54 protein-coding genes and 1 riboswitch (1 of these 55 only partly in view) are annotated in these 56,775 nt (G+C 62.1%); of the genes, 34 read left to right on the top strand and 20 right to left on the bottom strand.

Annotation, left to right across the window (positions count from 1 at the left end; translation table 11 throughout):
* From V6765_RS11630 to V6765_RS11590, 9 genes are all read left to right on the top strand, one after another.
* Positions 1-50, top strand: the final stretch of a protein-coding gene (locus tag V6765_RS11630; protein WP_448429851.1) for a sigma-70 family RNA polymerase sigma factor. It extends 445 nt beyond the left edge of the window; only the last 50 of its 495 coding nucleotides appear in the window; its start codon lies off the left edge, out of view; the stop codon is at positions 48-50.
* Entirely contained in the window at positions 47-721 is a 675-nt protein-coding gene (locus V6765_RS11625) for a ChrR family anti-sigma-E factor (RefSeq protein WP_448428906.1), read from the top strand. Before V6765_RS11630 ends, V6765_RS11625 begins: the two co-directional genes overlap by 4 nt.
* A gap of 9 nt (positions 722-730) precedes the next feature.
* Positions 731-1,144 (top strand): DUF2177 family protein, encoded by a 414-nt coding sequence (locus tag V6765_RS11620; protein WP_448428904.1) that lies wholly within the window; start codon positions 731-733, stop codon positions 1,142-1,144.
* A gap of 45 nt (positions 1,145-1,189) precedes the next feature.
* Entirely contained in the window at positions 1,190-1,780 is a 591-nt protein-coding gene (locus V6765_RS11615) for an IMPACT family protein (RefSeq protein WP_448428902.1), read from the top strand.
* An 86-nt stretch (positions 1,781-1,866) separates the two neighbouring features.
* Positions 1,867-2,205: a hypothetical protein gene (locus tag V6765_RS11610; RefSeq protein WP_448428900.1), complete on the top strand. Its 339-nt coding sequence runs from the start codon at positions 1,867-1,869 to the stop codon at positions 2,203-2,205.
* A 153-nt stretch (positions 2,206-2,358) separates the two neighbouring features.
* Positions 2,359-3,453 (top strand): AbrB family transcriptional regulator, encoded by a 1,095-nt coding sequence (locus V6765_RS11605; RefSeq protein WP_448428898.1) that lies wholly within the window; start codon positions 2,359-2,361, stop codon positions 3,451-3,453.
* Positions 3,454-3,529: 76 nt separating this feature from the next.
* Complete coding sequence (locus tag V6765_RS11600; RefSeq protein ID WP_448428896.1) at positions 3,530-4,507, top strand: linear amide C-N hydrolase; 978 nt, start codon at positions 3,530-3,532, stop codon at positions 4,505-4,507.
* Positions 4,508-4,763: 256 nt separating this feature from the next.
* Complete coding sequence (locus V6765_RS11595; protein WP_448428894.1) at positions 4,764-5,756, top strand: ParA family protein; 993 nt, start codon at positions 4,764-4,766, stop codon at positions 5,754-5,756.
* On the top strand, positions 5,749-6,615 hold the full coding sequence (locus V6765_RS11590) for an SIR2 family NAD-dependent protein deacylase (RefSeq protein WP_448428892.1): 867 nt from the start codon (positions 5,749-5,751) through the stop codon (positions 6,613-6,615). Before V6765_RS11595 ends, V6765_RS11590 begins: the two co-directional genes overlap by 8 nt.
* 93 nt (positions 6,616-6,708) lie before the next feature.
* On the opposite strand, the gene gcvP is transcribed toward V6765_RS11590, so the two are convergent.
* From gcvP to gcvT, 3 genes are read right to left on the bottom strand one after another with little or no spacing between them, the layout of a single operon-like run.
* Positions 6,709-9,573, bottom strand: a complete 2,865-nt coding sequence (gcvP, locus tag V6765_RS11585) for an aminomethyl-transferring glycine dehydrogenase (protein WP_448428890.1) — start codon at positions 9,571-9,573, stop codon at positions 6,709-6,711.
* Positions 9,573-9,938, bottom strand: coding sequence for a glycine cleavage system protein GcvH (gene gcvH / locus V6765_RS11580; protein ID WP_448428888.1), 366 nt, complete (start codon positions 9,936-9,938; stop codon positions 9,573-9,575). The genes gcvP and gcvH overlap by 1 nt, the downstream gene beginning before the upstream one ends.
* Before the next feature lie 18 nt (positions 9,939-9,956).
* Positions 9,957-11,099 carry a glycine cleavage system aminomethyltransferase GcvT gene (gene gcvT / locus V6765_RS11575; RefSeq protein WP_448428887.1) on the bottom strand — a complete coding sequence of 381 codons (1,143 nt, stop codon included), beginning with the start codon at positions 11,097-11,099 and terminating at the stop codon, positions 9,957-9,959.
* Between the two features lie 163 nt (positions 11,100-11,262).
* Positions 11,263-11,350: riboswitch (glycine riboswitch) on the bottom strand.
* Between the two features lie 139 nt (positions 11,351-11,489).
* On the opposite strand from gcvT, the gene V6765_RS11570 reads away from it, so the two are divergent.
* The gene (locus tag V6765_RS11570; protein ID WP_230721924.1) at positions 11,490-11,936 is read left to right on the top strand and encodes a type II toxin-antitoxin system RatA family toxin; all 447 of its coding nucleotides are present in this window, start codon (positions 11,490-11,492) and stop codon (positions 11,934-11,936) included.
* On the opposite strand, the gene V6765_RS11565 is transcribed toward V6765_RS11570, so the two are convergent.
* The 3 genes from V6765_RS11565 to V6765_RS11555 are packed head-to-tail and all read right to left on the bottom strand — an operon-like array spanning position 11,927 to position 13,798.
* A complete protein-coding gene (locus V6765_RS11565; protein WP_018063262.1) occupies positions 11,927-12,421 on the bottom strand; it encodes a CinA family protein in 495 nt (164 codons plus the stop codon). The genes V6765_RS11570 and V6765_RS11565 overlap by 10 nt on opposite strands.
* Complete coding sequence (locus tag V6765_RS11560) at positions 12,418-13,629, bottom strand: bifunctional 2-C-methyl-D-erythritol 4-phosphate cytidylyltransferase/2-C-methyl-D-erythritol 2,4-cyclodiphosphate synthase (RefSeq protein WP_448428884.1); 1,212 nt, start codon at positions 13,627-13,629, stop codon at positions 12,418-12,420. Before V6765_RS11560 ends, V6765_RS11565 begins: the two co-directional genes overlap by 4 nt.
* Positions 13,616-13,798, bottom strand: a complete 183-nt coding sequence (locus V6765_RS11555) for a hypothetical protein (protein ID WP_448429879.1) — start codon at positions 13,796-13,798, stop codon at positions 13,616-13,618. Before V6765_RS11555 ends, V6765_RS11560 begins: the two co-directional genes overlap by 14 nt.
* On the opposite strand from V6765_RS11555, the gene dusB reads away from it, so the two are divergent.
* The 8 genes from dusB to hflX all read left to right on the top strand — a co-directional run bounded on the left by dusB (position 13,775) and on the right by hflX (position 24,413).
* Positions 13,775-14,791, top strand: a complete 1,017-nt coding sequence (dusB, locus tag V6765_RS11550; protein WP_448428882.1) for a tRNA dihydrouridine synthase DusB — start codon at positions 13,775-13,777, stop codon at positions 14,789-14,791. The genes V6765_RS11555 and dusB overlap by 24 nt on opposite strands.
* Entirely contained in the window at positions 14,788-15,939 is a 1,152-nt protein-coding gene (locus tag V6765_RS11545; protein ID WP_448428880.1) for a two-component system sensor histidine kinase NtrB, read from the top strand. The genes dusB and V6765_RS11545 overlap by 4 nt, the downstream gene beginning before the upstream one ends.
* Before the next feature lies 1 nt (position 15,940).
* Positions 15,941-17,392 carry a nitrogen regulation protein NR(I) gene (gene ntrC, locus V6765_RS11540; RefSeq protein ID WP_448428878.1) on the top strand — a complete coding sequence of 484 codons (1,452 nt, stop codon included), beginning with the start codon at positions 15,941-15,943 and terminating at the stop codon, positions 17,390-17,392.
* A 177-nt stretch (positions 17,393-17,569) separates the two neighbouring features.
* Positions 17,570-19,846 (top strand): ATP-binding protein, encoded by a 2,277-nt coding sequence (locus V6765_RS11535; protein WP_448428876.1) that lies wholly within the window; start codon positions 17,570-17,572, stop codon positions 19,844-19,846.
* Positions 19,836-21,200: a nitrogen assimilation response regulator NtrX gene (gene ntrX / locus V6765_RS11530; protein ID WP_448428874.1), complete on the top strand. Its 1,365-nt coding sequence runs from the start codon at positions 19,836-19,838 to the stop codon at positions 21,198-21,200. The genes V6765_RS11535 and ntrX overlap by 11 nt, the downstream gene beginning before the upstream one ends.
* A gap of 56 nt (positions 21,201-21,256) precedes the next feature.
* Positions 21,257-22,633 (top strand): Trk system potassium transporter TrkA, encoded by a 1,377-nt coding sequence (trkA, locus tag V6765_RS11525; protein WP_448428872.1) that lies wholly within the window; start codon positions 21,257-21,259, stop codon positions 22,631-22,633.
* A gap of 180 nt (positions 22,634-22,813) precedes the next feature.
* Positions 22,814-23,056 carry an RNA chaperone Hfq gene (gene hfq / locus V6765_RS11520; RefSeq protein ID WP_018063272.1) on the top strand — a complete coding sequence of 81 codons (243 nt, stop codon included), beginning with the start codon at positions 22,814-22,816 and terminating at the stop codon, positions 23,054-23,056.
* 13 nt (positions 23,057-23,069) lie between these two features.
* Positions 23,070-24,413 carry a GTPase HflX gene (hflX, locus tag V6765_RS11515; RefSeq protein WP_448429849.1) on the top strand — a complete coding sequence of 448 codons (1,344 nt, stop codon included), beginning with the start codon at positions 23,070-23,072 and terminating at the stop codon, positions 24,411-24,413.
* A 273-nt stretch (positions 24,414-24,686) separates the two neighbouring features.
* Here the strand turns inward: hflX and mazG are convergent, their stop codons facing one another.
* Together mazG and V6765_RS11505 are read right to left on the bottom strand one after the other, a co-directional pair.
* Positions 24,687-25,520, bottom strand: coding sequence for a nucleoside triphosphate pyrophosphohydrolase (gene mazG, locus V6765_RS11510; protein WP_448428870.1), 834 nt, complete (start codon positions 25,518-25,520; stop codon positions 24,687-24,689).
* A gap of 34 nt (positions 25,521-25,554) precedes the next feature.
* Complete coding sequence (locus V6765_RS11505; RefSeq protein WP_448428868.1) at positions 25,555-26,142, bottom strand: nucleoside deaminase; 588 nt, start codon at positions 26,140-26,142, stop codon at positions 25,555-25,557.
* A 213-nt stretch (positions 26,143-26,355) separates the two neighbouring features.
* On the opposite strand from V6765_RS11505, the gene cysG reads away from it, so the two are divergent.
* The 5 genes from cysG (at position 26,356) to V6765_RS11480 (ending at position 31,223) form a co-directional block, all read left to right on the top strand.
* Positions 26,356-27,807: a siroheme synthase CysG gene (gene cysG / locus V6765_RS11500; protein ID WP_448428866.1), complete on the top strand. Its 1,452-nt coding sequence runs from the start codon at positions 26,356-26,358 to the stop codon at positions 27,805-27,807.
* Entirely contained in the window at positions 27,797-28,114 is a 318-nt protein-coding gene (locus V6765_RS11495; protein WP_448428864.1) for a DUF2849 domain-containing protein, read from the top strand. Before cysG ends, V6765_RS11495 begins: the two co-directional genes overlap by 11 nt.
* A 6-nt stretch (positions 28,115-28,120) precedes the next feature.
* Positions 28,121-29,776 (top strand): nitrite/sulfite reductase, encoded by a 1,656-nt coding sequence (locus tag V6765_RS11490; protein ID WP_448428862.1) that lies wholly within the window; start codon positions 28,121-28,123, stop codon positions 29,774-29,776.
* Positions 29,777-29,787: 11 nt separating this feature from the next.
* Positions 29,788-30,291, top strand: a complete 504-nt coding sequence (locus V6765_RS11485; protein ID WP_448428860.1) for a DUF934 domain-containing protein — start codon at positions 29,788-29,790, stop codon at positions 30,289-30,291.
* A gap of 119 nt (positions 30,292-30,410) precedes the next feature.
* Positions 30,411-31,223, top strand: coding sequence for a ferredoxin--NADP reductase (locus V6765_RS11480; protein WP_448428858.1), 813 nt, complete (start codon positions 30,411-30,413; stop codon positions 31,221-31,223).
* Positions 31,224-31,527: 304 nt separating this feature from the next.
* Here the strand turns inward: V6765_RS11480 and V6765_RS11475 are convergent, their stop codons facing one another.
* From V6765_RS11475 to V6765_RS11465, 3 genes are read right to left on the bottom strand one after another with little or no spacing between them, the layout of a single operon-like run.
* Positions 31,528-32,733: an ABC transporter permease gene (locus V6765_RS11475; protein ID WP_448428856.1), complete on the bottom strand. Its 1,206-nt coding sequence runs from the start codon at positions 32,731-32,733 to the stop codon at positions 31,528-31,530.
* Entirely contained in the window at positions 32,723-33,454 is a 732-nt protein-coding gene (locus tag V6765_RS11470; protein WP_448428854.1) for an ABC transporter ATP-binding protein, read from the bottom strand. The genes V6765_RS11475 and V6765_RS11470 overlap by 11 nt, the downstream gene beginning before the upstream one ends.
* A 1-nt stretch (position 33,455) precedes the next feature.
* On the bottom strand, positions 33,456-34,697 hold the full coding sequence (locus tag V6765_RS11465) for an efflux RND transporter periplasmic adaptor subunit (RefSeq protein ID WP_448428852.1): 1,242 nt from the start codon (positions 34,695-34,697) through the stop codon (positions 33,456-33,458).
* Positions 34,698-34,922: 225 nt separating this feature from the next.
* Here V6765_RS11465 and V6765_RS11460 point away from each other — a divergent pair, with 225 nt between their 5' ends.
* Together V6765_RS11460 and V6765_RS11455 are read left to right on the top strand one after the other, a co-directional pair.
* Positions 34,923-35,447: an invasion associated locus B family protein gene (locus tag V6765_RS11460; RefSeq protein WP_448428850.1), complete on the top strand. Its 525-nt coding sequence runs from the start codon at positions 34,923-34,925 to the stop codon at positions 35,445-35,447.
* A 172-nt stretch (positions 35,448-35,619) separates the two neighbouring features.
* Entirely contained in the window at positions 35,620-36,159 is a 540-nt protein-coding gene (locus V6765_RS11455) for an AAA family ATPase (RefSeq protein WP_448428848.1), read from the top strand.
* On the opposite strand, the gene tgt is transcribed toward V6765_RS11455, so the two are convergent.
* From tgt to gyrA, 6 genes are all read right to left on the bottom strand, one after another.
* Positions 36,152-37,285 carry a tRNA guanosine(34) transglycosylase Tgt gene (gene tgt / locus V6765_RS11450; protein ID WP_448428846.1) on the bottom strand — a complete coding sequence of 378 codons (1,134 nt, stop codon included), beginning with the start codon at positions 37,283-37,285 and terminating at the stop codon, positions 36,152-36,154. The genes V6765_RS11455 and tgt overlap by 8 nt on opposite strands.
* Positions 37,282-38,352: a tRNA preQ1(34) S-adenosylmethionine ribosyltransferase-isomerase QueA gene (gene queA / locus V6765_RS11445; protein WP_448428844.1), complete on the bottom strand. Its 1,071-nt coding sequence runs from the start codon at positions 38,350-38,352 to the stop codon at positions 37,282-37,284. Before queA ends, tgt begins: the two co-directional genes overlap by 4 nt.
* Positions 38,353-38,469: 117 nt before the next feature.
* A complete protein-coding gene (locus V6765_RS11440; protein WP_448428842.1) occupies positions 38,470-38,979 on the bottom strand; it encodes a peptidylprolyl isomerase in 510 nt (169 codons plus the stop codon).
* A 57-nt stretch (positions 38,980-39,036) separates the two neighbouring features.
* Positions 39,037-39,600, bottom strand: coding sequence for a peptidylprolyl isomerase (locus tag V6765_RS11435; RefSeq protein WP_448428840.1), 564 nt, complete (start codon positions 39,598-39,600; stop codon positions 39,037-39,039).
* Between the two features lie 33 nt (positions 39,601-39,633).
* Complete coding sequence (gene coaD / locus V6765_RS11430; protein WP_448428838.1) at positions 39,634-40,128, bottom strand: pantetheine-phosphate adenylyltransferase; 495 nt, start codon at positions 40,126-40,128, stop codon at positions 39,634-39,636.
* A gap of 147 nt (positions 40,129-40,275) precedes the next feature.
* Entirely contained in the window at positions 40,276-43,092 is a 2,817-nt protein-coding gene (gyrA, locus tag V6765_RS11425) for a DNA gyrase subunit A (RefSeq protein ID WP_448428836.1), read from the bottom strand.
* A 228-nt stretch (positions 43,093-43,320) separates the two neighbouring features.
* Here gyrA and V6765_RS11420 point away from each other — a divergent pair, with 228 nt between their 5' ends.
* Complete coding sequence (locus V6765_RS11420; RefSeq protein WP_448428834.1) at positions 43,321-43,971, top strand: MarC family protein; 651 nt, start codon at positions 43,321-43,323, stop codon at positions 43,969-43,971.
* A gap of 67 nt (positions 43,972-44,038) precedes the next feature.
* On the opposite strand, the gene V6765_RS11415 is transcribed toward V6765_RS11420, so the two are convergent.
* Positions 44,039-44,539: a single-stranded DNA-binding protein gene (locus V6765_RS11415; protein ID WP_448428832.1), complete on the bottom strand. Its 501-nt coding sequence runs from the start codon at positions 44,537-44,539 to the stop codon at positions 44,039-44,041.
* Between the two features lie 252 nt (positions 44,540-44,791).
* Here V6765_RS11415 and uvrA point away from each other — a divergent pair, with 252 nt between their 5' ends.
* Complete coding sequence (gene uvrA, locus V6765_RS11410) at positions 44,792-47,713, top strand: excinuclease ABC subunit UvrA (protein ID WP_448428830.1); 2,922 nt, start codon at positions 44,792-44,794, stop codon at positions 47,711-47,713.
* 10 nt (positions 47,714-47,723) lie between these two features.
* Positions 47,724-48,524 carry a DUF72 domain-containing protein gene (locus tag V6765_RS11405; RefSeq protein ID WP_448428828.1) on the top strand — a complete coding sequence of 267 codons (801 nt, stop codon included), beginning with the start codon at positions 47,724-47,726 and terminating at the stop codon, positions 48,522-48,524.
* Positions 48,525-48,605: 81 nt separating this feature from the next.
* Here the strand turns inward: V6765_RS11405 and V6765_RS11400 are convergent, their stop codons facing one another.
* Positions 48,606-50,069: an NAD(P)H-hydrate dehydratase gene (locus tag V6765_RS11400; RefSeq protein ID WP_448429847.1), complete on the bottom strand. Its 1,464-nt coding sequence runs from the start codon at positions 50,067-50,069 to the stop codon at positions 48,606-48,608.
* 361 nt (positions 50,070-50,430) lie between these two features.
* Here V6765_RS11400 and V6765_RS11395 point away from each other — a divergent pair, with 361 nt between their 5' ends.
* The 3 genes from V6765_RS11395 to hspQ all read left to right on the top strand — a co-directional run bounded on the left by V6765_RS11395 (position 50,431) and on the right by hspQ (position 52,709).
* Positions 50,431-50,769: a P-II family nitrogen regulator gene (locus V6765_RS11395; RefSeq protein ID WP_018063299.1), complete on the top strand. Its 339-nt coding sequence runs from the start codon at positions 50,431-50,433 to the stop codon at positions 50,767-50,769.
* Between the two features lie 69 nt (positions 50,770-50,838).
* Entirely contained in the window at positions 50,839-52,248 is a 1,410-nt protein-coding gene (glnA, locus tag V6765_RS11390; protein WP_448428826.1) for a type I glutamate--ammonia ligase, read from the top strand.
* Positions 52,249-52,379: 131 nt separating this feature from the next.
* Complete coding sequence (gene hspQ / locus V6765_RS11385) at positions 52,380-52,709, top strand: heat shock protein HspQ (protein ID WP_448428824.1); 330 nt, start codon at positions 52,380-52,382, stop codon at positions 52,707-52,709.
* A gap of 76 nt (positions 52,710-52,785) precedes the next feature.
* Here the strand turns inward: hspQ and V6765_RS11380 are convergent, their stop codons facing one another.
* Entirely contained in the window at positions 52,786-53,433 is a 648-nt protein-coding gene (locus V6765_RS11380) for an invasion associated locus B family protein (protein ID WP_448428822.1), read from the bottom strand.
* 247 nt (positions 53,434-53,680) lie between these two features.
* Between V6765_RS11380 and V6765_RS11375 the strand changes: the two genes are divergently transcribed.
* The 3 genes from V6765_RS11375 to V6765_RS11365 all read left to right on the top strand — a co-directional run.
* Positions 53,681-55,498, top strand: coding sequence for an extracellular solute-binding protein (locus V6765_RS11375; RefSeq protein ID WP_448428820.1), 1,818 nt, complete (start codon positions 53,681-53,683; stop codon positions 55,496-55,498).
* Between the two features lie 125 nt (positions 55,499-55,623).
* Positions 55,624-56,268 carry a DsbA family oxidoreductase gene (locus V6765_RS11370; RefSeq protein ID WP_448428818.1) on the top strand — a complete coding sequence of 215 codons (645 nt, stop codon included), beginning with the start codon at positions 55,624-55,626 and terminating at the stop codon, positions 56,266-56,268.
* A partial coding sequence (locus V6765_RS11365) for a class I SAM-dependent methyltransferase (RefSeq protein WP_448428816.1) occupies positions 56,255-56,775 on the top strand: 521 nt, incomplete at its 3' end. The genes V6765_RS11370 and V6765_RS11365, both read left to right, overlap by 14 nt.

Genomic DNA, 56,775 nt, shown 5'->3' with positions numbered 1-56,775 from the left:
TAAGAGCAGCATTTTCCAGGCTACGAGCCGCGCTTGGGGAAAATCAATGAAGACAGGCACCATTCATCACCATATCAGCGACGCGCTTCTGCTTGAGTACGCAAGTGGCAGCCTTGAAGAAAGCTGGTCGCTTGCAGTTGCAACCCATCTGGCGCTTTGCCCGCATTGTCGCGCCAAGCTTCGAATGATGGAGGCCGCCGGCGGCGCGCTGTTGGAACAGGCAGCGCCGGAAAAGGCCGCGACGTCCGAAGACGCCTCGTGGGCGGCGCTTCAGGCGCGGTTGCAGGCGACGGAGATCCAGTCCAGGGCCGAGCGGGTGAAACCCGCGCCGAAGACAGCCGTGATACCCGAGCCGCTGCGCTCCTATGTCGGCGCGACGTTTGACGACGTGCCGTGGCGGCGGCTGGGGCTCTATGCCCATCAGGCGCTACTGGAGACCGAGGACAAGGGCATCCAGGTTCGCCTGCTGCGGGTTGATGCCGGAAAGCCGCTGCCCGAGCACAGCCATGGCGGCCGCGAACTGACGCTGGTGCTGCACGGCAGCTTCACCTCGGAAGGGCAGGTCTTCGGACCCGGCGATTTCGAGGAGGAGGACGAGGATACGCTCCACCAGCCGGTGGTCGGGCCCGAGTCCGAATGCATTTGCCTTGCCGTCACCGATGCGCCGCTGAAATTCCAGAGCCGTTTCATGCGCGTGTTGCAACCGCTGCTGGATATCTGAGGTGACCCCATGAAACGCGCACTGACTGCTTTCGTGGCCACGGCCATCTGCTTTTCCCTGCTGGATTTCATATGGCTCGGTACGATCGCCTTCCCGTTCTACCAATCCGAGATCGGGCCGCTGCTGCTGCCGTCGCCCAATTGGACGGCGGGCCTGAGCTTCTATTTCATGTACCTGATCGGCATCTTCTATTTCGCCGTTCTGCCGGGCGTGAGGGCCGGATCGGCGCTGAAGGGGCTCATGAACGGCGCGGTTTTCGGGCTGATGGCCTATGGCACCTATGATCTCACCAACATGGCAACCCTTGTCGGCTGGTCGTGGACCGTGGTTTTCGTCGATATGGCCTGGGGCGCGTTCGCCACCGGCCTGACCGGGCTTGTCGCCTCTTTCGCCACCCTGAAGCTCACCAGCCGCCCGGCTTGACTTCGCCCTTGCCGTGCCGTTTGAAAGGCGCGGAAGGGTCACGTCATGTTCAAGCTCAAAGGTCCCGCGACATCGGAGCGGGAGATCAAGAAAAGCCGCTTTGCCACGATCGCCGCCCCGGTGGAAGACGAGGCGGCGGCGAAGGCCTTCATCGCAGAAAACAGCTTTGCCGATGCCACCCACAATTGCTGGGCCTGGCGCATCGGCGCGGATTATCGCTTTTCCGACGATGGCGAGCCCGGCGGGACGGCCGGAAAGCCGATCCTTCAGGCGATCGAGGGCCAGGAGATCGATTGCGTCGCCGTGGTCGTATCGCGCTGGTTCGGCGGCGTGAAGCTCGGCACGGGCGGGTTGGCGCGGGCCTATGGCGGCAGCGCCGCGGAATGTCTGCGGCTGGCCGAAAAGCTGCCGATCGTGGCGATGGCGACGGGCACGCTGCCGGTCGCATTCTCCGATCTGGCGCTGCTCGAGGCAAGGCTTCAGGATGTCGAGGGCCTCGTGATCGCCAACCGCGATTTCACCGAAACCGGCGCCAATTTTCATCTGCGCGTGCCCGAGGCGGAGGCCATGGCGCTCGCGGACCTTGTGCGCGAACTCACGAATGGCCGCAGCGCCGTGAAATTCGATGACGACTGAGGGGATTTATCCGCTATGGTGCGGAACCTGCCTCATGCGGCGGCGTTGATACGCTGTCGCCCCTCTCTTTCGCAAAGGTCACGTCCATGCGCTCTGCTCTCACCGTCATCGCCCTTGCAGCCACGCTTGCCGCCTGCACCCAGCGCGCCGATTCGATCGGCGCGATCCCGGTCTCCCCCGAGGAATTCGCCGGCGCGAGCTGCGAGACGCTGCTGACCCAATACGAGGACGAGAACGCGAAGCTGAAGGACCTCGCGCAGGAGCAGGACAGCGAGATCGTCGGCGATGTGCGCATGTTCGGCGCAAGCCTCGGCAGCATGTCCGAGGAGCAGAACATCAAGAACCAGGAAACCGCGATCGCCTATGCCAAGGGCCGGGTGAACGCGCTCGATATCGCGATGCGCCGGCAGAACTGCCCGCGGTGACGCGATTGCATGCCTCCCGCGCTAGCGGATATAGAAGCGGGCAAGCCGATTCCCGGCTGACGGGATAGCGCGTGGAGCCGGTTGGCCGGCCCATGCCGGCGGGTGAGGGCGTCCGCCTGTGCGGGCGATCCGCGTTACAGGATTGTCCGCAAGATGAATTCCGCAGAAGAACAGGAAGAACCGGCATCCGCCGCAGGCGGCGGCAAAAGACAGCTTCTACGCGTCTGGCTCCCGCTTCTGGCGCTCTCCGTCCTTCTCGTAGTTCTGATGCAATTCGTGGCGCTGCCGGCCTCGCTGCTGCTCGGCCCCATGCTGGCGGCGATCGCGATCGTCTTTTCCGGGCGGCGGATCACCATGCCGCGCCTGCCGTTCAACCTGGCGCAGGGCGTGCTCGGCTGCCTGATCGCGCAGACCATGACATGGCCGGTGCTGCAGGAGATCGCCGCCGACTGGATGATCTTCGTTGCCGGCGTGCTCTCCGTGGTGTTCGCCAGCATCGCGATTGGCTGGATGCTGGCGCGCTATCAGGTGCTGCCCGGCACCACCGCGATCTGGGGCGCGTTTCCGGGTGCGGCGAGCGTGATGACGCTGATGTCCGCCTCGTTCGGGGCCGACATGCGGCTCGTCGCCTTCATGCAGTATACCCGGGTCGTGATCGTCACCATCGTCGCCGCAACATTCGCGCGGTTCTATACCGGGGGCGCGGCGGAGACGGCCGTGCCGGTCTATTGGTTCGCAGAGCCGGAATGGGGGCCGCTTGGCCAGACGCTCGCCCTCATCCTTGTCGGCGTGTTCTTCGGCCGGTGGCTGAAGCTTCCGGCCGGGCCGATGCTGTCGACGGTGATCGCCGGCTCGGTGTTGAACGTCACGGGCATGATCGAGATCGAGCTGCCGCAGATCCTGCTCGCCATCGCCTATGCCACGCTCGGCTGGGGCATCGGCGCGCGGTTCGACCGCGCCGTCATCGTCGATGCCGGCCGCGCCATGCCGCGCGTCATCGCCTCGATCGTCGCGCTGGTCGCGATCTGCGGGCTGCTTGCGGCGCTCCTCGTCTGGCTCACGGACATCGATCCGCTGTCGGCCTATCTCGCGACCAGCCCCGGCGGGGCGGATTCGATCGCGGTCATCTCCGCCTCCACCGATGTCGACGTCGCCTTCGTGATGTCGATGCAGATCGCGCGGTTCTTCTTCGTCATGGCGCTGGGGCCGATCCTCGCCAAATTCGTGGCGGCGCGGAGCCGGTTCTGACGCAATTTTCGATTGTCCGCCGCCCGCCGCCGGGTTAGCCTTCGCCAACGATAACAGGTGCGACGGAGGACTGACCATGTGCACGCGGATTTTCTACGAGACCGGAACCTCAACCTATATCACCGGCCGCTCGATGGACTGGCGCGATGTGACCATGCAGTCCGATCTTTGGGTGTTCCCGCGCGGGCTTCCCCGCGATGGCGGGGTGGGCGAGGGGTCCGCTACATGGACCTCGAAATACGGCTCGGTGATCGTCGCGATCTATAACCTCGCCACTTCCGACGGCATGAACGAGGCGGGCCTTGCCGGCAACATGCTCTATCTGGTGGAATCGTCCTATGGCGATCCGGCCGCGCGCGGCAAGCCGCTGATCTCGGTCGGCGCCTGGCTGCAATACATGCTCGACAATTTCGCGACCGTCGCGGAAGCGGCCGAGGCCATGGCCGATGACCCGCTGACGGTGATCACCGGCGAGGCGCCGAACGGCGCGCCGGCGACCGTGCATCTGGCGCTTTCCGATGCCTCCGGCGACAGCGCGATCTTCGAATTCGTGGGCGGCAAGCTCACCATCCATCACGGCCGCGACTACAAGGTGATGACCAATTCGCCGACCTATGACCAGCAGCTTGCGATCAACGGCTACTGGAACCTCGTCGGCGGCAAGAGCTTTCTGCCCGGAACGGTGAACGCCGCCGACCGCTTCGCCCGCGCCAGCTACAACCTGAAATCCGCAACGCCGCTGAAGGACCGCCGTGCCGCACTCGCCTCCGTGTTCTCGCAGGTGCGCGCGATCTCGACCCCGCTCGGCATGTCCGACCCCGAAAAACCCAACATTGCCTCCACCCTCTGGCGCACCGTCGCCGAACACGACCACCGCCGCTACTATTTCGACTCCGTCATCAACCCGTCGGTGTTCTGGGTCGATCTGGCGGATTTCGACCTCTCCGAGGGGGCTCCGGCGAAGACGCTGGGGCTGAACGATCCGGCGCTACCGGCCGGTGATGTTGCGGGGCTGATGAAAGAGGCTACGCCGTTTGAGTTTTTGGTGCCATGAGGCGGGCCGGCGGACACTCAGTAAACCGCTGGCGCCCCGCCTACCAAGAACCTCCCAGCCCACAGTCTCTTTGGGACCAGCTTCGGCTGGGGGATTTGTGTAAATTCGAAGAATAGAACTCACGATAAAGTAAGTTCGCGTGGTGAGTGTGATGTGCCTGCTCAGTTCTATAAAAGGGGTTTCTATGAGCGAATTGGTATTTCTGTCGTTCAATCCTCATGCTACGCTCAGTCATAAATAATTTGAGGAATTTGGAATGAAGTCAGTCGCGTTTTTTACCAACAAAGGTGGTGTAGGGAAAACCACCCTAGTTTGCAACTTAGCTGCAGCGATGGCAGAGTCACAAAACAAAAAAATGCTTTTGGTAGATGCTGATCCTCAAGCGAATGCTACTCAATATATGTTTGATGATAAACTCATCGATAAAATTTATGATGAAAAGTCTGTCTACACTATATATTCTATGGCACGCCCCTTGTCTCAAGGAAAAGGTTTTTCCGAAGAAAAGTTGTTCCGAGAATCAAAAAACTTCGGTGTAGATGTCTTGTTAGGGGATCCAAGGCTTGCTTTGATTGAAGACACGCTTGCCGGAGATTGGGTAACATCTGGTGTGCGCGGCCTAAGAACTACCTTTTTGTTTCGAGAACTTTTACAGCATTGCAACGATTATGATTTCGTTTTCTTCGATATGGGGCCTTCCTTGGGATCGATAAACAGATCGGTTCTTATCGGATGTGACTATTTCATCCTCCCATTGTCTAATGACATATTTAGTGTCCGTGCCACAGAAAATATTTCTACGTGGATTCGTGAGTGGAAAAAGCGTTTAGATTTACAACTGTCTTCTATAGATGATTTGTCGGAAATCGAGGTGAAGGATCTTGAATTTAGATTGAAGCTGATTGGCTATGTAAATCAGCAATACCAAGCCAAACGAAACTCCCTTACCGGCGAAAGAAGAGCTGTAAGGGCCTATGAAAAGATAATGAAGACAATACCGGAAGCTATCTCTAAGAGTATATCTAATACTTTAGAACTCGGAGATCCAGAGTTTGATTATAGCATAGGTTCTATTCCCAATCTGCATAGCTTGATTCCTATGTCTCAAGTATCTAGAAAGCCAATATTTTCACTTAAGTCGTCCGATGGGGTTGTCGGCGCACATTTTCTTAAAGTTGCAGAGACGAAAGAGCTCTATTTCGAGATCTGTGAGAGATTCTTAGATTTGCTGGGAATCATAGATGATTGATTGGCCTAAAGAACTTATAGCTTCTATTGCTCGTAGGCGATCCGTGCTTTTCTTAGGCGCAGGTATTTCTCAAAATTCTAGAAGCGCCGATGGTCAGCGTCCCCCGTCTTGGCAGAGCGCGTTGCAACTTGGGATAGATAAGTGCACAGGTTCGACCAAAGAAATGCGCGGGATGTTGAAAAAGGGGGATTTTCTAGGGTGCTGCCAGATACTGAAAAATAGAATGGGGGTTGAGTGGGTTCCCTTTTTGGAGGAGGTGTTTCGGCATCCCAATTTTCAGCCAGCAGAGATACACACAGCCATCTTAAAGTTAGACTCGGCGATCGTCGCCACACCTAATTTTGATAAAATATACGATGACTATGCAGTTAACAAAACAAATGGCTTTCTAAAGATCAAGAAATTTTTTGATGACGATATACCTAGAGCTTTGCGAGGAAACGAAGATCAGCGTCTGATACTTAAGGTTCATGGCTGTATTGACACGCCGGACAAGCTTATTTTTACAAGAGAGGAGTACGCTGACGCCCGACATAGAAATGCAGCGTTTTATAGGGCTTTAGACGCTTTATTTCTTACAAATACATTTGTTTTTTTAGGGTGTAGTATGAATGATCCGGATCTAAACCTTGTTCTTGAGCAATATACACGGTCATTTTCCTTTTCTCCTCCGCATTATGTTTTGCTTTCAGGACGGATTTCTGAAGATTATCGTGATCTCCTCCTAAGAAATTACAATTTGAAAGTTGTGACTTATTCTGCGGCAAATGAACATGCCGAGCTCTTAGATTCGTTAAAGGGGCTAGAAGTTCTGGTAAACGAAAAAAGAGACGAACTAGCCAATACGCGTTTGTGGTGAGTTTTTCGGATTTGGTCGATTTGTAATTGAAACCAATCGGGAAATTAAGCCGACTTTCGGGTCGGCTATATCTCAATAGAGGATTTTTCTCTCTTACTCCGCCGCCTCCGCATACTCGCTCATCGGCGGGCAGGCGCAGACCAGGTTCCGATCCCCATAGACATTGTCCACGCGGTTGACCGGGGGCCAGTATTTGTCGACGCGGAAGGCGCCGGGGGGGAAGCAGGCTTGTTCGCGGGAATAGGGGTGGGTCCATTCGCCGACGAGATCTTCCACCGTGTGCGGGGCGTTCTTCAGCGGGTTGTCGTCGCGGTCGGCGCGTCCTTCCTCGATCTCGATGATCTCGGCGCGGATCGCGATCAGGGCGTCGCAGAAACGATCCAGCTCGGCCTTGGTCTCCGATTCCGTCGGCTCGATCATCAGCGTGCCGGGGACGGGGAAGCTCATCGTCGGCGCATGGAAGCCGCAGTCGATCAGGCGCTTGGCGATATCGTCGACGGAGACGTCGGCGCTATCCTTCAGCGGGCGCGTGTCGATGATGCATTCATGCGCGACGCGGCCCTTGTCCGACTTGTAGAGCACCGCGTAGGAACCCTTCAGCCGGGCGGCGATGTAGTTGGCGTTGAGGATCGCCACGCGGGTTGCCTGCGTAAGCCCTTCGCCGCCCATCATCAGGCAGTAGCTCCAGGAGATCGGCAGGATCGAGGGTGAGCCGAACGGGGCGGCCGAGACCGCGCCGCCTTCCGCATCCGTCGCGGGATTGCCGGGCAGATGCGGCGCCAGATGCGCCTTGACGCCGATCGGCCCCATGCCCGGTCCGCCGCCGCCGTGCGGTATGCAGAAGGTCTTGTGCAGGTTCAGGTGGCTGACATCCGAGCCGATATCGCCCGGCCGCGACAGGCCCACCATCGCGTTCATGTTGGCGCCGTCGAGATAGACCTGGCCGCCATGTTCGTGGGTGATGTCGCAGACTTCCGATACCGTCGCCTCGAACACGCCATGCGTCGAGGGGTAGGTGATCATGCAGGCTGCAAGCTCGGCGGAATACTGCTCGGCCTTGGCGCGGAAATCGTCGAGGTCGATATCGCCATTGTCTCGTGATTTCACCGGCACGACCTTCATGCCCGCAAGCTGGGCAGAGGCCGGGTTGGTGCCGTGCGCGGAGGTCGGGATCAGGCAGATGTTGCGGTGGCCCTCGCCATTCGCCCGGTGATAGCGGCGGATGGTTAGAAGCCCGGCATATTCGCCCTGCGCGCCCGAATTCGGCTGCATGGAGAAGGCGTCGTAGCCGGTGATCTGGCAGAGTTTTTCGGACAGGTCGGCGATCATCTCGCGGTAGCCGGCCGTCTGGCTTTCCGGCGCGAAGGGGTGGATGTCGGCGAATTCCGGCCAGGTGATCGGCAGCATCTCGACCGTGGCGTTGAGCTTCATCGTGCACGAACCGAGCGGGATCATCGCCCGGTCGAGCGCCAGATCGCGGTCTGCGAGGCGGCGCATATAGCGGGTCATTTCGCTTTCGGCGCGGTTCATGTGGAAGATCGGATGCGTCATGTAAGGGCTTGTCCGCAAAAGGTTTTGCGGCAGGCGATAATCGGCTTCGAACTCGGAAATCGAGAACTTGCCGCCAAAGGCATCCCAGACGGCTTCGACATGGGCCGGCCGCGTGCGCTCGTTGACGGAAATGCCAAGCTTGGTGTCGCCGACCTTCCTCAGATTGATGCCGTTTTCGACAGCGTTTTTCATGATCAGGCTCTGGAACGCGCCGACCTCGACCGTGACGGTGTCGAAGAAGGTCTCGGGCTCCACCGTGAAGCCGAGCGCCTCGAGGCCCTTGGCCAAGAGCACGCCCTTGCGGTGCACCTGCTGGGCAATCGCCTTCAGTCCGTCCGGGCCGTGGAACACGCCGTACATCGAGGCCATGACGGCGAGCAGCACCTGCGCGGTGCAGATGTTCGACGTCGCCTTTTCGCGGCGGATATGCTGTTCGCGGGTCTGCAGCGCCAGACGATAGGCGCGGTTGCCGCGGCTATCGACGGAGACGCCGACGAGGCGGCCGGGCATGGAGCGCTTGTAGGCATCCTTGACCGCCATATAGGCCGCATGCGGGCCGCCATAGCCAAGCGGCACGCCGAAGCGCTGCGACGAGCCGATGGCTATATCGGCATCCATCTCGCCCGGCGATTTCAAAAGCGTCAGCGCCAGCGGATCGGCGGCGATGGTGGCAATCGCCTTGGCCTCATGCAGATCGGCGATCACGCCGGTGAAGTCGCTCACATGGCCATAGGTGCCGGGATACTGGAAGATCGCGCCGAACACGGTGTCGGGTTTCAGGTCCTCGAAGGGATTGCCGACGACGATCTCCCAGCCGAGCGGTTCGGCGCGGGTCTTGATCAGGGCAATGGTCTGCGGATGGCAGTTTTCGTCGACGAAGAAGGCGGTCGCCTTGGATTTCGCCACGCGGTTCGCCATCGCCATAGCTTCGGCGGCTGCGGTCGCCTCGTCGAGCAGCGAGGCGTTGGCGATGTCGAGGCCGGTGAGGTCGGCCATCATCGTCTGGAAGTTCAGCAGCGCCTCCAGCCGGCCCTGCGAGATTTCCGGCTGATAGGGCGTGTAAGCCGTGTACCAGGCCGGGTTTTCCAGAATGTTGCGCTGGATCACCGGTGGCGTGATGGTGGCGTTATAGCCCTGGCCGATCATCGAGACGAGCGGCTTGTTCTTGTTGGCAGTTTCGCGCAGCTTGTCGAGCGCCTCGCGCTCGGTCATGGCGGGGCCCCAGGCCAGCGGTTCCTGCTGGCGGATCGCGGCGGGGACGGTGTCGTCGATCAGCGCGTCGAGACTGTCATAGCCGATCACCTTCAGCATCGCCTCCATTTCGGAAGGCGAGGGGCCGATATGGCGGCGGTTGGCGAAGTCGTAGGGCTGGTAGTCGGTGAACTGGAATTCCGAAGGCGTCGTCATCAGGCGATGAACTCCTTGTAGGCCGCTTCGTCCATCAGCGCATCGGCATCGGAAGTGTTGGCGAGCTTCAGTTTGAAGAACCAGCCATCGCCCATCGGCGCGGAGTTGACGAGCTCCGGATTGTCGACGATCGCCTGGTTGACCTCGGTGATCTCGCCATCGAGCGGACAAAAGACATCCGATGCGGCCTTGACCGATTCGACCGTTGCCGCGTCGTCATTCCTGGAGAAGGTCGCGCCCACCTCGGGCAGTTCGACGAAGACGAGGTCGCCGAGCTGTTCGGCGGCGTGGGCGGTGATGCCCACGGTGGCGACATCGCCCTCGATCTTCAGCCATTCATGTTCTTCGGTAAATTTGATGGTCATTGACAGTGTTCCCGCTTGTTAGCGCTTGTAGTTGGGTGTGACGAAAGGCATGTCGGCGATGGTGACGGGCAGATATTTGCCCCGCACCTCGGCGAAAATGGTGGTGCCGGTGGCGGCGTGTTCGGCGGACACATAGCCCATGGCGACAGGGCTTTCGGCGGAAGGGCCGAAGCCGCCGGAGGTGACGTGGCCGAGTTCGTGCTCGCCAGCGTCATCGGCAAAGAGCTTCGCCGGCGCGCGCACCGGGGCGCGGCCCTCGGGCTTCAGGCCGACGCGCTTGCGGCGCACGCCTTCCTCAAGCTGACGGAATATCCGCTCCTGGCCGGGAAAACCGCCGCCGCGAATGCCGCCCGGCCTGCGGGCCTTCTGGATGCCCCAGACGAGCGCGGCTTCGACCGGCGTGGTGGTTTCGTCGATGTCGTTGCCATAGAGGCAGAGCCCGGCCTCGAGCCTCAGCGAATCGCGCGCGCCAAGGCCGATCGCCTCGCAATCCTCATGCGCCAGCAGCGCGCGGGCGAGTTCCTCGGCCTTGTCGGCCGGCACGGAAATCTCGAACCCGTCCTCGCCGGTATAGCCGGAGCGGGAGATGACGACGGTGACGCCGAGAACTTCGCAGGCGCGCACATCCATGAACTTCATGTCGGTCACCGCCGGGCAGAGCGGCGCGAGCACATCCTCCGCCTTCGGGCCCTGCAGCGCCAGCAGCGCCTTTTCCTCGAAGAAGGCCTCGACATTGCAGAGGTCGGAAAGATGCGCCTTCATATGGGCGAGATCGGCATCCTTGCAGGCGGCGTTGACGATCACAAGCAGGTGGTCGCCGCGATTGGCGACCATCAGATCGTCTAGGAGGCCGCCGTCGTCATTTGTGAAGAAGGCGTAGCGCTGACGGCCGGCGTTCAGTCCGGCGATATCCACCGGCACCAGCTTTTCCAGCGCCAATGCCGCATCGGCGAGATTGCCAGAAATCGGCTTCAGCCAGACCTGTCCCATATGCGAGACATCGAAAAGGCCGGCCTTTTGCCGGGTATGGAGATGTTCCTTGAGAACGCCCATCGGATATTGCACCGGCATGTCGTAGCCGGCAAACGGCACCATGCGGGCGCCAAGCTCCAGATGAAGCGCGTGAAGCGGGGTCTGTTTCAACGGTTCTTGTGAGACCACGAGATTGCCTCCGGATTGCGTTCTTTCAGGAAAAACGCCGGCTCAAGGGTTGGCGTTCCAAAGAACGCCAAAGCGAATGAGCCCCCTCTGTCCCGTTTGCCTGAGATTATTATCCCTTCGGCCAGCCCCGGCGAAAAACCGTGACCTTGTCTCCAGAGTTCAGAACCTCGCGCTGGTCCTTTTGCCTGAGAGTTTCCGGGGCGGTTGCTCCTTCGGCACCACATGAACGTGGCTTCTCCCAGCGCGATACGACATGGATTATCCGGTATGCGGCGCAATTTGCAAGGGGGAAGCGTGTTGCGGTTGCGAAATCCACCGTCATACGCGAAATTGCGCACCGGCGATCCGTTGCACTTGCCATTTTCTTCCCGGCGCATTAGCTGAAACACCATGCCTGAGTTTAAGACAACCCGCCACGTCAGCCATTCCGCCGATCGCATGTTCGATCTGGTTGCCGACGTTGAACGCTATCCGGAATTCCTGCCGCTTTGCGAGGCGCTGACCGTGCGCTCATCGCGCGAGAAGGACGGCAAGACGCTGCTGATCGCCGACATGACGGTCGGCTACAAGGGCATACGCGAGAGCTTCACCACCCAGGTGCTGCTCAATCAGGCCGAGCGCAAGATCGATGTCAGCTATGTCGACGGGCCGTTCCGGTTTCTCGACAATCGCTGGCGGTTCGAGCCGGAAGGCGAGGGCGCCTGCGCCATCCAGTTCTACATTAACTACGAGTTCAAGAACCGGATTCTCGGCGCGATGATGGGCTCGATGTTCGAGCGCGCCTTCCGCAAGTTCTCCGAGGCCTTCGAGGCGCGGGCGGACGAAATCTACGCCTGAATCAGCCCCTCCAGCATGCCGAGCGCCGTCTGCACGGTGGCAAGCCTGATGCCGTGGCGGCCGATATCGCCGTAGCGGCTTTCGATATGGTGAAGGTGCCCCCTGCGATCGCGCGCGGCGAGATGGACGAGACCGACCGGCTTTTCCGGGCTGCCGCCAGACGGGCCAGCGATGCCGGTGACCGCGACCGCCAGATCAGCTCCGGAGCGCAACAGCGCGCCCGCCGACATCTGCAGCGCCGTCTCGCGCGAGACAGCGCCATGGGCCTCCAGCGTGCGGGCGCTGACGCCGAGCATCTCCATCTTTGCTTCGTTGGAATAGGTGATGTAGCCGCGATCGACCACGGCCGAGGAGCCGGCGATATCCGTCAGTGCGGCAACCACCAGTCCGCCGGTGCAGGATTCGGCGGTGGCGATGGTAAGGCCGGCGGCCTTGCAATGCTCGATCAGCGTGCGGGCGCGTTCGGCGATATCGGCGTCGATCATGTCACATTTCCATAATTCACGCTGGCCGTGGCGATCGCCGCGATCCCCTCGCGGCGGCCGACAAAGCCGATGGTCTCATTGGTCGTCGCCTTGACCGAGCAGCGCCCGAGATCGATGCCGAGGCAGGCCGCGATATTCTCGCGCATGGCAAGGCGGTGCGGGCCGATCTTCGGCGCTTCGGCGATCAGGGTAACGTCGGCATTGAGGATCACGCCGCCCTTGCCGCGCACGATCTTTGCCGCGTGGGCGAGAAAGATGTGCGAGGCCGCGCCCTTCCATTGCGGGTCGGATGGCGGAAAATGATCGCCGATATCGCCTTCCCCGCAGGTGGCGAGCAGGGCGTCCGTCAGCGCGTGGAAGGCGACGTCGGCATCCGAGTGGCCGGAAAGCGCCATGTCATGCGGTATCTTGACGCCGCAGAGCGTGACGCCGTCGCCGGGCACCAGTTGATGAACATCATAGCCATTGCCCGTGCGGATATCGGCGATCAGGGTGCGCGACAGCTTCTCGTCGGCCATGGCAATGTCTCTCCTGTAGGTCAGCTTCACATTGTCGGCGAGCCCGTCGACCAGTCGCACCGGAAGACCGGCCCATTCGGCGATCCCGGCATCATCGGTGAAATCGGTGCGGCCCTCGGCCGCCGCCTTGCGGTGGGCGTCGTAAATAACCGGAAAACTGAAGGCCTGCGGGGTCTGGGCGGCATAGAGGCCCGCGCGCGAGACGGTGTCGCCCACATTGCCGTCACTATCCGCCTTCTTCAGCGTATCGGCAACGGCCACGGCCGGAAGGACCGCATCGTGGCCGGCATTGAGCGCCTCGGATACCCGCTCAAGCAGCGCCGCATCGAAGAAGGGCCGCACCGCGTCATGGATCAGCACATGGCTGGGCGCACTCGCCGCGAGCGCCGCAAGGCCGCGCAGCACCGATTGCTGCCGTGTCACGCCGCCGTGGACGAAGCGGATGGCGTCGTGGTTCGCCAGGTGAGAAAGCGCATCGGCAAACAGGGCCTCGTCATCCGGGTGAATGACAACCACGATGCCGGCTGTCGCGCCGCCCCATGCGGCAAATTCGCGCAAGGTGTGGGCAATCACCGGCATGCCGCCGATCAGGCGATACTGTTTCGGTCCTTCCTCAGGCGCGCCGGCGCGTTCGCCGCGCCCGGCTGCAACCACGACAACCCCTGGATTGTAGCTTTCACCTGCTGCCATGTTCGGCTAGAACCTGCGTGTTGATTCCTGTTGGCCGGAACTTACCCGGATTGACCCAATTTTCCAGCATCTGCCTAAATTTTGTGAGGCGCCAGCGAAAACGCTTGGCAAGGAAAGGCGTCTTGTCTAAAAATAGGGCAAAGTGATGTGCTGCATGAAAGATAGCCATTTGCCTCACCGCAAACCATCAGATTCTTTTCGGATCGGCCCGATCGAGATCCGCAACCGCGTGATTCTGGCGCCGATGTCCGGCGTCACCGATCTGCCGTTTCGCGCGCTTGCCTGGCGGCACGGCGCGGGGCTGGTGGTGACGGAGATGATCGCAAGCCGCGAACTGACGTTCAACACCGCCGAAAGCTGGGTACGGCTGCGCGGTGCGGGGCTGAAGCCGCATATGGTGCAGCTTGCCGGACGCGATCCGCATTACATGGCGGAGGCGGCGCGGATCGCCGAGGCGAACGGGGCCGATATCATCGACATCAACATGGGATGCCCGGCCAAGAAGGTGGTCGGCGGCTATACCGGATCGGCGCTGATGCGCGAGCCGGAGAGGGCGCTTGAAATCATCGAGGCGACTGTGGGCGCGGTCAACGTGCCGGTCACGGTCAAGATGCGGCTCGGCTGGGACCATGACAGCATCAATGCGCCCTATCTCGCCAAGCGCGCCGAAGAAGCCGGAGTCCAGGCGATCACCGTCCACGGCCGCACCCGCATGCAGTTCTACAAGGGCGAGGCGGACTGGCAGGCGATCGAGCGCGTTGCCGAGGTCGTCTCCGTACCCTTCATCGCCAATGGCGATATCGAGAGCCGGGAAGATGCCGCATACCTGCTGTCGCGTCCCGGGATTACGGCGGTGATGGTCGGGCGATCCTGTCAGGGCCGCCCCTGGCATGCCGGCTATCTGGCGGGCCGGGCTGAGCCCGCGTTTCACGAGAAGGCGCGGATCGCGATCGAGCACTATCAGGCCATGATCGGCTTCTATGGGCGGGCCGTCGGCGTCCGTCATGCGCGCAAGCATCTCGGCTGGTACCTTGAGCGGCTTGCGCCCGGCGTCGGCGCGGAGGCGCGGTCTTCGATCATGACCGCCGACGACCCGGATTTCGCGACCACTCAGCTTGCCGCCATCTTCGAACACGCATCGCCCGAAAGGAAAGCGGCATGAATTCCGCCATCGGCAATGGCAGCCAGCGCCTCGGCGCGGAAGCCGTCGCTCTTCAGGTTCTGAACGCGATTCAAAATCCCGTCGTGCTGGTCGAGGAGGATGGCCGCATCTCCTATACCAACTGGGAGGCGGAGGTTTTCTTCGGGGCCAGCGCAGCACATCTGTCGCGCAAGACGCTGTCTGATTTCATTCCCTTCGACAGCCCGCTTCTGGCGCTGATCGCGCAAGTGCGCGAGCGTCGGGCACCTGTCAACGAGTACCGGGTGGACCTGTCGTCACCGCGGCTCGGGCAGGACAAGCTGGTGGATATCTATGTCGCGCCCGTGGGCGAGGAGGGGGCCGTAGTGCTCGTCTTCCAGGTCCGCTCCATGGCCGACAAGATCGACCGGCAGCTAGTGCATCGCGCGGCGGCCCGTTCGGTGACCGGGCTGGCCTCGATGCTCGCCCACGAGATCAAGAACCCGCTTTCCGGTATTCGCGGCGCGGCCCAGCTTCTGGAAACCAATGCCAGCGACGATGACCGGGCGCTGACCCGATTGATATGCGATGAATCGGACCGGATCGTCTCGCTGGTCGACCGGATGGAGGTGTTTTCCGACGAGCGGCCGATCGATCGAGTTCCGCTCAACATCCACTCCGTGCTCGATCATGTGAAGGCGGTGGCCAAGGCCGGCTTCGCCCGCAACATCAAGATCACCGAGGAATACGACCCGTCGCTGCCGCAGGTCTTCGCCAATCGCGACCAGATGGTTCAGGTGTTCCTCAATCTGATCAAAAACGCATCGGAAGCCGTGGGCGACAAGCCGGATGGCGAGATCATCCTGACGTCGGCCTACCGTCCCGGCATCCGCATGTCGGTCGCCGGCACAAGGGAGAAGATTTCTCTGCCGCTGGAATTCTGCGTGCAGGACAATGGCCCCGGCGTGCCGGCCGACCTGATGCCGCATCTGTTCGATCCGTTCATCACCACCAAGCCGAACGGCACCGGCCTCGGCCTTGCGCTGGTCGCCAAGATCATCGGCGGTCATGGCGGTATCATCGAGTGCGAGAACATGAACGGCCGCACCACCTTCCGCATTCTCATGCCGGTCTCGAAAGACGTATTGCCGCTGCCGCCGGAAATGGCCAGCCCGAATATGGATACATGACATGACAGCTACGATTCTTGTTGCCGATGACGACGCGGCGATCCGCACCGTGCTGAACCAGGCGCTGAGCCGGGCCGGTTATGATGTCCGCATCACCTCCAATGCCGCCACGCTGTGGCGCTGGGTCTCCGCCGGCGAGGGCGATCTGGTGCTGACCGACGTGGTGATGCCGGATGAAAACGCCTTCGACCTGTTGCCGCGCATCAAGAAATCGCGTCCCGAACTGCCTGTGATCGTCATGAGCGCGCAGAACACCTTCATGACGGCGGTGCGCGCATCGGAGAAGGGCGCCTATGACTATCTGCCAAAGCCTTTCGACCTGACCGAGCTGATCGCGATCGTCGGCCGCGCCCTGTCGGAGCCGAAGCGCAAGCCGGCCAAGCTTGGCGACGACATGCAGGACGGCATGCCGCTTGTCGGCCGCTCGGCGGCGATGCAGGAAATCTATCGCGTTCTGGCCCGCCTGATGCAGACCGACCTGACGCTGATGATCACCGGCGAATCCGGTACCGGCAAGGAGTTGGTGGCGCGCGCGCTGCATGATTACGGCAAGCGCCGCAATGGCCCGTTCGTGGCGATCAACATGGCGGCCATCCCGCGCGACCTGATCGAGTCGGAGCTTTTCGGTCACGAGAAGGGCGCCTTCACCGGCGCGCAGACGCGGTCTTCCGGCCGGTTCGAACAGGCCGAGGGCGGCACGCTGTTTCTCGATGAAATCGGCGACATGCCGATGGATGCGCAGACCAGGCTTCTGCGCGTGCTCCAGCAGGGCGAATACACCACCGTCGGCGGGCGTACGCCGATCCGCACCGATGTCCGGATCGTGGCCGCAACCAACAAGGACCTGAAACAGTCGATCAATCAGGGCCTGTTCCGCGAAGACCTGTACTACCGCCTCAACGTCGTGCCGCTGCGCCTGCCGCCGCTGCGCGAACGGGCGGAGGATATCGGCGATCTGGTGCGCCATTTCGTCAATGAGGGCGAGGTCGAGGGGCTCGGCGGCAAGCGCTTCGAGCAGCAGGCGCTGGACGCGATGAAGTCCTATGCCTGGCCGGGCAATGTCCGCGAACTGGAAAATCTCGTCCGCCGCCTGATGGCGCTTTACCCGCAGGAAGTCATCACCCGCGAGATCGTGGAACAGGAATTGCAGGCCGATCAGCCGGAAGCGCCCGCCGAGGGCGCAACGGTCAGGAACGGCATGCCGACCATCGCCCAGGCGGTGGAGGAGAACATGCGCACCTATTTCGCCGGCTTCGGCGACGGACTGCCTCCCTCCGGCCTTTACGAGCGCGTGCTCAACGAGGTCGAGTATCCGCTGATCCTGGCGGCGCTGACGGCCACGCGCGGCAACCAGATCCGCGCCGCTGACCTTCTCGGCCTCAACCGCAACACACTGCGCAAGAAGATCCGCGAGCTCGGCGTTTCGGTCTATCGCAGCTCCCGCAGTTCCTGACGATGCAAGTCGCCGGTTGCAGCTTTCCGTTGCATTTGTGCCACAATCTGTTGCATATCCTCCCCATAAGGGGAAAGCGCGAGTCGCTGTGACCGGCTGCGTTCACCCGCTCCATGGGCGGTGCATGATGATGGGCCGGCCCTGACAAGAAGGGCGATAATGACTGCAGAGGGCAGCATGGCGGAGACGCACTCCGTCCATCAGGAGGGGACCCACGAGGGCGCGCCTTATGGGCGCGGCGGCGCACGGGCTATTCTCAGATCGCCCGGCATGTTCGTTGTCAGCGGCGCTCTGATCACCGCCTTTCTTTCGCTATTCATCCTGCTTGGCCTGACGCCGATAAAGCCCACTGGCAAAGTGGTCATCGCGCTGGTGGCGACCAACTCGTTGTTCGTCATCGCCATGGCCTTCCTGATCGGGCGGGAAGTCAGCCACCTGCTGAAGGCCCGAAGACGCGGCCGGGCGGCGGCCCAGCTTCATATCCGCATCGTGGCGTTGTTTTCGATCGTGGCGATCACGCCCGCCATTCTGGTGGCGATCTTCGCGACATTGACGCTCAACGCCGGTCTCGACCGCTGGTTTGCGCTGAGAACCCAGTCCATCGTCCAGTCCTCGCTCAACGTGGCGCAGGCCTATATGATGGAGAATGCCAGCTACCTGCAGGGCCAGACGCTGTCCATGGGCAACGATCTGGAGCGCAATCGCTCGCTCTATCTGCTCGATCGGCGGGGCTTTTCCGACCTGATGGCGCGGCAGGCGCGCGGACGCGGCTTGCTCGGCGCCTCGCTGGTGCGCGCGGATGGCAGCGTCATCGTCGAGGCCGATCTCGGCGACGACAAGCCGCTGCCCGATATTCCGAAGGATGCGCTGGAGAAGGCCGCCGCCGGCACACCGACGCTGATCCCGCCGGGCGACACCAATCTGGTCGGCGCGATTATCGCACTCGAGGCGATCCCCGACAGCCTGCTCTACACCGTGCGCGCGGTCGATCCGACCGTGATGGGCGCGATGCGGATGATCGAGGACAATGTTTCCGAATACAGTTCGATGGAGGAGGGCCGGGTTTCGATTCAGGTCGCCTTCGCCGTGCTTTATCTCGGCTTCGCGCTGATCGTGCTGCTTGCCGCGATCTGGACGGGCATCGCGGTCGCCGACCGCATCGTGCTGCCGATCCGCATGCTGATCGGGGCCGCCGACCAGGTCGCCTCGGGCGACATGAAGGTTGCCGTGCCGGTGCGCTCGATCGACGGCGATGTCGGCAGGCTTTCCAGCACGTTCAACAAGATGGTTGCCGAAATCCGCGAACAGCAGCGCGAGATTCTGGTGGCCAAGGACGAGGTCGATGACCGCCGTCGGTTTATCGAGGCCGTGCTTTCCGGGGTGACCGCGGCGGTGATCGGCGTCGATGAAAACCGAATGGTGACGATCGTGAACGTCTCCGCAGGCGAGCTTCTGGCGGCACGTGACGACGAGTTGCTGGGCCGCAGGCTGGAGGAGATATCGCCCGAGATCGACCTGGTGATGACCGCCGCCATGCGGCGCAGCCGGCAGAATTTCCGTCAGCAGATCAATCTCGTCAGGAAGGGCAAGGAGCGCACGCTTTCCGTACAGGTCACGCGCGAGGATTCGCGTGACGGCTCGAACGCCTATGTCATCACGCTCGACGACATCACCGACCTGATCATCGCCCAGCGCTCCACCGCCTGGGCCGATGTTGCCCGCCGCATCGCCCACGAGATCAAGAACCCGCTGACGCCGATCCAGCTTTCGGCGGAACGGATCAAGCGCCGCTTCGGGCGGAAGATCGAGGACGAGGAAGATCGCAAAGTCTTCGATCAGTGTACTGATACAATCGTCCGTCAGGTCGGGGATATCGGCCGCATGGTGGACGAGTTCTCGTCCTTCGCGCGCATGCCGAAGCCGTCCAAGACGCAAGGCGACCTGCGCAACATCCTCTCAGACGCGATTTTCCTGCTGGAAATGGGTCGCACAGATGTGACCTTCATGCGCGATCTTGGCGATGAGCCTCTGACGGGACTGTTTGACGATCGCATGCTCGGTCAGGCCTTCGGAAACCTGATCAAGAACGCAGTGGAAGCCATTGAAGCGGTTCCGACAAATGAGTTCGATGGTGAACGCAAGATACTGGTGCGGGCATCCCATGACGAGAGCCGCGATCGCTACGTCATCGATTTCATCGACAACGGCAAGGGACTGCCGGTCGAAAATCGCCACATGATTCTCGAGCCATATATCACCATGCGCGAAAAGGGCACGGGGCTTGGCCTCGCGATCGTGCGCAAGATCATCGAGGAGCATGGCGGCAAACTCGAACTGCATGATGCGCCGCAGGATTTCGCCGGCGGGCGCGGGGCGATGATCTGCGTTGAACTGCCGCATATTCACGACGGCGAGCGCCAGGAAACGGACAAGGAGAAACAAGATGGCCTCTGACATTCTTGTCGTCGACGACGAAGCCGATATCCGCGATATCGTCTCGGGGATTCTCTCCGACGAGGGACACGAAACCAGGGTCGCACACGACAGCGACAGCGCGCTGGCGGCGATCGCCGACCGGGTTCCGCGTCTGATCTTCCTTGATATCTGGATGCAGGGAAGCCGTCTCGACGGGCTGGCGCTGCTGGAGGAAATCAAGTCGCGCTACGCCGATCTGCCGGTGGTCATGATCTCCGGCCATGGCAATATCGAAACCGCCGTTTCCTCCATCAAGCGCGGCGCCTTCGATTTCATCGAAAAGCCGTTCAAGGCCGACCGGCTGGTTCTGATCGCCGAACGCGCGCTGGAGAATTCGCGCCTGAAGAACGAGGTGCAGGAGCTCAAGCGCAAGAGCGGCGACCCGGAAGAACTCGTCGGCTCTTCGCTGCTGGTCTCGCAACTGCGCCAGATGGTGGACAAGGTCGGCCCCACCAACTCCCGCGTGATGATCTTCGGGCCCTCCGGCTCCGGCAAGGAGGTCGTGGCCCGGCTGATGCACAAGAAGAGCCTGCGCGCCGAGGGCCCGTTCGTGGCGCTGAACGCCGCGGCCATCACGCCTGAAAACATGGAGACAGAGCTTTTCGGGGTGGAAGCGGGCGGCGGACGGACTCGCAAGACCGGCGCGCTGGAACGCGCACATCGCGGCACGCTCTATTTGGACGAGATCGGCGAAATGCCGCTCGAAACCCAGAAGAAGATCCTGCGCGTACTGGTGGACCAGCAGTTCGAGCGGGTCGGCGGCAGCCGGCGGGTGGCGGTTGATGTCCGCATACTGTCTTCCACTGCGCTCGATCTTCAGGCGCGAATTCAGGAGGGACAGTTCCGGCAGGACCTGTTTCACAGGCTGGCGGTGGTGCCGGTGCGCATCCCGTCGCTTTCCGAGCGGCGCGAGGATATCCCTTTCCTCGTCGATTTCGTCATGCGCCAGCTTTGCGAGCAGGCCGGCATCCGCCAGCGCTCGATCGGCGATGACGCGATGGCGATATTGCAGGCTCATGACTGGCCGGGCAATATCAGGCAGCTTCGCAACAATCTCGAGCGGTTGCTGATCCTGTCGCGCGAAGAGGACGCGTCCGCGCCGATCTCCGCCGATCTGCTGCCGGCCGACCTTTCCGACGTTCTGCCGCAGATCCAGACTTCGGGCGACGCGCATATCATGACGCTGCCGTTGAGAGAGGCCCGAGAGCGTTTTGAACGCGATTACCTGATGGCGCAGATCAACCGCTTCGGCGGGAACATTTCGCGCACCGCCGAATTTGTCGGGATGGAGCGATCGGCGCTGCACCGCAAGCTGAAGTCGCTTGGCATTTAGGCCAAAACCGGGCAGATTGCGGCCAACTGAACATACCAAACCCCAGAGGGGTTCTTATGAAAATCATCATCTGCGGCGCCGGTCAGGTCGGTTTCGGCATCGCCGAACGGCTTTCCCAGGAATATAACGACGTCTCCGTTATCGATACGTCCGCCTCGCTCATCACCGCCATCACCGAACTGCTCGACGTGCGCGGCTATGTTGGCCATGGCGCCCATCCGGACATGCTGGCCAAGGCCGGCGCCGATCAGGCGGACATGATCATCGCCGTCACGCTGCATGACGAGATCAATATGGTGGCGTGCCAGGTGGCGCATTCGCTGTTCAACGTGCCGACCAAGATCGCTCGTATCCGCTCGCAAAGCTATCTGCATTCGCATTATTCGGACCTGTTTTCGCGCGATCACATGCCGATCGATGTTACCATCTCTCCCGAGGTCGAAGTCGGCAAGATGGTGCTGAGGCGCATTTCCTTCCCCGGCGCCACCGATATCGTGCGTTTCGCCGACGAGAAGATCGCGATGCTCGCCGTTGAATGCAATGACGACTGCCCCGTGCTGAACACGCCGCTCGTCCAGCTCAGCCAGCTTTTTCCGGACCTGAACGCGACGGTGACCGGAATCTATCGCCATGAAGAGGTGATCATTCCGCATTCCACCGACCAGATTCTCGCCGGCGACCTCGTCTATGTGGTGTGCGAGCATGAGCATATTCGGCGCACGCTGGCGCTGTTCGGCCATGAGGAGCAGGAGGCGCGGCGGATCGTGATCGCCGGCGGCGGCAATATCGGCTTCTTCGTCGCCAAGTCGATCGAGGATCTGCAGCCCAAGACCCGCATCAAGATGATCGAGCAGGACCGCGACAAGGCGGTCGCGGTCTCGGACGCGCTGCACCACGGCATCGTGATCCAGGGTTCGGCGCTCGACCAGAACATCATGGTACAGGCGGACGTACCCGACGCCCATCTGATGGTGGCGCTGACCAATAACGACCAGACCAATATCCTGTCCTCGGTGATTGCCAAGCAGCTTGGCTGCAAGTCCAATCTGGCGCTCCTGAACAATCCGTCGTTTCATGACGTCACCAAGTCGCTCGGCATCGATGCCTATATCAATCCGCGCGCGGTGACGATCTCGCGCGTGCTGCAGCATGTGCGCAAGGGCCGCATCCGCTCGGTCTATGCCGTGCAGAAGGGCGCCGCCGAGGTGATCGAGGCGGAGGCGCTTGCGACATCGCCGCTGGTCGGCACGCCGTTTCGCGACCTCGACCTGCCCGACGGCATCCGCATTGGCGCGATCTACCGGGGCGAGGAGGTCATCCGGCCGCATGGCGATCTCAAGATCAAGGCGCATGACCGGGTGATCCTGTTTGCGGCGGCTTCCGCGGTGCGGCACGTGGAGCAGCTCTTCCGGGTTTCGATCCAGTATTTCTGAGCGATCAGGCCTGCCCGCATGGCCCGCAAAAAAGGAGTCTCGACGGCTCATGTTTTTCGCCGTTGCGGAAGCGCCGGTGATTTGCTACCAAAAGTTCATGATCTGTTGCCCTGACGTTTTCGATGGCAACAAAGAGGTGGAACCGGCCCCGGCCGGCAAGAGAAAGAAAGAAGCGGCGCTATGGCGGAACGTTCTCAGAATTTGCAGGATCTTTTTCTCAACACGGTTCGCAAGCAGAAAATTTCCCTCACGATCTTCCTGATCAACGGCGTGAAACTGACCGGCGTGGTGACGTCGTTCGACAATTTCTGCGTCCTGTTGCGCCGTGACGGTCATTCGCAGCTTGTCTACAAGCACGCCATTTCGACAATCATGCCCGGCCAGCCGGTGCAGATGTTCGAGGGCGATGACAACGCTTCCTGATAGGTGAGCTTCCATTTCCGATAATACCCAATTTCCCGAGAGCGAATACGAGAACAGGGATTCCTCCCGCGTTCTCGTGATCGTGCCGGTCATCAAGCAGTCGCGGGCTGAAGCCGAGCGCACCGCGCTGTCCGCGCGCGCGCCTGAAAGCCGCCTGCAGGAGGCCGAGGGGCTTGCCCGCGCGATCGGGCTGGAAGTCGCGGCCTCCGAGATCGTGACGATCAACGATCCGCGTCCGGCAACCCTGCTCGGAACCGGCAAGATCGAAGAGCTCGACGCCCTGCTGGACGAGAACAATATCGGTCTCGTGGTCGTGGATCACCCGCTGTCGCCGGTGCAGCAGCGCAATCTCGAAAAGGCCTGGGTCGCCAAGGTCATCGACCGCACCGGGCTGATTCTCGAAATCTTCGGCGAGCGCGCCTCCACCAAGGAGGGCCGGCTTCAGGTCGAACTCGCTCATCTCAATTACCAGCGCGGCCGTCTGGTCAGAAGCTGGACCCACCTTGAGCGCCAGCGCGGCGGCGGCGGCTTCATGGGCGGTCCCGGCGAAACCCAGATCGAGGCCGACCGCCGGATGCTGCGCGAGCGCATTACCAAGCTCGAACGCGAGCTGGAACAGGTGGTCCGCACCCGAAAGCTTCACCGCTCCAAACGCAAGAAGGTGCCGCATCCGATCGTGGCGCTGGTGGGCTATACCAATGCCGGCAAGTCGACGCTGTTCAACCGGATTACCGGGGCAGGGGTGCTGGCCGAGGACATGCTGTTTGCAACCCTCGATCCGACGCTGCGCCGGATGAAGCTGCCGCATGGCCGCACCGTGATCCTCTCCGACACCGTTGGTTTCATCTCGGACCTGCCGACCCATCTGGTGGCCGCCTTCCGCGCCACGCTGGAAGAGGTGCTGGAGGCGGATCTGATCCTTCATGTCCGCGACATGGCCGATCCCGCCCGCGATGCGCAATCGGCCGATGTGCTGCGCATTCTCGGTGAACTCGGCATTGACGAGGCCGAGCAGAATGCCCGTATTCTGGAGGTCTGGAACAAGGTCGATCTGCTGGGTCCCGAAGAACACGATGCGATGATGGCGCGGGCGTCCTCCACCGAGAACGTCATGGCCGTCTCCGCCATTTCCGGCGAGGGCGTCGATGCGTTGGTCGACCGGATCGCCGACCGGCTTGCGGGCGTGCTGACCGAAACGACGATCACGCTTTCGCCCGATCAACTGCACCTGCTCCCCTGGCTCTACGAGCACGCTCTTGTCGACGAACGTCGCGATCTCGAGGACGGCTCCGTCAGCCTCGACCTGCGCCTTGCCGGCGGCGAGGCGCAGCGGCTGGAGAGCATGCTGGCGGAGTGATGCGCTCAGGTTTTGACGGTGATGAGGTCGTGCAAAACCAAAGCCCTCGATATGATGTAATGCGTCGCCTCACCCAATCTCTCCCCTTGAGGGAGAGATGTCGCGAAAGCGACAGAGAGGGGTGAACCCTCTCCGATCAGCTCAGAATTAGCGGCTTGCGCTGCACCCCTCTCTGCCCCTGTCGGGGCATCTCCCCCTCAAGGGGGGAGATTGTTTGGCCGTGTAGCCGATCCAGAGTGAGCTTTTCGCTGGCCGTTTTCGGCACACGCCCTCTCACCCGAGCTGACGCTCGATCGCCTTGGCGTCCTGCCACAGCGCTTCCATACGTTCCAGCGTCGCTTCGTCGAGGGTCTCGCCGGAGGCATTGAGCGTTTCTTCGATATGGTTGAAGCGGCGGCGGAATTTGGTGTTGGTGCCGCGCAGCGCCTGTTCGGGGTCGGTCTTCGTTTGACGGGCGAGGTTGACGGCGGCGAAGATCAGGTCGCCGAGTTCGTCGGAAATGCGGGATTTGTCGCCTGTCTGAAACGCCTCGCGCAACTCGCCGATCTCCTCCTCGAACTTGGCGAGGATCGGTTCCGGTTCGGACCAGTCGAAGCCGACGCGGGCGGCATGCTCCTGCAGCTTCAGCGCTTCAGTCAGCGCGGGAAAGGAGCGCTGCACACCGCCGAGGTGGCCCGCCTTGAAGTCCTCCGTGATCCCGCTTTTCGCCCGTCGTTCGGCGCGCTCGGCCTTTTCCTGCCGCTTGATCTCGTCCCACTGGATTTTCACGGCCTCGGGCGTGTCGGCGGCGTTGACGGCGAAGACATGCGGGTGGCGGCGGATCATCTTGGCGGTGATCGCGTGGACGACGTCTCCGAAGGAAAACAGCCCCTGCTCCTCCGCCATGCGGGCGTGGAACACGACCTGTAGCAGGAGATCGCCGAGTTCGTCGCAGAGATCGTCGAAATCCTTTCGCTCGATCGCATCGGCCACTTCGTAGGCTTCTTCGATCGTATAGGGTTTGATGCTGTCGAAATCCTGCTTCAGGTCCCACGGGCAGCCGGTTTCGGGCGTGCGCAGGGCGGCCATGATGTCGAGAAGGCGCGTGATGTCGCGGGAGGCTTCCACGGTTTCGGACTCCGTATTGCTGTGAGGTCGGGCTTTAGCCGAGCGGTATCTTGGTGTCGCCCTTTTGGGCCTGATAGGTATCAGAGGCAAGGGCGTAGGTTTTCCGGATACTGTCGATCCGTTCCATGAACCCGCTGCGCGCCGGCTCTGCGCTTGCCTCCGCCATCTCGATAATAGAACGTGCGGTGAAGAAGGCGTTCTTGCGGCGGTAGCCGCCCGGCTCCAGGCCGTAAAGCTCCTTCATGATCTTGAGGTCATGGGGAATGGCGAAGCTGTCGCGCGAATCCTCGTGGCTGAAGAAATAGAAATAATTGTCGAAACCGGCCCAGGTAATCGCCGACATGCACATCGTGCAGGGTTCGTGGGTCGACAAGAAGATCAGATCGCGCGTCGCGGGCGGATCGGGCAGTTCGTAGAACTGCTTCAGCGTATGCACCTCGCCGTGCCAGAGCGGATTGCTGGTCTCGTCATTGGTGCCGGCGATCACCAGCGACAGGTCGTCCTTGCGCAGGATCGCCGCGCCGAAAACCTTGTTGCCGCCGCTGACGCCCTTGAGCGTCTTCGGCAGGATATCGTCTTCGATCACGGCAAGGAGGCGGTCGGTGAGGGTCTGGTCGTCCACGTTGATTCCAGTTCGGCAGATTGGAGAGCCTGATTTAAAAGGACATTGGCGTGCCAGCGCAAGCCTCCTGCAAGCGCTGCGGGTAAATTTGCCCTGCTTTGCGTGGAAATGAGGAATGAAATGTTCCATGCCGCGCGCCCGCGCATTTTCGTTTCTTCAAACATTGCCGCCGCAGAGCGATTGTTGTGCCAATCTTGAGAAGGACTGTGCGCAATGGGCACGAAAGACGATTTGTTGACGACTTTTCCGGCGTTTTTCCGGGTCGATGGCCGCAAAGTTGCGATTTTCGGCGGTGGCGACGAAGCCTTCGCCAAGGCCCGGCTGATGGCCAAGACCTCGGCCGCGATCATGGCCTATGCCGAGAGCGTCGAGGATGACTACCGGGCGTTTCTCGCCGAGCATGGCTATGAGCTTGTGGAAGGGGCGTTCGCCCCGGAACAGTTTGATGGCGCGGTGCTGGTGTTTGCCGCAACCGGGATCAGCGAGCAGGACCACCGCATTGCCGAGGCGGCGCGCGCGGCTTCCATCCCTGTCAACGCCGTGGACCAGAAGGACGATTGCGACTTCTATACGCCCGCTCTGGTCGCACGGCCTCCGGTCGCCGTCGCGATCGGCACGGAAGGGGCGGGCCCGGTGCTCGCCCAGATGATCCGCGCCCAGATCGACACCATGCTGCCGCGTTCACTCGGGCCGCTGGCGCAGCTTGCCAACCGCCTGCGCGACAAGGTCGACGCCAATATCCCGCGCGGTGCTGCGCGTCGCGCCTTCTGGTCGCGCTTCTTCAACGGTTCGGTTGCGAATGCCATCGAAAAGGGAAGGGTGCTCGAGGCCGAGTGCCTTGCCGACGAGATCATCGCCGATGGCGCAACGATCTCGGGTCATGTCGCGCTTGTCGGCGCGGGGCCGGGCGCCGAGGACCTGCTGACGATCCGTGCCCATCGGCTGATGATGGAAGCCGATGTGATCGCTTATGACGCGCTCGTTCCCCAGGCCGTCGTCGATATGGGCCGGCGCGATGCCGAGCGCATCGCCGTTGGCAAGCGCAAGAATTGCCATTCGAAGTCGCAGAACGAAATCAACGATCTGCTGGTCGATCTTGCCAAAGAAGGAAAGCGCGTCGTGCGGCTGAAATCCGGCGATCCGCTGATCTTCGGCCGCGCCGGCGAGGAGATGGCGGCGCTGCGCGCGGCAGGCGTTTCCTATGAGGTGGTGCCCGGCATTACCTCGGCCACCGCCGCGGCTGCCGATTTCGAGCTGCCGCTGACGCTGCGCGGCGTTGCCTCGACCCTGGTTTTTACGACCGGCCACGACCTCAATGGTGACACCCTGCCGGACTGGGCCGCGCTTGCGGTCCGGGGCGCCACCATTGCCGTCTATATGGGCCGTTCCGTCGCCGCCAAGCTCGGCGCCCGGCTTCAGGAGGCGGGCGTGCCCGCCGACACCACGATCGCGGTAATCGAGAATGCGAGCCGGAACAACCAGCGCCTGTTCCATGGCGTGCTGTCCGAGATGGCGCTGCTTGAGGCCCGCGAGGACCTTTCCGGCCCTGTCATGGTGATCATCGGTGATGCCGTTGCCGGCGCCAATCTGAAGCATTCGAGCGCGCTTTCGCAGGATAACAAGATCGCCCAGACGAAGTTCAAGGGAGTTGCCCATGTCCGCTAAGGTTCTGACCGCAAATCGCCTGACCGATGGCCTTGCCGTCTGGCTCGATGCCAATGGCCGCTGGTGCGAGGATCTGCAGAGCGCGCTCGTCGCCCGCCACGACGCGGCGATCGAAAGCCTCGACGAGATCGGCAAGCGCGACTTGTCCGCCAACAAGGTGGTCGACCTCGCCGTTATCGACGTCGAGGAGCGCCCTGATGGCCGCATCTGGCCGCTCAGGCTGCGCGAGCGCATCCGCGCCGAAGGCCCGACCATTCCTTATGCGGCCGGCTACGCCGCCGCCAAACCAGAACGCGTGGAGGCGTAAGACCTCATGTATCGTTACGATGAATTCGACAAGGACTTCGTCGCCCAGCGGGTGGACCAGTTCGCAGACCAGGTTGACCGCCGCCTTTCCGGCGAAATCACCGAGGACGCCTTCAAGCCGCTTCGGCTGATGAACGGCGTCTACCTGCAGCTTCACGCCTACATGCTGCGCATCGCCGTGCCCTATGGCACGATGAATGCCCGGCAGATGCGGATGCTTGCCCACGTGGCGCGGACCTATGACCGCGGCTATGGCCATTTCACCACGCGCCAGAACATCCAGTTCAATTGGCCGAAGCTTTCCGACATTCCGGCGATCCTGCGCGATCTCGCGAGCGTCGAGATGCATGCGATCCAGACCTCGGGCAATTGCATCCGCAATGTCACCGCCGACCATTTTTCGGGCGCTGCCGCCGATGAGGTCGCCGATCCGCGCCCCTATGCCGAAATTCTGCGGCAGTGGTCGTCGCTGCATCCGGAGTTCTCGTTCCTGCCGCGCAAGTTCAAGATCGCGGTGACGGGCGCGGAGCGCGACCGGGCGGCCATCCAGGTCCACGATATCGGCCTGCATCTGAAGCGGAACGACGCCGGCGAGCTCGGCTTTGCCGTCTATGTCGGCGGCGGGCAGGGGCGTACCCCGATGATCGCCAAGAAGGTTCGCGACTTCCTTCCCGAAGCCGATCTTCTGACTTATGCCACAGCGATCCTGCGCGTCTACAATCTCAACGGCCGCCGCGACAACAAGTACAAGGCGCGCATCAAGATCCTGGTCCACGAAACCGGGGTCGAGGAATTGAAAGCGCAGATCGAGCAGGAGTTCGAGGCGCTGAAGGGCGGCGAGCTGACGCTGCCGGAGGCCGATGTCGAGGCCATCCGCGCCTATTTCGCACCGCCGGAACTGCCGGCCCGCGAACGCGACCGGTTCGATACCGCCGACGCCGGCTACATCAACTGGCTCACCCGCAACACCGTCGCCCACAAGCGCGACGACTATGCGATGGTCACGATCTCGCTGAAGCCGATCGGCGGCATTCCTGGAGACGCGACCGATGGGCAGATGGAAGCGGTCGCCGATATCGCGGAGCGTTACGGCTTCGATGAAATCCGCGTCAGCCACGAGCAGAACCTGGTGCTGCCGCATGTCGCTCGCGCCGATCTGCCGGCCGTCTATCGCGCGCTTGAGGAAGCGGGGCTCGCGACCGGCAATGCCGGGCTGATCACCGACATCATCGCCTGTCCCGGGCTCGACTATTGCGCGCTCGCCAATGCGCGGTCGATCCCGCTGGCGCAGGAGCTTTCGTCCCGCTTCGGCAATGCCGAGCGCCAGGCCGAGATCGGCGATCTGAAGATCAAGATTTCCGGCTGCATCAATGCCTGCGGCCATCACCATGTCGGCCATATCGGTCTTTTGGGGGTCGAGAAGAAGGGCGCAGAGCTCTACCAGATCACGCTTGGCGGATCGGCGGACGAGAACACCTCGATCGGCGAGATCGTCGGCCGCGGCTTCGAGCCCTCCAAGGTAACCGATGCTGTGGAGACGATTGTCGATACCTATCTTGAGCTTAGGGCCGACGCGTCCGAAACCTTTATCGAGGCCTATCGCAGGCTGGGCGCGCAGCCCTTCAAGGATGCGCTCTATCCCGAAAAAGCCAAGGCTGCCTGAGGAGACACCGCATGACTGCAATCTGGAAAGAAGGCGGCTTCGTCGAGAACGACCCTTGGGTGGTGGAAACCGAAGACCGCAAGGCGGGCGAGGGCGAGCGCGCGCTCACGCCCTACGCCGAGATCATCGAGCATGGCGTCGACGGCAATGAACCCGTCGGCGTGGTGCTCGGTTCGTTTGACGACCCGACGCGGTTGGCACCCTATCTCGACCGGATCGCGCTTGTGGCGCTGACGTTCCCGGCCTTCAGCGATGGACGGGCATTTTCGCAGGCGACGCTTTTGCGCGAGCGGCTGGGCTATACCGGCGAGCTGCGCGCCGTCGGCGACGTGCTGATCGATCCGCTGGTGCATATGCTGCGCTGCGGCTTCGACAGCTTCGCCGTGACCAATGAGACCGCGATCCGCCGGCTCGGGGAAGGGCGGTTGCCGGCGGTGACGCGCTACTACCAGCCCGCGGCAAAACCCGCCGCCGCGGTGCCCGGCTACAGCTGGCGGCGGCAAGCGGGCGCATGAAAGCCCAAGAATTTGCCGCTGACTTTGCAATTGTCGGCCAGCGGTAGTATTTGAGCGCTGGAGGATATGACCCGCAAGCGGATCGAAGGCGCCGACAAGACAGAATGACAGGACCAGACATGAACGTGCAGACCAAAACCGACGATCTTGCGACTGCGTTGCCCGCCGGGGTTTATGGCGAGACCGTGCTGAGCGTGGAGCATTACACCGACCATCTGTTCCGTTTCACCATGACGCGACCGGCCGGATTCCGCTTCCGCTCAGGCGAGTTCGCCATGATCGGCCTGATGGTCGACGGCAAGCCGATCTATCGCGCCTATTCGATCGCAAGCCCGGCCTGGGCCGATACGCTGGAATTCTTCTCGATCAAGGTTCCGGGCGGCCCGCTGACCCAGCATCTGCAGAAGATCCAGCCCGGAGACACCGTGCTGATGCGCAAGAAGCCGACCGGCACGCTGGTGCTCGACGCACTGACGCCAGCGAAACGGCTCTACATGTTCTCGACCGGAACCGGGATTGCGCCGTTCGCAAGCCTGATCCGCGAGCCGGAAACATTCGAAAAATTCGACGAAGTGATCCTGACGCATACCTGCCGCGAAGTCGCCGAGCTGAAATACGGCTTCGATCTGGTGAACGAGATCGAGAACGACGAACTCCTGAGCGAGGTCGTCGGCGGCAAGCTGCACCATTACGCCACAGCCACCCGCGAGGATTTCGTGCGCACCGGCCGCATCACCGACCTGATCGCCAGCGGCAAGCTGTTCGAGGACCTCGGCGTTCCCGCGCTGAACCCGGAAACGGACCGCGCCATGATCTGCGGCTCGACCGAGATGCTGAAGGACACCAAGGCGCTTCTGGAAGCCGCCGGCCTGACCGAAGGCGCCAACAACAAGCCGTCGCAGTTCGTCATCGAGCGGGCGTTTGTGGGGTAGGGCGCTTCAGCCTATCCCGCCGTTTGAAACCCGCCAAGTCCTCATAGTCAACGTATTTTCTCGAGGCGTTGCAGCCATCAATCTCTCCCCTTGAGGGAGAGATGCCCCGGCAGGGGCAGAGAGGGTGAACCCTCTCCGAGAGCACGGAGCATGCGCTTTTAGGGCCTACGCCCTTTACCCCTCTCTGTCGCTTTCGCGACATCTCCCCCTCAAGGGGCGAGATTGTGGGCTGAGAGTCCGGCAAAAAGCCGCTCAACAGAACTCAACTGCACCAAACAGACACCGCACGACGCAGGGTCCGCGCTCACTCAAACCGCAACGCATCGATCGGACTCAGCCTCGCTGCACGCCTTGCAGGGAAATAGCCGAAGATCAGGCCGATCAGAGCCGAGAAGGCGAAGGAGCCGGCGATCATCCAGGGGTCGATGACGAAGGGCAGGGAGAGATACTGCACGGCAGCATAGGCGAGGCCGAGGCCGATCACGATGCCGGTGACGCCGCCCGATATCGACAGCACCAGCGCCTCGACGATGAATTGCAGCAGCACCTGCCGCTCCAGCGCGCCGACGGTAAGCCGGAGGCCGATTTCGCGGGTGCGCTCGGTGACCGACACCAGCATGATATTCATGATGCCGATGCCGCCGACCAGCAGGCTGACGCCCGCGATCGCGGCCAGCATGCCCGTCAGGTGTGTTCTGGTGCCCGAGACCGCGTTGGTGATCTCGGTCATGTCGTTGACCTCGAAATCATCCGGCCGGCCCGGCAGGATGTTGCGGCGGTCGCGCAGCACATCACCGACCTCGGCCTTCAGATCCTGAGTGGAAACGCCGTCTTTCGCGGCGAGCACGATGCTCTCGATATAGCTGTCGCCGCCGAGGCGGCGCTGGAAGGTGGCGATCGGCATCAGCACGATATCGTCCTGATCGCGGCCCATGCCGGCCTCGCCCTTGGCGCCAAGCGTGCCGATAACGGCGCAGGAAATAGTGCCGACGCGGACATTGCGGCCCACCGGATCGTCATCGGCGAAAAGCGCCTGTTTCACCGTCGCGCCGAGAATGCAGGCGGTATCGCCGGCCGCGACCTCGGCGCCGGCGAAATCGCTGCCGCTCTCGATGGTCCAGTCCTGGGCGTCGAGAAACGCGTCGCTGGTGCCGATGACCACGGTCTTGCGGTTGTTGCCGCCGGCGACAACCGTCGCATCCGCAATGTTCTGGGGCGCTACGGCGCGCAGATCGGGTATCTGGTTGCGCAGCGCCGCGATATCGCGTTCGGTGAAGCCCTTGGCGGCCTCCGAGGCGGCCCCGGGCGCGCGCTGGCCAGGCCGCACGAACAGGACATCCGTGCCGAGGCGCGCGATTTCGGTGCGCACCTGTTCCGCCGTGCCGTTCGCCACCGTGACCATGACGATCACCGCCGAAACGCCGATGATGACGCCAAGCACGGTGAGGAACGAGCGCAGCAGGTTACGTCGGACGGCCCGCAGCGCGAGTTTCAGCATCTCAAGAAACATGGTCGTCCTCCCGCCGTTCGCCGCGGCCCGGCCGATAGCTGCCATCGACCCTGCCATCGAGGAAATGCATGCGCCGGCTGGCGTAGCGCGCCACGTTCTCGTCATGGGTGACCATCACCACGGTGATGCCGATATCGACATTGAGGCTGGTGACCAGTTCCATGATCTCGTTGCTGGATTTGGTATCGAGATTGCCCGTGGGCTCGTCGGCGAGCAGAACGGCGGGTTCCGTGATCAGGGCGCGCGCGATCGCCACGCGCTGCTGCTGGCCGCCGGAAAGCTCCATGGTGCGCTGGTGCAGCCGGTCGCCGAGCCCCACCTGATCGAGCGCGTTTTCAGCCCGTTCGCGGCGCTCGGTGCGGCTGATGCCGCGATAGAGCAGCGGCAGTTCGACATTCTCGATCGCCGAGGAGCGCGGCAGAAGATTGTAGCGTTGGAACACGAAGGCCAGAAGATGGCGGCGCAGCAGGGTCAGCTTGGGGCCGGGCAGTTCGGTCGTGTCGACGCCCTGGAAGAAGAACTGGCCGCTGGTCGGCCGGTCGAGCCAGCCGAGAATGTTCATCGCCGTCGACTTGCCGGAGCCTGACGGGCCCATGATCGAGAGGAATTCGCCGGCCTCGATCGAAAAATCGACGTTGTTCAGGGCCGCGATTTCCGCTTCGCCGGAGCCGTAGATCCGCGAGACCTTGCGAAATTCGATAAGGGGAGGAGCCGCGTTCATATCATCGAACCTCCCCGCCATTGCCCGTGATCACCATGTCGCCGACGCGCAGATCGCCGTCCACAACGGCGGTATAGCGGCCGTCGCTGGCCCCGACCGTGATCGGAACCGGCAGCGGCTCGCCATTGCGAAGCAGCCAAGCGGTACGCTCGTCGCCCGAAGAGGTCGGCGCATCGACGCCGGCCGGCATGAAGCGCAGCGCCGCTGTCGGGACCAGGATCACGTCCTCGGATTCGCTCACCAGAATATCGGCCGTGGCGGTCATGCCCTGGCGCAGCAGGCGCTCGGAATTGTCGACGAGCAGCACCGCCTTGTAGGTCACGACATCGCTGTTGAGCTCGGAAGCATAGCGGATCGAGGCGATTTCGGCAGGGAAACGCTTATCCGGAAAGGCCTCGACGGTGAAGCTGGCCTTCTGTCCCGGCTCGACCTTGCCGACATCGGCCTCATCGATATCGACGCGCAGCTCCATCTGGCCGAGATCACCGGCGATGACGAACAGAGTAGGGGCCTCCAGCGAGGTGGTGAATGTCTGGCCGACATCGACATTGCGGTAAAGTACGATGCCGTCGATCGGCGAACGGATCGTGGCCTTGCTGAGCCGCAGTTCCGCCAGCGCCAGTTCGGCCTTGGCGACATCGAGCCGCGCCTCCGCGCTCTGCCGGTCGGCGACGGCGGCCGCATAGGCAAACTGCGCATCTTCGAAATCCTGGCGCGGCGCGACGTTGCGCTTTACCAGGGTCTCGGTGCGATCCATCGTCGCCTTGGCGGATTCGACGTCCGAGACGCTCGATGCGACGTCGGCATTGGCGGCGGCAAGCTTGGCCTTTGCGCTCAATATATCGGCCGTCAGTTCGTCGGTCTCGAGCTCCAGCAGCACGTCGCCGGCCTCGACCTCGCTGTTGAAATCCACCAGCACATCCTTCACCGTGCCGGAAAGCTCGCTCGAAATTTCAACGCGGTTGATCGGCTCGATCGCGCCCGTTGCGCGCACGGTGATGTTCATCGGTCCGCGGATCACCTCGGCGGTCGTGTATCCCGGCTGGGCCGCGACCAGTTGCAGGTCGCCGCTCTGGTAGAAGCGGTAGCCGCCATAGCCCGCGGCAATAAGGACGATAACGAGCGCCAGCCAACCCCAGGGGAAGCGCCGGCGCGGCTTGTTCTCGCCGAGAATCGCCATGATATCGGGAACGGGCGGCCGCGCATGGCCTTCCTGTTCATCGCGCCTACCGTGCGAGGACATCGGGAATTCTCCTGTCTGTACGCCTTACGATTTGCCGGCGACTATGGCGAGGAACCGGCGGCCATGCAAGCATTGCCGCGGATTAAACCGGGCGTCGCGGCATCGCCGCGCACATCTTTGCGCAGACAGCGAAAACATGCGTATCGCGCGTGCGTGCTGCCGGTGTTGACGTCTGGCGAATCGTGCTAGCTTCGCCCGAAAATCAGACGGATTGGGAGATTTTTGGTGAAACCTCGTCAAATCGCAGCCGGCATCGTTTCGGCGTTTCTTTTCGGCGCAGCCGCAAGCCCGGCCATTTCGGCCTTGCCGGAAGGTGCGAGCTCCATCAACGAAACCTATCAGGACTGGCGGGTCACCTGCATTTCCAACGAGGGCGTCGACCGTTGCGCGATGATCCACAATCAGGTGGCCAAGGACAGCGGCCAGCGGGTGATGACCGTCGAACTGTCGGTGACGCCGGATGACAAGATCCAGGGCGTCGTGATCATGCCGTTCGGCCTGGCGCTGGCCCAGGGCGTGACACTGACAATCGATGACGCCACCGAGGGCAAGACATTCGGTTTCTCGACATGTCTGCCGCAAGGCTGCCTCGTGCCCGTTGAATTCGACGCGGCGATGGCCGACCGGATGAAGAATGGCGGCTCGCTGAACATCATCGCCCAGCCGATCGACGGCAATGAAAAATTCAGCATCGGCGCCTCATTGAAAGGTTTCACTGCAGCGCACAAGCGACTGATGGAACTGCGTTAAGTGCCGTTCATGAAAGCGGGAATGCTAGCACCGGCGACTGCACAATCAGGTCGTCGGTGGTATCCATAAGTTCCATAATCCACATTATGTGATCTTTGTTGCAGTGAGCCCGCCTTGCGCTGTTCCCTGCGGGACACATAGAAACAATCTGCAAAACAGACTGCGTATACTCATGCTTGATCTCGATTCGCTCGGGACGCGGATCGTCGTCCTCGGGCCCTCCAATGCGGGCAAATCGACCCTGGCCGTCGCCTTATCCAGAAAGTTGGAAATCGCGGCGATCCACCTGGATCAGTTCCAGCATCTGCCCAACACCGACTGGAAGCCGCGCCCCGAGGCCGAGTTTGCCAGACTGCACGATGACGCCATCATGGGCGAGCGCTGGGTCATGGATGGCAATTACAGCCGGCTAATGCCGCAGCGCCTTGCGCGCGCGACCGGCGCGATCCTGATCACATCCAACCGCTGGCGCCGGCTGGTGCGCTATATCAGGCGAACAACGGTCAATCGGGCCGAACGCGCCGGCCACCTGGAAGGCGCGCAGGAGAGCATTAAATGGGAGATGGTCGACTGGATCCTGTTCAAGACCCGAAACAGTGCGACCAAATACGCCGAGGTCTTACGCCGCTCCGGTTTGCCGACTGTTGAATGCCACAGCGCGAAGGCGCTTGACGAGCTTTACCGGCGCTGGGAGTTGCCGCCGGTCAGATAGCGGCGACATCACCCCTCGCCCAGCCTTCCTGGGTTTCCGCCACGAAATCGTCGTAGCGACCCTCGGCAATCGTCTTGCGGATGCCCTGCATGAGCTTCTGGTAATAATGCAGGTTGTTCCAGGTCAGCAGCATGCCGCCAAGCGACTCGTTGGAGCGCACCAGATGGTGCAGATAGGCGCGGGAATAGTCGCGGGCCGCCGGGCAGTCGCTTTCCTCGTCCAGCGGGCGCAGGTCCTCGGCATGGCGGGCATTGCGCAGGTTGACCTTGCCGCGGCGGGTGAAGGCGAGGCCATGGCGCCCTGCCCTTGTCGGCATCACGCAGTCGAACATGTCGATGCCGCGCGCGACCGATTTCAAGATATCGTCCGGTGTACCGACGCCCATCAGGTAGCGCGGCTTCTCCGTCGGCAGTTCCGGGAGCGTCGTCTCCAGCATGGCCAGCATCACCGCCTGCGGCTCGCCGACGGCAAGCCCGCCGACGGCATAGCCCTTGAGGTCGAGACCGGCGAGACCGCGCGCGGAGCGGATGCGCAAATCCGGAATATCGCCGCCCTGCACAATGCCGAACATCGCCTTGCCCGGCTGATCACCAAAGGCTTCCCGGCAGCGTTCGGCCCAGGCAAGCGACATCTCGGTGGATTTCTCGATCTCGGCCCGCTCGGCGGGTAGCCGGACGCATTCATCGAGCTGCATCTGGATATCGGAGCCCAGCAGCCCCTGGATCTCGATCGAGCGTTCCGGGCTCATGTGATGGACGCTGCCGTCGATATGGGATTTGAAGGTGACACCCTTTTTCTCGTCGATTTCCCGAAGAGCGGCCAGCGACATCACCTGAAACCCGCCGGAATCGGTCAGGATCGGATGCGGCCAGCGGATCAGCGAGTGCAGACCGCCAAGGCGCGCGACACGCTCCGCACCCGGGCGCAGCATCAGGTGGTAGGTGTTGCCGAGGATGATGTCGGCGCCGAGATCGCGCACCTGGTCGAGATACATCGCCTTCACCGTGCCCGCGGTTCCGACCGGCATGAAGGCCGGCGTGCGGATTTCGCCGCGCGGCATGGTGATCGCGCCAAGCCGGGCACTGCCATCGGTGGCCTTCAGGGTGAAACGGAAATCGTCGCTCATCTATCTTTCCTGAACAGCAGGCTGGAATCGCCGTAGGAATAAAATCGGTAGCCGGTTTCGATCGCATGGGCATAGGCCGCCCGCATCGTTTCCAGACCGGAGAAGGCCGAGACCAGCATGAACAGCGTCGATTTCGGCAGGTGGAAATTGGTCATCAGCATGTCGACGGCGCGAAAACGATAGCCGGGCGTGATGAAGATGCCGGTCTCGCCCTCCCACGGCGCGATCTCGCCGTTTTCGCCAGCCGCGCTTTCGAGCAGCCGGAGAGAGGTGGTGCCGACGGAGATGATCCGCCCGCCCCGCGCCTTGACCGCGTTCAGCGCTTGCGCCGTTTCCGCAGTCACGATGCCGCGTTCGAAATGCATCACGTGGTCGTCGGTGTCATCGGCCTTGACGGGCAGAAAGGTGCCGGCGCCGACATGGAGCGTGACGAAATGCTGCTCGATGCCGGCCTCTTCCAGCGCTTTCATAAGGCGCGGCGTGAAGTGCAGGCCGGCCGTGGGCGCGGCGACCGCGCCGTTTTCGCGGGCATAGATGGTCTGGTAGTCGTCGCGATCCTTGCCGTCCTCGGCGCGTTTGGAGGCGATATAGGGCGGCAGCGGCACGTGGCCGACGCGCATCATCGCTTCATCAAGCGCGCCGCCGCGCGCGTCGAAGCTCAGCACAACCTCGCCGCCTTCGCGCTTTTCCGCGACCGTCGCGGAAAGCCTCGTCGCACCATCGGCGGAAACGAAACGAAGCACATCGCCGGGCTTGATTCGCTTGCCCGGCCGGGCGAAGGCGTGCCAGATATTATCGGCCTTCCTCAGATGAAGCGTGGCCGAAACCGGCACCTCTTCGCCGCCCTCGCGCAGCCGCACGCCTTCGAGCTGGGCCGGGATCACTTTCGTGTCGTTGAATACCAGCGCGTCACCTGAGCGCAGGAAGGACGGGAGTTCGGACACGACATGATCGCCAAGCCCCTCGCCCGGCCGCACCACGAGGAGCCGCGCGCTGTCGCGCGGGTTCGCGGGCCGCAAGGCGATATTTTCGTCCGGCAGGTCGAAATCGAAGAGGTCTACGCGCATTGTGTCAGGACATTTCTCAAATTCGAAAACCCGCCGGCCTTGGCCGGACGGGTCTGACTGTGGCTTTACAGCTTTGCTCCCTCAAAGGGGGGAGATTGAAGGGCGTCCCCTTCGCCCTCAAACGTCCGCGGCGACCTTCATCGTGATGATGTGGTCGGGGTTGCGGACCGGCTCGCCCTTTTCGAACTTGTCTACGGCTTCCATGCCTTCGATCACCTGACCCCAGACCGAATACTGCTTGTCGAGCCAGGGGGCATCGGTGAAGCAGATGAAGAACTGCGAGTTGGCCGAGTTCGGGTTCTGCGAACGCGCCATCGAGCAGGTGCCGCGCACATGGCGGGTGGCGGAGAACTCGGCCGGCAGGTCCGGCTTGTCGGAACCGCCCGTGCCGGCGCGGCCGGGGTTGAACGTGTCCGAGGTCTTCTTGCCGTGCTCGACGTCGCCGCCCTGGGCCATGAAGTCGGCGATCACACGGTGGAACACGACGCCGTCATAGGCGCCCTCGCGCACCAGTTCGCGGATGCGATCGACATGTTTGGGCGCGACGTTCGGAAACGCTTCGATCACGACCTTGCCCTTGGTCGTTTCCATGATGAAGGTGTTTTCCGGGTCCTTGATTTCGGCCATCATTTTCTCCTGTGGCGGTTTACCCGCCCCGCCGGTCCGGCAAGGCGGGCGCAATACTTACTGTCCGACGGTGACGTCCAGGATCCGGTCCGGATCGCTGACCTTGCCGTTCTGGGCCTGATCGCCCTTCTTGATCTTGTCGACATTGTCCATGCCGTCGACCACTTCGCCGATCACGGTGTACTGGCCGTTCAGGAACGGACCATCCTCAAGCATGACGAAGAACTGCGAATTCGCCGAGTTCGGATCCTGGGCGCGGGCCATGCCGACGACGCCGCGCTTGAACGGCACGTCGGAGAATTCGGCCGGCAGGTCGGGCAAGTCGGAACCGCCCATGCCGGCGCGGTTGAGGTCGTAGCCGTCCTCGGTATCGCCGAACTGAACGTCGCCGGTTTGCGCCATGAAGCCGTCGATCACGCGGTGGAACACCACATTGTCATAGGCGCCCTCTTCCGCCAGCGCCTTGACGCGCGCGGCGTTCTGCGGCGCAAGATCTTCGAAAAGCTCGATGGTGAAGGGGCCTTCGGTGGTGTTGAAGGTCAGCGTGTCGGCGGCCATGGCCGTACCCGCGAATGTCGAAATCAGCGTTGCTGCTGCCAGTCCCGCAATCATCTTGCGCATGTCGTTCTCCTTGAAAAAGGTTTCCTCACTAGGCTACCGCGAGTGTTTTGCCTTCAGCGCCGCCGCCACATAATCCGGCACGAAGCGCGCCACATCGCCGCCCATGGCCGCGACCTGCCGCACCAATGTGGCCGATATCGGACGGGATGCCGGTTTTGCCGGGACAAACACGGTCTGGATATCCGGGGCCATCTCGCCGTTCATGCCGGCCATCTGCATCTCGTAGTCGAAATCCGTGCCATCGCGCAGTCCGCGGATGATCAGGCTGGCGCCTGCCTCGCGCGCGGCATCCACGGCAAGGCCGCTGAAAGCGATCACCTCGATATCCCCTGCCCGCTCCGGCAGGTTTTCGGCAACGCCGCGCTTCAGAAAGTCGGCTCGTTCGTCGAAGGTGAACAATGGCGTCTTGCCGGCATTCACGCCGATGCCGATCACGAGCTTTTCCGCGACGTTCAACGCCTGCAGTACGACGTCGAGATGCCCGTTGGTCATCGGGTCGAATGAGCCTGTGTAGAATGCCTTCGCCATATGCTTCGTCGCGTCCCCGTTTCCGGTCACGGCCTTTTGTCATGGAAAGTGCCGGGCTGCAAGCCGGTTCAGGCTGCAAACGGGGACGTGAAACGAAGAAGCCGGGCGCGAGGCCCGGCTCCAGTCTTCATTCCCGTTGTTCGCCGATCAGGTCTCGTCGGATCCGTCGTCAGGGGCGTCCGTTGCCTCGGCCGCGCCTTCGCTGCCGGCCTCGACATCGACGCCGGCTTCCACGGCGTCCTCGATTACCTCGTCGTCGTCAGGCTCGCTGATGCCCTCGACCGAGACCACCTTCTCCTCGGCGCCGGTCTTGAACACGGTGACGCCCTTGGCGGTGCGGCTGGCGATGCGGATGTCGTAGACCGGCACCCGGATCAACTGACCGGCATTGGTAACCAGCATGATCTGGTCGCCGTCGAGAACCGGGAAGGCGGCAATCAGCTTGCCGATTTCGTCGGTCTTCGAGGTGTCGGTGGCGCGGATGCCCTTGCCGCCGCGCCCGGAGATGCGGAAGTCGTAGGACGACGAGCGCTTGCCGAAGCCCTTTTCGGTGACGGTCAAGATGAACTGCTCGCGGAACTTCAGCTCCTCGAAGCGATCATCGCTGAGCGTGCCCTCTTCCGCCACTTCCTCGCCGACAAGCGCGATATCCTCGCCCTCCCCGGTCTCGGTGCGGCGTTCAAGCGCTGCCCGCTTCAGATAGGCGGCGCGCTCCCACGGCTCGGCGTCGACATGGCTGACGATGGTCATCGAGATGACCTCGTCGCCTTCCGCCAGACCGATGCCGCGCACGCCGATCGAATTGCGGCCGGCGAAGACGCGGATGGCGGGAACCGGGAAGCGGATCGCCTGGCCCATCGCGGTCGTCAGCAGCACGTCGTCATCCGGCGTACAGGTCCAGACCGACAGGATGCGATCATTCTCGTCATCGAGCTTCATCGCGATCTTGCCGTTGCGGTTGACCTGCACGAAATCCGACAGCTTGTTGCGGCGCACGGTTCCGCGCGTGGTGGCGAACATCACGTCGAGTTCGGACCAGCTTTCCTCATCCTCGGGCAGCGCCAGAATGGAGGTGATCGCCTCGCCCTGCTGCAGCGGCAGCATGTTGATCAGCGCCTTGCCGCGTGACTGCGGCGTGCCGATCGGCAGACGCCAGACCTTTTCCTTGTAGACGATGCCGCGCGAAGAGAAGAACAGCACCGGCGTGTGGGTGTTGGCAACAAACAGCCGGGTGACGAAATCCTCGTCGCGGATCGACATGCCGGAGCGGCCCTTGCCGCCGCGGCGCTGCGCCCGGTAGGTGGTCAGCGGCACGCGCTTGATATAGCCGTTACGCGACACGGTGACGACCATGTCCTCGCGCGCGATCAGATCCTCGTCGTCCATGTCCGGACCGCCTTCGAGAATTTCGGTGCGCCGGGGCGTGCCGAACTCGTCGCGGACCGCGATCAGCTCTTCCTTGATGATCGCCTGGATCTTCATCCGCGATGACAGGATTTCGAGATAAGACTTTATTTCATCGCCGATTTTGTTCAACTCGTCGCCGATCTCATCGCGACCGAGCGCGGTCAGACGCGACAGCCGCAGTTCGAGAATGGCGCGGGCCTGCTCCTCGGACAACTGATAGGTGCCGTCCTCGGAAATCTTGTGGCGCGGGTCGTCGATCAGGCGGATCAGCGCCTCGACATCCTGGGCCGGCCAGTGGCGCTCCATCAACTGCTCGCGTGCCGTCTGCGGATCGGGGGCGCGGCGGATAAGGTTGATGATCTCGTCGATATTGGCAACGGCGATCGCGAGACCAACCAAGACATGGGCGCGCTCGCGGGCCTTCCTCAGCAGATATTTGGTCCGCCGGCTGACGACGCTTTCGCGGAAAGCGACGAAGGCCCGCAGGATATCGAGCAGGGTAAGCTGTTCCGGCTTGCCGCCGTTGAGCGCCACCATGTTGCAGCCGAACGAGGTCTGCAGCGGCGTGTAGCGATAAAGCTGGTTGAGGATGACCTCGGCATTGGCGTCGCGCTTGAGTTCGATGACGACGCGATAGCCTTCGCGGTCGCTTTCGTCGCGCAGATCGGAAATGCCCTCGATGCGCTTGTCGCGCACCAGTTCGGCCATCTTCTCGATCATCGTCGCCTTGTTCACCTGATAGGGAATCTCGGTGATGATGATCTGCTCGCGGTCGCCGCGCATCGGCTCGATCGTGGCCCTGCCGCGCATGATCACCGAGCCGCGCCCGGTCTCATAGGCGGACTTGATGCCCGCACGGCCAAGAATCTGCGCCCCGGTCGGGAAGTCCGGCCCCGGGATGATCTGCATCAGTTCCGGCAGCTCGATCGCGGGATTTTCCATCACCGCGATACAGCCGTCGATCACCTCGCCCAGATTGTGGGTCGGGATATTGGTGGCCATGCCGACGGCGATGCCGCCCGCGCCGTTGACCAGAAGATTCGGGAACTTCGCCGGCAGAACCGACGGCTCCGACAGCGTGCCGTCATAGTTCTCGCGGAAATCGACGGTCTCCTTGTCGAGATCGTCGAGCAGCGTATGCGCGACCTTCTGCAGCCGGCATTCGGTATAGCGTTCGGCCGCCGGCGGGTCGCCATCGACGGAGCCGAAATTGCCCTGCCCGTCGATCAGCGGCAGGCGCAGCGACCAGTCCTGCGCCATACGCGCGAGCGCGTCATAGATCGCGGCGTTGCCATGCGGGTGGTATTTACCCATGACATCGCCGGTGACGCGGGCGCATTTGACGTATTTCTTGTTCCAGTCCACGCCCATTTCGGACATGCCGTAGAGAATGCGCCTGTGCACCGGCTTCAGGCCGTCACGAACATCCGGCAGCGCGCGGCTGACGATCACGCTCATGGCGTAATCGAGATAGGAACGCTGCATTTCCTCCATGATGGAGATGGGCTCGATGCCCGGCGGCAGGCCGCCGCCCGAAGGTGTCGTTTGATCAGTCAATGTGAATCACGATCTCAAGCTAGAATCATCTGGTTTTTTATAGCCGAATCCGATGGCTGACGCCAATTGCGCAAGCCTCCTGACAGTGGACAGACGGCGGATTCCAAGTTTTTATTCGTGTCAGGTGGTGATCTTGTGGCAAGCTGGCAAGAGCACTGCGGATGCCGCCTGCGGTTTGCCGCGGCGGCGTAGCCCATCAAGAAGAAAAAAACAGGCGGAAACGGGCGGATGAACGAACTGGCAACGCTGATAAACGGCTTCACCACCTTGATGGTGACCATGGATCCGCCCGGCATGGTGCCGATATTCCTGGCGCTGACGGTAGGTATGACCCAGGCCCAGCGCCGCAAGGTGGCGATCCGGGGCAGCCTGATTTCGTTCTTTCTGCTCCTGGCCTTTGCCCTGCTGGGCGATGACATCCTCAACGCGCTCGGTATTTCCATGAGCGCGTTTCGTATTGCCGGGGGCATTCTTCTGTTCTGGATCGGCGTGGAAATGATCTTCGAAAAACGCGTCGAAAGAAAGGAGAAGACGACGGAAACCGCCATCACGAAGGATGGCTTGGCCAATCTCGCCGCCTTTCCGCTTGCCATGCCGCTGATCGCCGGCCCCGGCGCGATCTCCGCGACGATCCTGCTCGGCTCAAAGATGGAAACGGTACTGGACAAGCTGGCGCTCGTTCTGGTGATCTTCGTCGCCACGCTGGTCGTGCTGCTGGCAATGCTCGCCGCCGGCATGATCGACCGGCTTCTCGGCGAAACCGGTCGTAACATTCTCACCCGCATTCTCGGCATGATGCTGACGGCGCTGGCCGTGCAGTTCGTGATCGACGGCGTTACAACGGTGATGCACGCTCCGCCGCCCGCGGTCGCCGGGTGAAATCTATGCTCTGCCGCCGATGGCGGAAAACGGTCTCACCGCCCTCAAGAAGGCGATGCAAGGTTGATCAGAACGGAATGTCGTCATCGAGATCTTGCGAGAAGCCGCCGCCGCTGCGACCGCCGCCGCCGGAAGACGGCTGTGAGCCGTAATCGTCATAGCCACCGCCGCCCTGGCTTCCGCCAAAGTTGCCGCCCTGCCCGCCGCCGCCTTCGCCGCGGCCGTCCAGCATGGTCAGCGTGGCGTTGAAGCCCTGCAGCACGACCTCGGTCGAATAGCGCTCCTGGCCGCCCTGGTCGGTCCATTTGCGTGTCTGCAGCTGGCCTTCGATATAGACTTTGGAGCCCTTGCGCAGATATTGTTCGGCGATCTTGCAGAGACCCTCAGAGAAAATCACCACGCGGTGCCATTCCGTGCGCTCCTTGCGCTCGCCGGAATTACGGTCGCGCCAGCTTTCCGACGTGGCCACCCGCAGGTTGGCGATCGGCCGGCCGTCCTGTGTACGCCGGATTTCCGGGTCCGCTCCGAGATTGCCGACGAGGATGACCTTGTTTACACTACCTGCCATGACTACCACCTGTATAACCGCGTTGCGGCGCTTTAGAGAATTTTCGGCAGCATAGACGATCTCTCCGAAAGCGATCAACCGATACGGGACAATCCACAATTAAAAATGTTCTTTATTTGTTCTATCGCTCTGTTATGATCGAGTCAAGCGATTCAACCGGGGACATTCAAGTCGTCTGTTTTGCTGCACCTCGACAGAGCCGCAGCGCGAACTACATAGGAAGCAAATTCCCTTCTCGAGAAGCCTGATCCCATGAGCGAACTGAAGAATATCTCCATCCGCGGTGCGCGCCAGCATAATCTCAAAGGCATTGACGTGGACCTGCCGCGTAACAGCCTGATCGTGATGACCGGGCTTTCGGGCTCCGGCAAATCCTCGCTGGCCTTCGATACGATCTATGCGGAGGGGCAGCGGCGCTATGTCGAGAGCCTGTCGGCCTATGCGCGCCAGTTCCTGGAGATGATGGAGAAGCCGGATGTCGACCGGATCGAGGGCCTGTCGCCCGCGATCTCGATCGAGCAGAAGACCACCTCCAAGAACCCGCGTTCCACCGTCGGCACGGTGACTGAGATTTATGACTATATGCGGCTTCTGTTCGCGCGCACCGGGGTGCCCTATTCGCCGGTGACCGGTCTGCCGATCGAAAGCCAGACCGTGACGCAGATGGTCGACCGCATTCTGGCGTTGCCGGAGCGCACAAGGCTTTATATTCTTGCGCCGCTGGTGACCGGCCGCAAGGGCGAGTTCCGCAAGGAACTGGCGGAACTGATGAAGAAGGGCTTCCAGCGCGTCAAGATCGACGGCGAATTCTACGAGATCGCCGAGGCGCCGAAGCTCGACAAGAAATACAAGCACGATATCGATGTGGTGGTCGACCGCGTTGCTGTGCGCGACGATCTCGCGACCCGGCTTGCCGACAGCCTGGAAACCTGCCTCGAAATCGCAGACGGGCTGGCGGTCGCCGAATTTGCCGACAAGCCGTTGCCGGAGAACGAGACGGCGGCCGGCGGCGCCAAGAACAAATCTCTCAACGAAACCCATGAGCGCGTTGTTTTTTCGGAAAAATTTGCGTGTCCTGTTTCAGGATTCACGATTCCGGAAATCGAGCCGCGGCTGTTCTCGTTCAACAACCCCGTCGGCGCCTGCCCGACCTGCGATGGTCTCGGTTTCCAGCAGAAGATCGATGAGGGGCTGGTCGTTCCCGACCGGTCGAAAAAACTGTCGGACGGCGCGATCGCGCCCTGGGCCAAATCCTCGTCGCCCTACTACAAGCAGACTCTGGAGGCGCTCGGCCGGCATTTCGGTTTCAAGATGACCGATCGCTGGGACAAGCTGCCGGAACAGGCCACCAACGCGATCCTCAACGGGACCGAGGACAAGATCGAGTTCCAGTATGCCGATGGCGCGCGCAGCTACAAGACCACCAAGAGCTTCGAGGGAATCATTCCCAATCTCGAGCGGCGCTGGAAGGAAACCGATTCCGCCTGGGCGCGCGAGGAGATGGAGCGCTACATGTCGGCGGCCCCCTGCCCGGCTTGCAGCGGCTACCGGCTGAAGCCCGAGGCGCTCGCCGTCAAGATCGACAAGCGCCATATCGGCGAGGTCAGCCAGCTTTCAATCCGCGCGGCGCGCGACTGGTTCGAGGACCTGCCGAAGCATTTTTCGCAGAAACAGAACGATATCGCGGTGCGCATCCTCAAGGAAATCAACGAGCGGCTGCGGTTCCTGAACGATGTCGGGCTGGAGTATCTGACCTTGTCGCGCAATTCCGGCTCGCTTTCGGGTGGCGAGAGCCAGCGCATCCGGCTCGCCTCGCAGATCGGCTCAGGGCTGACCGGCGTGCTTTACGTGCTGGACGAGCCCTCGATCGGCCTGCATCAGCGCGACAATACGCGGCTGCTCGATACGCTGAAACATCTGCGCGATATCGGCAACACCGTCATCGTGGTCGAGCATGACGAGGACGCGATCCTGACGGCAGATTATGTGCTTGATATCGGCCCCGCGGCCGGCATTCATGGCGGCGAGGTGGTGGCCGAGGGCACGCCTCAGGCGATCATGGCCAATCCGAAATCGCTGACCGGGCAGTATCTGAGCGGCGCGCGCGCCGTGGCCGTGCCCGCCGAGCGGCGGCCGCAGAAAAAGGGCAAGGCGCTCAAGGTGGTCGGCGCGCGCGGCAACAACCTCAAGAATGTCACCGCCTCGATCCCCCTCGGCCTGTTCACCGCCGTCACCGGCGTTTCCGGCGGCGGCAAATCCACCTTCCTGATCGAGACGCTCTACAAGGCGGCGGCGCGGCGCATCATGGGCGCGCGCGAAAACCCGGCCCCGCATGATCGCATCGAGGGTCTGGAATTCGTCGACAAGGTCATCGATATCGACCAGTCGCCGATCGGACGCACGCCGCGCTCCAACCCGGCGACCTATATCGGCGCCTTTACGCCGATCCGCGAATGGTTCGCCGGCCTGCCGGAAGCCAAGGCGCGCGGCTACCAGCCGGGCCGGTTCTCGTTCAACGTCAAGGGCGGGCGCTGCGAGGCCTGCCAGGGCGACGGGCTTATCAAGATCGAGATGCACTTCCTGCCCGATGTCTACGTCACCTGCGACGTCTGCCACGGCCAGCGCTACAATCGCGAAACGCTGGAGGTGCGCTTCAAGGGCAAGTCGATCGCCGATATCCTGGAACTGACAGTGGAGGAAGGCGTCCAGTTCTTCTCCGCCGTACCCTCGGTGCGCGACAAGCTGCAGACCCTTCAGGACGTCGGCCTCGGCTATATCAAGGTCGGCCAGCAGGCCAACACGCTTTCAGGCGGCGAGGCGCAGCGCGTCAAGCTCGCCAAGGAACTGTCGCGCCGTTCCACCGGCAAGACGCTCTACATCCTCGACGAGCCGACCACCGGCCTGCACTTCCACGATGTCGCCAAACTTCTGGAAGTGCTGCACCAGCTTGTCGAACAGGGCAATTCCGTGGTGGTGATCGAACACAATCTCGAGGTCATCAAGACCGCCGACTGGGTGATCGATATCGGACCCGAGGGCGGCGATGGCGGCGGCCGGATCGTCGCGACCGGCACGCCGGAGGACATCGTGAAGGAAAAGGCCTCCTACACGGGCCAGTATCTTCAGGAGCTTCTGGAGCGGCGGCCGCCAAAGAAGACGGAAGCGGCGGAATAGGAGACGGGACATGGCGGCAGGCGCAATTCGTGTGGGTATCGGCGGATGGACCTTTGATCCGTGGAACGAGAGTTTCTATCCGGACAAGCTGCCGAAGACGCGCCAGCTTGAATATGCCGGCGAGAAGCTGAAGGTGATCGAGGTCAACGGCACCTATTATTCGTCGCAGAAGCCCGCCACCTTCGCCAAATGGGCGGCGAGCGTGCCGGATGGGTTCATCTTTTCGCTGAAGGCGAGCCGTTACTGCACCAATCGCAAGAAGCTCGCCGAGGCCGAGGGCTCGATCGACAAGTTTCTCGGCCAGGGCATCACCGAGCTTGGCGACAGGCTGGGGCCGATCCTGTGGCAATTCATGCCGACGAAAAAATTCGAGGCGAAGGATTTCGAGGATTTCCTCAAGCTTCTGCCGAAAGAGCGGGACGGTATTGCCCTCAAACATGCGCTGGAAGTCCGCCACCCCTCCTTTCTCGATCCGGATTTCGTGGCGCTTGTCCGCAAATATGGTGCGACGATCGTCTGCGCCGATCATCCCGAATACCCGATGATTGCCGATGTCACCGGCGATTTCGTCTATGCCCGCCTGCAAAAGGGCGAGGACGACAACCCGCATTGCTATCCCGACACGGCGCTGAAGGCGTGGGCGGAGAAGCTGAAACTCTGGTCAAAGGGCGGCGCGCCCGACGATCTGCCGCGTCTTGCCGGCGATGCGCCGGAGGCAAAGCCGCGCGACGTCTATGCCTTCTTCATCACCGGCGGCAAGGTCCGCGCCCCGGCGGGCGCGGAGAAGCTGCAGAGCTTGGTTGACAAGTAGGGCGCGTCGGCGAGTTTCGGCTTGGGCTATTTCAGTGCCGACTTGCGTCACTTCCGGTCACAGACAAAGCGGCAATGCGTCTCAGCTTTCGCCATCGGCAATCTCGTGGATTGGAGGCAGATGCACGGGCAGGTCCTCTGCCGTCAGCCCCTCGCCTGCCCGGTTCCCCGCCTCGCCGTGGAACCATGCCCCGGCCGCCGCCGCCTCAAAGGTCGGCACGCCCTGCGCCAGCAGCCCGCCGATAATGCCGGAAAGCACATCGCCGGAGCCGGCGGTGGCAAGCCATGGCGGGGCGTTGGCATTGATCGCGATCCTGCCGTCTGGCGACGCGATCACGGTATCGGCGCCCTTGTAGAGCACCACCGCATGGGCGCGCCGGGCCGCCCGCAATGCCTTTTCGGGCTTGCCGAGGTCGTTATCCTCGGCAAGCTCGGGAAAGAGCCGCGCGAATTCGCCGGCATGGGGCGTCATGACGCAGGTTTCCGGGGCCGCAGCCAGCTGGTCGAACAGCGCCTCCGGCTGCTCCGCGAAGGCGGTCAGCCCGTCGGCGTCGAGCACCAGCGGGCGTCCGATCAGCGTCTCCACATAATCCCGCGTTTCCGCGCCGACCCCGAAACCGGGGCCGAGGACGAAGGCCGACAGCCGCTTGTCGGCAATCCAGTCTCTGAGCGCCGCGACATCCTCGATGCGTTTCAGCATGATTGCCGTCAGATGCGCGGCATTGACGAGGATTGCCTGCGGCGCGGCCGCGATCGTGACCAGCCCGGCGCCGGCCTTCAACCCGGCCATGGCGGAAAGCCGGGCGGCGCCCGTGGCCGAGGCGCCGCCGGAAAACACGCCGAGATGGCCGCGCTTGAACTTGTGCGAGTCGGCGCCCGCGCGCGGCAGACGGTCGGCCCACAGCGACGGCCCATTGAGCTGATGGGCACCCGCCGCCTCCGCCAGAATACGGCGTGGAATGCCTATATCGAACACCTCCAACTCGCCGCAATGGTCGCGCGCCGGCAAGAGGTAATGGCCGGGCTTGGCCGCCATGAAGGTGACCGTATGTGCCGCCTTGGAGGCAGCGCCAAGCACCTGGCCGGTGAGGCCGCTGATACCGGACGGCAGGTCGACGGCGATCACCGGCAGCCCCTCCGCCCGCGCGATCACGGCGGCAATCTCGTCGGAAAGCGGCCGGGCGAGGCCCGCGCCGAAAAGCGCGTCGACGATGACATCGCCCTGTTCCGGCCGAAAGGTATCCAGTCGCTTGCTGTCCATGCCGCAGTCCTGCCGGGCCCGAAGGGCGTCGCCGGAGAGCCTAGCGGGATCGCCGAGATGAAACAGCGCCACCTTCATGCCGGTTTCGGAAAGCGCGCGGGCCGCGACATAGCCATCGCCGCCATTGTTGCCGGGCCCGCACAGCACCACGGCGCGCCGCGCCGCCGGATAGTGCCGCAGCAGGCAGGCGGCGACCGCCCGCCCCGCGCTGACCATCAGCGCGTAGCTGTCTATACCGCTCTCAGCCGCGAGCGCGTCGGCGCGCCCCATTTCCTCAGGTGTCATCAGCAAGGCCGGCACTCCTTTGTTGCGGGTGAATAGAGCGGAAAACCGCGTGCTGATGCAAGAGGCGACTTTCTTCTGGCTAGTTGGTAATCAATTGCCTATTAATTGAACACAGGTTGCTGCTCAAAAATCATGCGCCCTCGCCGTCAACGCCCATGAAATGCCGCGCTATTGACCTGAAGGCGCCTTTTGGCGAACCTGATTTCGGTGCCACATGCGGAATGCTGCGGCAATCGCAACGCCGCAATTTCATTTCGGTGGATTTGCACGAAGAACAATCGAACTTGGCATGCAATGTGCATTAGAAGTTCCGAGCGGGCTGACGCCTGCTTCAACGGGAGAAGCGGAGAGCAATTTTCTCATGAAAAAGATCGAAGCGATCATCAAGCCTTTCAAGCTCGACGAAGTGAAGGAAGCCCTTCAGGACGTCGGCCTGCAGGGCATCACTGTCACGGAAGCCAAAGGCTTCGGGCGCCAGAAGGGTCACACGGAGCTCTACCGGGGCGCTGAATACGTCGTCGACTTTCTTCCCAAGGTCAAAGTCGAGGTCGTTCTGGCAGACGAAAACGTGGACGCGGTCATCGAAGCCATCCGCAATGCCGCTCAAACCGGGCGTATCGGCGACGGCAAGATCTTCGTTTCCAATGTCGAGGGCGTCGTGCGCATCCGCACCGGCGAAACCGGCGTTGACGCCATCTGATCCATCCCTCCTCTTTTGACAAAGATGGGGCATCCCTATCGTCATCTTCTTATGCAAGGAAAACGTTAAATGACGACAGCTTCTGAAATTATGAAACAAATCAAAGACAACGACGTCAAGTTCGTGGATCTGCGCTTTACCGACCCGAAGGGCAAGCTGCAGCACGTGACGATGGACATTTCCGCTGTCGATGAAGATTTGTTTGCCGACGGCATCATGTTCGACGGTTCGTCGATCGCCGGCTGGAAGGCCATCAACGAGTCCGACATGGTGCTGATGCCCGACACGGCGACCGCCCATATGGACCCCTTCTTCGCCCAGTCGACCCTGGTTGTGTTCTGCGACATTCTGGAGCCGCTCACCGGCGAAGCCTATAACCGCGACCCGCGCACCACGGCCAAGAAGGCGGAAGCCTATCTGAAGTCGACTGGCATCGGCGACACCACCTATTTCGGTCCCGAGCCGGAATTCTTCGTGTTCGACGACGTGCGCTTCAACGCCGAGCCCTACAACACCGGTTTCCAGCTCGACAGCATCGAACTGCCGTCGAACGCCTTCACCGAATATGAAACCGGCAACATGGCCCACCGTCCGCGCACCAAGGGCGGCTATTTCCCGGTTCCTCCGGTCGACAGCATTCAGGACATGCGTTCGGAAATGCTCACGGTTCTGGCCGAAATGGGCATCACCGTCGAAAAGCACCACCACGAAGTGGCCTCGGCCCAGCACGAACTGTGCATGGTGTTCGACACCCTGACCCGCATGGCCGACAAGACCCAGATCTACAAGTACGGCGTTCACCAGGTTGCCCATGCCTATGGCAAGACGGCCACCTTCATGCCGAAGCCGGTCTTCGGCGACAACGGCTCGGGCATGCACGTGCACCAGTCGATCTGGAAGGACGGCAAGCCGACCTTCGCCGGCGACGGCTATGCCGGCCTGTCGGAAACCTGCCTCTACTATATCGGCGGCATCATCAAGCATGCCAAGGCGATCAACGCCTTCACCAACCCGCTGACCAACTCCTACAAGCGTCTGGTCCCCGGCTACGAGGCTCCGGTTCTGCTCGCCTATTCGGCCCGCAACCGTTCGGCCTCCTGCCGCATTCCGTTCGGCTCCTCGCCGAAGGCCAAGCGCGTTGAAGTTCGCTTCCCCGATCCGGGCGCGAACCCCTACCTCGCCTTTGCCGCGCTGATGATGGCCGGCCTCGACGGCATCAAGAACAAGATCCATCCTGGCGATGCCATGGACAAGGACCTGTACGACCTGCCGGCCGAAGAGCTGAAGGAAATCCCGACCGTCTGCGGCTCGCTGCGCGAAGCGCTGGAAAGCCTGGACAAGGATCGCGAGTTCCTGACCGCCGGCGGCGTTTTCGACGACGACCAGATCGATGCCTATATCGCTCTGAAGATGGAAGAGGTCATGCGTTTCGAAATGACCCCGCATCCGGTCGAATTCGACATGTACTACTCGGTCTGATTTCGGACGGGTTTGACGATGAGCCGGCTGCCTTCGGGCGGCCGGTTTTTTTTGTGCCTGCGGCGCTGCGCGGGCACACCCCTTGCACCTGGCAAAACGCATTTCCATATAGAATACGAAAGGAAATGCTCATGAAAATACGCGAAGCGAAATATAATATCGGCGATATCGTCCGCCATAGCGCGCTTCCCTTTCGGGGCGTGGTATTCGATGTCGATGCGGAGTTCTCCCGCTCCGAAGAATGGTATAACTCCATTCCGCCGGAAATCCGGCCCAGCAAGGATCAGCCGTTCTACCATCTCGTGGCCGAGAACGAAGAAAAGGGCTATGTCGCCTATGTCTCCGAAGGCAATCTTGAGCTGGACATGAGCGGTGAGCCGTTGCGCAACCCGCAGGTCGGCGAAATATTCATGGTGACCGACAGCGGCCATCTCGCGCCGCGCTTTGCCAGCACGCACTGAGCGGACGTGAATAGCAAAAAGCCCCGGCTGAGATATTCAGCCGGGGCTTTTTTGTAAGTCGAAACGACCGAAGCTATCAGTTGCCTGTCGTGGCGTTCTGCTGGGCTTCCTCGATCTTCTTGCGGCGATCGACGGCCATTTTCTTGATCGACTCGTCCAGATTGCGCTGGCTTTCGACCAGGTCGGGCTGGCTGATCGGGTCGCCGTCAAAGGCGGCGGTAAAGCCGGAAAGCGTCAGGTCGACCGGGTTCGGCTGCTGGCGCATGTTCACCGAGGTAAAGGTCACCTTGCCGCCGCGCTTCATGGCGTTCACCAGCGTATCGTTGAGCGGCGCCTGGGCAATGCACTGTTCGTTGGTGCAGATGGCGTAGTCGAGTTTCTGCGGCGCGGAGGTATCGATCTGCATCTGGACGCCGGCCGGGATCAGGCGGAAGGTCGGCACGGTGACCTGGATCATGGACTGGCCGTTGCCGCCCTGCGGCTGGATCAGGCCGACGGCGGTCAGCACCTGGCCGTTTTCGGCGCGGGCATAGTTCTGCACGATGCAGACGCCGCCATTGCCGTTGTCGTTGCAGGTCTTGAACCAGCCCTGCGTGGGAGCCGCGCCAGCCTGCGGCTGCTGGGGCTGCTGTTGTTCCTGAGCCGAAGCGCCGGCGGCCGAAAGGCCCGCAATCGTGAAGGCGCAAACCGCGACACGCTTGATAATACTGGCGCGTGAAAGCATCAAAATCTCTCCTGGTTCATCTGCGTAAGGTCCGGGGACCCTGCATCGCTATTGTTACCGAAATGCGGCAAAGCGCCCCTGTTTCGGGCCTCAACCGCCAGTGTTTCCTCTGATATCGCCACATTGGACGCCAATCTACCCCCTTCGCGCCCAAAATTTGCGCCTCGGCGTGATTTCGCGGCCTATTTCAGCTTTGTCAGCGGCCATGATACCATTCTTCCACGAATGGACACGACAGGGCGAATCGATGCGCTTTCTTGCTACTCTCCTCCTCTCCGCGGCACTTTCGGGCGTAGCGGCAGCCGAACCGGTGCACGGCATCGCCATGCATGGCGACCCCGCCCTGCCTGCGGGTTACCAGCATTTCAGCTACGTCAATCCCGATGTCAAGAAGGGCGGCGCGATCACCTATGGCGTTGTGGGCTCGTTCGACGCGCTGAATCCCTTCGTGCTGAAGGGCATGCGCTCCTCCGCCCGTGGGCTCTGGGACGAGGTGCTGGGCAATCTCGTGTTCGAGCCGCTGATGCAGCGCTCGCGCGACGAGCCGTTCACGCTCTACGGCCTGCTCGCCGAGAGCGTGGAATGGGACGATGACAGAAGCTATGTCCAGTTCAACATGAACCCGGACGCCAAATGGTCGGACGGCGAGCCGGTCACCGCCGACGATGTGATCTTCACCTTCAACCTTCTGAAGGACAAGGGCCGCCCGCCCTATAACCGCCGGCTTGCGCTGGTCGAGACGATGGAAAAGGTCGGCGACAATAGCGTGAAATTCACCTTCAATGCCGACGCCAACCGGGAAACCCCGCTGATTTTCGCGCTGATGCCGGTGCTTCCGGAACACGCGATTGATCCGGAAACCTTCGACACCGACACGATGTCGACGCCGGTCGGTTCGGGACCCTACAGCATCGCCAAAATCGAGCCCGGCCAGCGCATCGTCTACGAACGCCGCGACGATTACTGGGGCAAGGACGACCCCTCGATGGTCGGCTTTGCCAATTACGACACGATCACGATCGACTACTACCTTCAGGATTCGACCCTGTTCGAGGCCTTCAAGAAGGGCGCTGTCGATGTCTATCTCGACGATGACCCCAGCCATTGGGCGCGCGCCTATGATTTCCCCGCGGCCAGTGACGGCAAGGTGGTGAAGGACGTGTTCCACCCGAAGACGCCGACCGGCATGCAGGGCTTCGTGTTCAACACCCGCCGGCCGAAATTCGAGGATGCCCGGGTGCGCAAGGCACTGTCGGATGTGTTCGATTTTGAATGGGTCAACAGGACGCTGTTCAACAATGCGTATCAGCGCACGCAGAGCTACTGGCAGAATTCCGCTCTAGGCGCCTATGGCAATCCCGCGAGCGCAGCCGAGCGCGAGCTGCTGGGCGATGCGATCGACGTGATCGACCCCGCGATTCTAGCCGGCGACTACGCCATGCCCGTGACCGACGGCTCCGGGGCCGACCGCAAGGTGCTGGGGGCCGCCGTCAAGCTGCTCGGTGAGGCCGGTTACCGGATCACGAACGGCAAGATGACGGGGCCGGATGGCAAGCCGCTTGCCTTCGAGATCATGACCACCAATGAGGGCCAGGAAAAAATGGCGCTCGCCTATCAGCACACGCTGAACCTGATCGGCGTTGGTCTCTCGATCCGCACGGTCGACGACGCCCAGTACCAGAAGCGGCTCAACACCTTCGACTACGACATGATCGTGCTGCTGGCGCCGGGCTTCTGGTACCAGTCCTCGCTGTCGCCGGGCGCGGAACAGATCTGGCGCTGGGACAGCCGCTCGCGCGATGTCGAGGGCACGTTCAATTTCGCCGGCGTCGCCAGCGCCGATGTCGACCGGATGATCAACGACATGCTGGAAGCCCGCTCGACCGAGCATTTCACCGATTCGGTGCGCGCCTTCGACCGCCTTCTGGTTAACGGCCATTACATGCTGCCGCTCTATCACCGCGAGGGCCAGTGGGTGGCGCGCTGGGCGACGATTGAACATCCGGCCGAAACGCCTATCTACGGCTATCAGCTTCCCACCTGGTGGGATCAGACCGCGCAGTGATCGTTTCTGCTGTCGGTGAGCGGCCTCCCTCTCCGGGTCACCCTCGGGCTTGACCCGATAATGGATGGCTACTGCCACAATTTCGAGCGCAGCAATGCGACCCGCACTCTAAAGAAAGGAACGGCATGTCTACCGTCACAGTCGATGCCATTATCGATGTTGTCTGCCCGTGGTGCTATCTCGGCAAGGCGCGTCTCGACAAGGCGATCAAGTCGCTGCCGGAAAACGTCGAGGTCGCGGTGCAGTGGCGTCCGTTCGAGCTTGATCCGACCGTGCCGCCGGAAGGCGTGGACAATCAGGCGATGCTCGCCGAAAAGCTCGGCAGCGCCGAGCGGCGCGACGAGATGCATGCGCAGATCACGGCCCTCGGCAAGGAACTCGGCATCACCTTCCATTTCGACCGGATTCTGGTGCGCCCCAATACGCTTGATGCGCACCGTCTGCTGCTCTGGGCTCATACCGAGAGCATTGCCATGCAGAACGCGGTCGTCGACCGGCTTTACCGCGCCAATTTCGAGGAAGGCCGCAATATCGGCGACCACAAGGTGCTGGCCGATATTGCAGCCGAGGCCGGCATGGACCGCGATATGGTGGTCAAATTGCTTGAAAGTGATGCCGACAAGGAGATGGTGCGCGGCGAAATCGCCAATGCCCAGCAGATGGGTGTCACCGGCGTGCCGTTCTTCGTGTTCAACGGCAAATATGCCGTCAGCGGCGCGCAGCCCGTCGAGGTCATGCAGCAGGCGCTGACCCAGCTTGCCGCCGCCTGACCCGCCTTTGCGCGCCTTTCGGGAGATCATCGAGGCCCGGCTGCCGGCAACCCCGGTTCCGGGCCCTTCCTCGCTCAGGCTCCGCCTCGCAAACGAGAGAAGCGGCATCGGGCGTCTGCTTGCCGAAATGGGCAGCGGGTTATCGCCGTACTGGGCCCATGTCTGGGCCGGCGGGCTGGCGCTCGCCCGCCATATCGAAGCGGAGCCGGATTGCATGCGTGGCCGAACTGTCATCGACTACGGAACCGGCTCCGGACTGGTCGCGATCGCGGCGGCGAAAGCAGGCGCCCGCGAAGTGATCGCCTGCGATATCGATCCGCTGGCGCTCGAGGCCGCCGAAATCAACGCCGAGTTGAATAACGTGGAGATCGCCACGCGCCTTTTCGAGCGAGGCCGGGACGGATCCGTTCTCCCCGAAAACCTCCAGGCCATCACATGCGGCTGTTCCGCAAAGCCCCCCAATCTTCTCGCCCCGGAGGGGAGAGATGTCGCGAAAGCGACAGTGAG

The sequence above is a fragment of the Martelella sp. FOR1707 genome, assembly GCF_053484265.1.
Note: the sequence above shows the minus strand (reverse complement) of the source record. Positions and strands in the feature narration are given on the sequence as shown.

What these genes read in the sequence shown, in the direction of transcription:
- dusB (WP_448428882.1), top strand. Translation starts at nt 13,775, where the DNA reads ATGTGCTGCATGAAAGATAGCCATTTGCCTCACCGCAAACCATCAGAT.
- glnA (WP_448428826.1), top strand. Translation starts at nt 50,839, where the DNA reads ATGACGACAGCTTCTGAAATTATGAAACAAATCAAAGACAACGACGTC.
- V6765_RS11405 (WP_448428828.1), top strand. Translation starts at nt 47,724, where the DNA reads ATGGCGGCAGGCGCAATTCGTGTGGGTATCGGCGGATGGACCTTTGAT.
- coaD (WP_448428838.1), bottom strand. Translation starts at nt 40,128, where the DNA reads ATGGCGAAGGCATTCTACACAGGCTCATTCGACCCGATGACCAACGGG.
- gcvP (WP_448428890.1), bottom strand. Translation starts at nt 9,573, where the DNA reads ATGACGACGCCTTCGGAATTCCAGTTCACCGACTACCAGCCCTACGAC.
- V6765_RS11420 (WP_448428834.1), top strand. Translation starts at nt 43,321, where the DNA reads ATGAACGAACTGGCAACGCTGATAAACGGCTTCACCACCTTGATGGTG.
- V6765_RS11570 (WP_230721924.1), top strand. Translation starts at nt 11,490, where the DNA reads ATGCCTGAGTTTAAGACAACCCGCCACGTCAGCCATTCCGCCGATCGC.
- V6765_RS11535 (WP_448428876.1), top strand. Translation starts at nt 17,570, where the DNA reads ATGGCGGAGACGCACTCCGTCCATCAGGAGGGGACCCACGAGGGCGCG.
- queA (WP_448428844.1), bottom strand. Translation starts at nt 38,352, where the DNA reads ATGCGCGTAGACCTCTTCGATTTCGACCTGCCGGACGAAAATATCGCC.
- V6765_RS11560 (WP_448428884.1), bottom strand. Translation starts at nt 13,629, where the DNA reads ATGGCAGCAGGTGAAAGCTACAATCCAGGGGTTGTCGTGGTTGCAGCC.
- V6765_RS11620 (WP_448428904.1), top strand. Translation starts at nt 731, where the DNA reads ATGAAACGCGCACTGACTGCTTTCGTGGCCACGGCCATCTGCTTTTCC.
- hspQ (WP_448428824.1), top strand. Translation starts at nt 52,380, where the DNA reads ATGAAAATACGCGAAGCGAAATATAATATCGGCGATATCGTCCGCCAT.
- V6765_RS11595 (WP_448428894.1), top strand. Translation starts at nt 4,764, where the DNA reads ATGAAGTCAGTCGCGTTTTTTACCAACAAAGGTGGTGTAGGGAAAACC.
- gcvH (WP_448428888.1), bottom strand. Translation starts at nt 9,938, where the DNA reads ATGACCATCAAATTTACCGAAGAACATGAATGGCTGAAGATCGAGGGC.
- V6765_RS11395 (WP_018063299.1), top strand. Translation starts at nt 50,431, where the DNA reads ATGAAAAAGATCGAAGCGATCATCAAGCCTTTCAAGCTCGACGAAGTG.
- V6765_RS11470 (WP_448428854.1), bottom strand. Translation starts at nt 33,454, where the DNA reads ATGAACGCGGCTCCTCCCCTTATCGAATTTCGCAAGGTCTCGCGGATC.
- V6765_RS11565 (WP_018063262.1), bottom strand. Translation starts at nt 12,421, where the DNA reads ATGATCGACGCCGATATCGCCGAACGCGCCCGCACGCTGATCGAGCAT.
- V6765_RS11400 (WP_448429847.1), bottom strand. Translation starts at nt 50,069, where the DNA reads ATGACACCTGAGGAAATGGGGCGCGCCGACGCGCTCGCGGCTGAGAGC.
- ntrX (WP_448428874.1), top strand. Translation starts at nt 19,836, where the DNA reads ATGGCCTCTGACATTCTTGTCGTCGACGACGAAGCCGATATCCGCGAT.
- V6765_RS11465 (WP_448428852.1), bottom strand. Translation starts at nt 34,697, where the DNA reads ATGTCCTCGCACGGTAGGCGCGATGAACAGGAAGGCCATGCGCGGCCG.
- V6765_RS11590 (WP_448428892.1), top strand. Translation starts at nt 5,749, where the DNA reads ATGATTGATTGGCCTAAAGAACTTATAGCTTCTATTGCTCGTAGGCGA.
- trkA (WP_448428872.1), top strand. Translation starts at nt 21,257, where the DNA reads ATGAAAATCATCATCTGCGGCGCCGGTCAGGTCGGTTTCGGCATCGCC.
- V6765_RS11490 (WP_448428862.1), top strand. Translation starts at nt 28,121, where the DNA reads ATGTATCGTTACGATGAATTCGACAAGGACTTCGTCGCCCAGCGGGTG.
- hfq (WP_018063272.1), top strand. Translation starts at nt 22,814, where the DNA reads ATGGCGGAACGTTCTCAGAATTTGCAGGATCTTTTTCTCAACACGGTT.
- V6765_RS11435 (WP_448428840.1), bottom strand. Translation starts at nt 39,600, where the DNA reads ATGCGCAAGATGATTGCGGGACTGGCAGCAGCAACGCTGATTTCGACA.
- V6765_RS11370 (WP_448428818.1), top strand. Translation starts at nt 55,624, where the DNA reads ATGTCTACCGTCACAGTCGATGCCATTATCGATGTTGTCTGCCCGTGG.
- V6765_RS11555 (WP_448429879.1), bottom strand. Translation starts at nt 13,798, where the DNA reads ATGGCTATCTTTCATGCAGCACATCACTTTGCCCTATTTTTAGACAAG.
- V6765_RS11605 (WP_448428898.1), top strand. Translation starts at nt 2,359, where the DNA reads ATGAATTCCGCAGAAGAACAGGAAGAACCGGCATCCGCCGCAGGCGGC.
- V6765_RS11495 (WP_448428864.1), top strand. Translation starts at nt 27,797, where the DNA reads ATGTCCGCTAAGGTTCTGACCGCAAATCGCCTGACCGATGGCCTTGCC.
- V6765_RS11600 (WP_448428896.1), top strand. Translation starts at nt 3,530, where the DNA reads ATGTGCACGCGGATTTTCTACGAGACCGGAACCTCAACCTATATCACC.
- V6765_RS11545 (WP_448428880.1), top strand. Translation starts at nt 14,788, where the DNA reads ATGAATTCCGCCATCGGCAATGGCAGCCAGCGCCTCGGCGCGGAAGCC.
- V6765_RS11380 (WP_448428822.1), bottom strand. Translation starts at nt 53,433, where the DNA reads ATGCTTTCACGCGCCAGTATTATCAAGCGTGTCGCGGTTTGCGCCTTC.
- V6765_RS11440 (WP_448428842.1), bottom strand. Translation starts at nt 38,979, where the DNA reads ATGGCCGAAATCAAGGACCCGGAAAACACCTTCATCATGGAAACGACC.
- V6765_RS11485 (WP_448428860.1), top strand. Translation starts at nt 29,788, where the DNA reads ATGACTGCAATCTGGAAAGAAGGCGGCTTCGTCGAGAACGACCCTTGG.
- V6765_RS11475 (WP_448428856.1), bottom strand. Translation starts at nt 32,733, where the DNA reads ATGTTTCTTGAGATGCTGAAACTCGCGCTGCGGGCCGTCCGACGTAAC.
- V6765_RS11415 (WP_448428832.1), bottom strand. Translation starts at nt 44,539, where the DNA reads ATGGCAGGTAGTGTAAACAAGGTCATCCTCGTCGGCAATCTCGGAGCG.
- V6765_RS11480 (WP_448428858.1), top strand. Translation starts at nt 30,411, where the DNA reads ATGAACGTGCAGACCAAAACCGACGATCTTGCGACTGCGTTGCCCGCC.
- V6765_RS11610 (WP_448428900.1), top strand. Translation starts at nt 1,867, where the DNA reads ATGCGCTCTGCTCTCACCGTCATCGCCCTTGCAGCCACGCTTGCCGCC.
- ntrC (WP_448428878.1), top strand. Translation starts at nt 15,941, where the DNA reads ATGACAGCTACGATTCTTGTTGCCGATGACGACGCGGCGATCCGCACC.
- cysG (WP_448428866.1), top strand. Translation starts at nt 26,356, where the DNA reads ATGGGCACGAAAGACGATTTGTTGACGACTTTTCCGGCGTTTTTCCGG.
- uvrA (WP_448428830.1), top strand. Translation starts at nt 44,792, where the DNA reads ATGAGCGAACTGAAGAATATCTCCATCCGCGGTGCGCGCCAGCATAAT.
- V6765_RS11615 (WP_448428902.1), top strand. Translation starts at nt 1,190, where the DNA reads ATGTTCAAGCTCAAAGGTCCCGCGACATCGGAGCGGGAGATCAAGAAA.
- V6765_RS11625 (WP_448428906.1), top strand. Translation starts at nt 47, where the DNA reads ATGAAGACAGGCACCATTCATCACCATATCAGCGACGCGCTTCTGCTT.
- V6765_RS11375 (WP_448428820.1), top strand. Translation starts at nt 53,681, where the DNA reads ATGCGCTTTCTTGCTACTCTCCTCCTCTCCGCGGCACTTTCGGGCGTA.
- tgt (WP_448428846.1), bottom strand. Translation starts at nt 37,285, where the DNA reads ATGAGCGACGATTTCCGTTTCACCCTGAAGGCCACCGATGGCAGTGCC.
- V6765_RS11455 (WP_448428848.1), top strand. Translation starts at nt 35,620, where the DNA reads ATGCTTGATCTCGATTCGCTCGGGACGCGGATCGTCGTCCTCGGGCCC.